Annotated in this window: 58 protein-coding genes and 1 tRNA gene (2 of these 59 running past the window's edge); 26 read left to right on the forward strand and 33 right to left on the reverse strand. The window is 63.3% G+C overall.

Translation table 11 applies throughout. The features are described 5' to 3' along the window. Positions 1-385 carry the 5' portion of a hypothetical protein gene (locus ABVK50_RS22510; RefSeq protein WP_353644469.1) on the reverse strand. 26 nt of this gene lie to the left of the window's left edge, so 385 of the gene's 411 nt are visible here — the first part of the coding sequence; its start codon is at positions 383-385; its stop codon lies off the left edge, out of view. A 403-nt stretch (positions 386-788) separates the two neighbouring features. Between ABVK50_RS22510 and ABVK50_RS22515 the strand changes: the two genes are divergently transcribed. Beyond that, positions 789-1,136, forward strand: a complete 348-nt coding sequence (locus tag ABVK50_RS22515) for a YciI family protein (RefSeq protein WP_353644468.1) — start codon at positions 789-791, stop codon at positions 1,134-1,136. Between the two features lie 39 nt (positions 1,137-1,175). Next, positions 1,176-2,459 carry a DUF6596 domain-containing protein gene (locus tag ABVK50_RS22520; protein ID WP_353644467.1) on the forward strand — a complete coding sequence of 428 codons (1,284 nt, stop codon included), beginning with the start codon at positions 1,176-1,178 and terminating at the stop codon, positions 2,457-2,459. A gap of 86 nt (positions 2,460-2,545) precedes the next feature. Here ABVK50_RS22520 and ABVK50_RS22525 read toward each other — a convergent pair whose 3' ends face one another. The 10 genes from ABVK50_RS22525 to ABVK50_RS22570 all read right to left on the reverse strand — a co-directional run bounded on the left by ABVK50_RS22525 (position 2,546) and on the right by ABVK50_RS22570 (position 11,742). Next, entirely contained in the window at positions 2,546-3,433 is an 888-nt protein-coding gene (locus ABVK50_RS22525) for an N-acetylmuramic acid 6-phosphate etherase (protein ID WP_353644466.1), read from the reverse strand. A 676-nt stretch (positions 3,434-4,109) separates the two neighbouring features. Continuing rightward, the gene (locus ABVK50_RS22530) at positions 4,110-5,279 is read right to left on the reverse strand and encodes an ABC transporter substrate-binding protein (protein WP_353644465.1); all 1,170 of its coding nucleotides are present in this window, start codon (positions 5,277-5,279) and stop codon (positions 4,110-4,112) included. Continuing rightward, complete coding sequence (locus tag ABVK50_RS22535; protein WP_353644464.1) at positions 5,276-6,586, reverse strand: flavin-dependent oxidoreductase; 1,311 nt, start codon at positions 6,584-6,586, stop codon at positions 5,276-5,278. Before ABVK50_RS22535 ends, ABVK50_RS22530 begins: the two co-directional genes overlap by 4 nt. A 114-nt stretch (positions 6,587-6,700) precedes the next feature. After that, entirely contained in the window at positions 6,701-7,645 is a 945-nt protein-coding gene (locus tag ABVK50_RS22540; protein ID WP_353644463.1) for an AraC family transcriptional regulator, read from the reverse strand. A gap of 165 nt (positions 7,646-7,810) precedes the next feature. Continuing rightward, on the reverse strand, positions 7,811-7,951 hold the full coding sequence (locus ABVK50_RS22545; RefSeq protein WP_353644462.1) for a hypothetical protein: 141 nt from the start codon (positions 7,949-7,951) through the stop codon (positions 7,811-7,813). Between the two features lie 64 nt (positions 7,952-8,015). Then, entirely contained in the window at positions 8,016-8,312 is a 297-nt protein-coding gene (locus ABVK50_RS22550) for a GNAT family N-acetyltransferase (protein WP_353644461.1), read from the reverse strand. Positions 8,313-8,407: 95 nt separating this feature from the next. After that, positions 8,408-8,707 carry a GNAT family N-acetyltransferase gene (locus tag ABVK50_RS22555; RefSeq protein ID WP_353644460.1) on the reverse strand — a complete coding sequence of 100 codons (300 nt, stop codon included), beginning with the start codon at positions 8,705-8,707 and terminating at the stop codon, positions 8,408-8,410. Next, the gene (locus ABVK50_RS22560) at positions 8,704-9,324 is read right to left on the reverse strand and encodes an alpha/beta hydrolase (protein ID WP_353644459.1); all 621 of its coding nucleotides are present in this window, start codon (positions 9,322-9,324) and stop codon (positions 8,704-8,706) included. Before ABVK50_RS22560 ends, ABVK50_RS22555 begins: the two co-directional genes overlap by 4 nt. Positions 9,325-9,330: 6 nt before the next feature. Continuing rightward, on the reverse strand, positions 9,331-10,263 hold the full coding sequence (locus tag ABVK50_RS22565) for a VOC family protein (protein ID WP_353644458.1): 933 nt from the start codon (positions 10,261-10,263) through the stop codon (positions 9,331-9,333). Positions 10,264-10,647: 384 nt separating this feature from the next. Then, positions 10,648-11,742, reverse strand: coding sequence for a PRC-barrel domain-containing protein (locus ABVK50_RS22570; protein ID WP_353644457.1), 1,095 nt, complete (start codon positions 11,740-11,742; stop codon positions 10,648-10,650). Positions 11,743-11,992: 250 nt separating this feature from the next. On the opposite strand from ABVK50_RS22570, the gene ABVK50_RS22575 reads away from it, so the two are divergent. After that, a complete protein-coding gene (locus ABVK50_RS22575; RefSeq protein WP_353644456.1) occupies positions 11,993-12,925 on the forward strand; it encodes a diacylglycerol kinase family protein in 933 nt (310 codons plus the stop codon). On the opposite strand, the gene ABVK50_RS22580 is transcribed toward ABVK50_RS22575, so the two are convergent. The 3 genes from ABVK50_RS22580 to ABVK50_RS22590 are packed head-to-tail and all read right to left on the reverse strand — an operon-like array spanning position 12,922 to position 14,050. After that, positions 12,922-13,170, reverse strand: coding sequence for a hypothetical protein (locus ABVK50_RS22580; protein WP_353644455.1), 249 nt, complete (start codon positions 13,168-13,170; stop codon positions 12,922-12,924). The genes ABVK50_RS22575 and ABVK50_RS22580 overlap by 4 nt on opposite strands. Positions 13,171-13,211: 41 nt before the next feature. Beyond that, entirely contained in the window at positions 13,212-13,658 is a 447-nt protein-coding gene (locus ABVK50_RS22585) for a hypothetical protein (RefSeq protein WP_353644454.1), read from the reverse strand. 50 nt (positions 13,659-13,708) lie between these two features. Further along, entirely contained in the window at positions 13,709-14,050 is a 342-nt protein-coding gene (locus tag ABVK50_RS22590; protein ID WP_353644453.1) for a hypothetical protein, read from the reverse strand. A gap of 117 nt (positions 14,051-14,167) precedes the next feature. Between ABVK50_RS22590 and ABVK50_RS22595 the strand changes: the two genes are divergently transcribed. Next, entirely contained in the window at positions 14,168-15,262 is a 1,095-nt protein-coding gene (locus ABVK50_RS22595) for an AI-2E family transporter (RefSeq protein WP_353644452.1), read from the forward strand. Between the two features lie 13 nt (positions 15,263-15,275). Here ABVK50_RS22595 and ABVK50_RS22600 read toward each other — a convergent pair whose 3' ends face one another. After that, entirely contained in the window at positions 15,276-16,040 is a 765-nt protein-coding gene (locus ABVK50_RS22600) for a Crp/Fnr family transcriptional regulator (RefSeq protein WP_353644451.1), read from the reverse strand. A gap of 146 nt (positions 16,041-16,186) precedes the next feature. Here ABVK50_RS22600 and ABVK50_RS22605 point away from each other — a divergent pair, with 146 nt between their 5' ends. Further along, the gene (locus ABVK50_RS22605) at positions 16,187-16,564 is read left to right on the forward strand and encodes a response regulator (RefSeq protein ID WP_353644450.1); all 378 of its coding nucleotides are present in this window, start codon (positions 16,187-16,189) and stop codon (positions 16,562-16,564) included. Between the two features lie 12 nt (positions 16,565-16,576). Here ABVK50_RS22605 and ABVK50_RS22610 read toward each other — a convergent pair whose 3' ends face one another. Then, the gene (locus tag ABVK50_RS22610; RefSeq protein ID WP_165027776.1) at positions 16,577-17,125 is read right to left on the reverse strand and encodes an RNA polymerase sigma factor; all 549 of its coding nucleotides are present in this window, start codon (positions 17,123-17,125) and stop codon (positions 16,577-16,579) included. A 5-nt stretch (positions 17,126-17,130) separates the two neighbouring features. Further along, positions 17,131-17,349 (reverse strand): NepR family anti-sigma factor, encoded by a 219-nt coding sequence (locus ABVK50_RS22615; protein ID WP_353645846.1) that lies wholly within the window; start codon positions 17,347-17,349, stop codon positions 17,131-17,133. A 209-nt stretch (positions 17,350-17,558) separates the two neighbouring features. Here ABVK50_RS22615 and ABVK50_RS22620 point away from each other — a divergent pair, with 209 nt between their 5' ends. From ABVK50_RS22620 to ABVK50_RS22645, 6 genes are all read left to right on the forward strand, one after another. Next, positions 17,559-18,353, forward strand: a complete 795-nt coding sequence (locus ABVK50_RS22620) for a response regulator (protein WP_353644449.1) — start codon at positions 17,559-17,561, stop codon at positions 18,351-18,353. Positions 18,354-18,459: 106 nt separating this feature from the next. Then, positions 18,460-18,624 carry a DUF1328 domain-containing protein gene (locus ABVK50_RS22625; protein WP_121583648.1) on the forward strand — a complete coding sequence of 55 codons (165 nt, stop codon included), beginning with the start codon at positions 18,460-18,462 and terminating at the stop codon, positions 18,622-18,624. Positions 18,625-18,813: 189 nt separating this feature from the next. After that, positions 18,814-19,797: an HWE histidine kinase domain-containing protein gene (locus ABVK50_RS22630; protein ID WP_353644448.1), complete on the forward strand. Its 984-nt coding sequence runs from the start codon at positions 18,814-18,816 to the stop codon at positions 19,795-19,797. Positions 19,798-19,918: 121 nt separating this feature from the next. Then, positions 19,919-20,092: a hypothetical protein gene (locus ABVK50_RS22635; protein WP_353644447.1), complete on the forward strand. Its 174-nt coding sequence runs from the start codon at positions 19,919-19,921 to the stop codon at positions 20,090-20,092. A gap of 150 nt (positions 20,093-20,242) precedes the next feature. Next, positions 20,243-20,569 (forward strand): hypothetical protein, encoded by a 327-nt coding sequence (locus ABVK50_RS22640; RefSeq protein ID WP_353644446.1) that lies wholly within the window; start codon positions 20,243-20,245, stop codon positions 20,567-20,569. Between the two features lie 72 nt (positions 20,570-20,641). Beyond that, on the forward strand, positions 20,642-20,893 hold the full coding sequence (locus tag ABVK50_RS22645; RefSeq protein WP_353644445.1) for a hypothetical protein: 252 nt from the start codon (positions 20,642-20,644) through the stop codon (positions 20,891-20,893). Positions 20,894-20,952: 59 nt separating this feature from the next. Here ABVK50_RS22645 and ABVK50_RS22650 read toward each other — a convergent pair whose 3' ends face one another. From ABVK50_RS22650 to xylF, 3 genes are all read right to left on the reverse strand, one after another. Further along, complete coding sequence (locus ABVK50_RS22650) at positions 20,953-21,741, reverse strand: ATP-binding cassette domain-containing protein (protein WP_353644444.1); 789 nt, start codon at positions 21,739-21,741, stop codon at positions 20,953-20,955. A 68-nt stretch (positions 21,742-21,809) separates the two neighbouring features. Beyond that, positions 21,810-23,129, reverse strand: a complete 1,320-nt coding sequence (locus ABVK50_RS22655; protein WP_353644443.1) for a sugar ABC transporter permease — start codon at positions 23,127-23,129, stop codon at positions 21,810-21,812. 109 nt (positions 23,130-23,238) lie between these two features. Beyond that, entirely contained in the window at positions 23,239-24,282 is a 1,044-nt protein-coding gene (gene xylF, locus ABVK50_RS22660; protein WP_353644442.1) for a D-xylose ABC transporter substrate-binding protein, read from the reverse strand. A 30-nt stretch (positions 24,283-24,312) separates the two neighbouring features. Between xylF and ABVK50_RS22665 the strand changes: the two genes are divergently transcribed. Then, positions 24,313-24,483 carry a hypothetical protein gene (locus ABVK50_RS22665; protein ID WP_353644441.1) on the forward strand — a complete coding sequence of 57 codons (171 nt, stop codon included), beginning with the start codon at positions 24,313-24,315 and terminating at the stop codon, positions 24,481-24,483. Further along, positions 24,461-25,702: an ROK family protein gene (locus tag ABVK50_RS22670; protein WP_353644440.1), complete on the forward strand. Its 1,242-nt coding sequence runs from the start codon at positions 24,461-24,463 to the stop codon at positions 25,700-25,702. Before ABVK50_RS22665 ends, ABVK50_RS22670 begins: the two co-directional genes overlap by 23 nt. Positions 25,703-25,708: 6 nt before the next feature. Here the strand turns inward: ABVK50_RS22670 and phoB are convergent, their stop codons facing one another. From phoB to ABVK50_RS22705, 7 genes are all read right to left on the reverse strand, one after another. After that, positions 25,709-26,398 carry a phosphate regulon transcriptional regulator PhoB gene (phoB, locus tag ABVK50_RS22675; protein WP_353644439.1) on the reverse strand — a complete coding sequence of 230 codons (690 nt, stop codon included), beginning with the start codon at positions 26,396-26,398 and terminating at the stop codon, positions 25,709-25,711. A 24-nt stretch (positions 26,399-26,422) separates the two neighbouring features. Further along, on the reverse strand, positions 26,423-27,130 hold the full coding sequence (gene phoU, locus ABVK50_RS22680) for a phosphate signaling complex protein PhoU (RefSeq protein WP_353644438.1): 708 nt from the start codon (positions 27,128-27,130) through the stop codon (positions 26,423-26,425). A gap of 22 nt (positions 27,131-27,152) precedes the next feature. Continuing rightward, positions 27,153-27,968 (reverse strand): phosphate ABC transporter ATP-binding protein PstB, encoded by an 816-nt coding sequence (pstB, locus tag ABVK50_RS22685; protein WP_353644437.1) that lies wholly within the window; start codon positions 27,966-27,968, stop codon positions 27,153-27,155. 37 nt (positions 27,969-28,005) lie between these two features. After that, on the reverse strand, positions 28,006-29,292 hold the full coding sequence (pstA, locus tag ABVK50_RS22690) for a phosphate ABC transporter permease PstA (protein ID WP_353645845.1): 1,287 nt from the start codon (positions 29,290-29,292) through the stop codon (positions 28,006-28,008). A 23-nt stretch (positions 29,293-29,315) separates the two neighbouring features. Beyond that, the gene (pstC, locus tag ABVK50_RS22695; protein ID WP_353644436.1) at positions 29,316-30,686 is read right to left on the reverse strand and encodes a phosphate ABC transporter permease subunit PstC; all 1,371 of its coding nucleotides are present in this window, start codon (positions 30,684-30,686) and stop codon (positions 29,316-29,318) included. 77 nt (positions 30,687-30,763) lie between these two features. After that, positions 30,764-31,801, reverse strand: a complete 1,038-nt coding sequence (locus ABVK50_RS22700; protein WP_353644435.1) for a substrate-binding domain-containing protein — start codon at positions 31,799-31,801, stop codon at positions 30,764-30,766. 267 nt (positions 31,802-32,068) lie between these two features. Next, a complete protein-coding gene (locus ABVK50_RS22705; RefSeq protein ID WP_353644434.1) occupies positions 32,069-35,821 on the reverse strand; it encodes a response regulator in 3,753 nt (1,250 codons plus the stop codon). Between the two features lie 238 nt (positions 35,822-36,059). Here ABVK50_RS22705 and ABVK50_RS22710 point away from each other — a divergent pair, with 238 nt between their 5' ends. Next, positions 36,060-36,296 carry a hypothetical protein gene (locus ABVK50_RS22710; protein WP_353644433.1) on the forward strand — a complete coding sequence of 79 codons (237 nt, stop codon included), beginning with the start codon at positions 36,060-36,062 and terminating at the stop codon, positions 36,294-36,296. A 16-nt stretch (positions 36,297-36,312) separates the two neighbouring features. Here ABVK50_RS22710 and ABVK50_RS22715 read toward each other — a convergent pair whose 3' ends face one another. Further along, a complete protein-coding gene (locus ABVK50_RS22715) occupies positions 36,313-36,552 on the reverse strand; it encodes a hypothetical protein (protein ID WP_353644432.1) in 240 nt (79 codons plus the stop codon). A gap of 243 nt (positions 36,553-36,795) precedes the next feature. On the opposite strand from ABVK50_RS22715, the gene ABVK50_RS22720 reads away from it, so the two are divergent. The 7 genes from ABVK50_RS22720 to ABVK50_RS22750 all read left to right on the forward strand — a co-directional run bounded on the left by ABVK50_RS22720 (position 36,796) and on the right by ABVK50_RS22750 (position 44,840). Beyond that, positions 36,796-37,857 carry a dipeptidase gene (locus ABVK50_RS22720; protein WP_353644431.1) on the forward strand — a complete coding sequence of 354 codons (1,062 nt, stop codon included), beginning with the start codon at positions 36,796-36,798 and terminating at the stop codon, positions 37,855-37,857. 44 nt (positions 37,858-37,901) lie between these two features. Continuing rightward, positions 37,902-39,542 (forward strand): ABC transporter substrate-binding protein, encoded by a 1,641-nt coding sequence (locus ABVK50_RS22725; RefSeq protein WP_353645844.1) that lies wholly within the window; start codon positions 37,902-37,904, stop codon positions 39,540-39,542. 28 nt (positions 39,543-39,570) lie between these two features. After that, the gene (locus tag ABVK50_RS22730) at positions 39,571-40,626 is read left to right on the forward strand and encodes an ABC transporter permease (protein WP_353645843.1); all 1,056 of its coding nucleotides are present in this window, start codon (positions 39,571-39,573) and stop codon (positions 40,624-40,626) included. Beyond that, on the forward strand, positions 40,623-41,540 hold the full coding sequence (nikC, locus tag ABVK50_RS22735) for a nickel transporter permease (protein WP_353644430.1): 918 nt from the start codon (positions 40,623-40,625) through the stop codon (positions 41,538-41,540). Before ABVK50_RS22730 ends, nikC begins: the two co-directional genes overlap by 4 nt. Further along, entirely contained in the window at positions 41,537-42,370 is an 834-nt protein-coding gene (locus ABVK50_RS22740) for an ABC transporter ATP-binding protein (RefSeq protein WP_353644429.1), read from the forward strand. Before nikC ends, ABVK50_RS22740 begins: the two co-directional genes overlap by 4 nt. After that, complete coding sequence (locus ABVK50_RS22745; protein WP_353644428.1) at positions 42,367-43,116, forward strand: ABC transporter ATP-binding protein; 750 nt, start codon at positions 42,367-42,369, stop codon at positions 43,114-43,116. The genes ABVK50_RS22740 and ABVK50_RS22745 overlap by 4 nt, the downstream gene beginning before the upstream one ends. 212 nt (positions 43,117-43,328) lie before the next feature. Continuing rightward, positions 43,329-44,840: an ATP-binding protein gene (locus tag ABVK50_RS22750; protein ID WP_353644427.1), complete on the forward strand. Its 1,512-nt coding sequence runs from the start codon at positions 43,329-43,331 to the stop codon at positions 44,838-44,840. Between the two features lie 662 nt (positions 44,841-45,502). On the opposite strand, the gene ABVK50_RS22755 is transcribed toward ABVK50_RS22750, so the two are convergent. From ABVK50_RS22755 to ABVK50_RS22765, 3 genes are all read right to left on the reverse strand, one after another. Further along, positions 45,503-45,577, reverse strand: a tRNA-Glu gene (locus ABVK50_RS22755). Positions 45,578-45,813: 236 nt separating this feature from the next. Continuing rightward, positions 45,814-46,215, reverse strand: a complete 402-nt coding sequence (locus ABVK50_RS22760; protein WP_353644426.1) for a VOC family protein — start codon at positions 46,213-46,215, stop codon at positions 45,814-45,816. A gap of 7 nt (positions 46,216-46,222) precedes the next feature. Then, positions 46,223-46,612, reverse strand: coding sequence for a fimbrial protein (locus ABVK50_RS22765; RefSeq protein ID WP_353644425.1), 390 nt, complete (start codon positions 46,610-46,612; stop codon positions 46,223-46,225). A gap of 27 nt (positions 46,613-46,639) precedes the next feature. On the opposite strand from ABVK50_RS22765, the gene ABVK50_RS22770 reads away from it, so the two are divergent. Continuing rightward, a complete protein-coding gene (locus tag ABVK50_RS22770) occupies positions 46,640-47,668 on the forward strand; it encodes an RluA family pseudouridine synthase (RefSeq protein ID WP_353644424.1) in 1,029 nt (342 codons plus the stop codon). A 185-nt stretch (positions 47,669-47,853) separates the two neighbouring features. Further along, complete coding sequence (rpoH, locus tag ABVK50_RS22775) at positions 47,854-48,765, forward strand: RNA polymerase sigma factor RpoH (protein WP_353644423.1); 912 nt, start codon at positions 47,854-47,856, stop codon at positions 48,763-48,765. 123 nt (positions 48,766-48,888) lie between these two features. On the opposite strand, the gene ABVK50_RS22780 is transcribed toward rpoH, so the two are convergent. Together ABVK50_RS22780 and ABVK50_RS22785 are read right to left on the reverse strand one after the other, a co-directional pair. Continuing rightward, positions 48,889-49,296 carry a cell division protein ZapA gene (locus ABVK50_RS22780; protein WP_353644422.1) on the reverse strand — a complete coding sequence of 136 codons (408 nt, stop codon included), beginning with the start codon at positions 49,294-49,296 and terminating at the stop codon, positions 48,889-48,891. 4 nt (positions 49,297-49,300) lie between these two features. Further along, positions 49,301-49,573 (reverse strand): DUF4164 domain-containing protein, encoded by a 273-nt coding sequence (locus tag ABVK50_RS22785; RefSeq protein WP_353644421.1) that lies wholly within the window; start codon positions 49,571-49,573, stop codon positions 49,301-49,303. Positions 49,574-49,843: 270 nt separating this feature from the next. Between ABVK50_RS22785 and tkt the strand changes: the two genes are divergently transcribed. From tkt to ABVK50_RS22800, 3 genes are all read left to right on the forward strand, one after another. After that, a complete protein-coding gene (gene tkt / locus ABVK50_RS22790) occupies positions 49,844-51,841 on the forward strand; it encodes a transketolase (protein ID WP_353644420.1) in 1,998 nt (665 codons plus the stop codon). Positions 51,842-51,908: 67 nt separating this feature from the next. Further along, positions 51,909-52,919: a type I glyceraldehyde-3-phosphate dehydrogenase gene (gene gap, locus ABVK50_RS22795; protein ID WP_353644419.1), complete on the forward strand. Its 1,011-nt coding sequence runs from the start codon at positions 51,909-51,911 to the stop codon at positions 52,917-52,919. A 170-nt stretch (positions 52,920-53,089) separates the two neighbouring features. Next, on the forward strand, positions 53,090-54,763 hold the 5' portion of the coding sequence (locus tag ABVK50_RS22800; protein ID WP_353644418.1) for a potassium/proton antiporter. Its footprint extends 198 nt past the window's final position; the window shows 1,674 of its 1,872 coding nt (coding positions 1-1,674); it begins with the start codon at positions 53,090-53,092; its stop codon lies beyond the right edge, outside the window.

Raw genomic sequence — 54,763 nt, forward strand, 5'->3', positions numbered from 1 at the left:
GCGGTTTTGCGCTGGCGACCATGCGAATCTTGCGCGGCTTGCCCATACCGGACTCCTTGACGATGACGCCGAGGCAATCGGCGCTCTCGGCGCCCCAGGCCTGCCCCCGGCAAGCGCGGTCGGTTTCCGACATGGGCAGCCTGTAGGTCTTAGCGGTCGTAGCGGCGTCTTCGGTCAGCTTGAGCGGCCCTCCGAACGAGGCCCAGGCCGGCCCGGAGGTCGGGATCAGCGCCATCGAAAGAAAGGCGGTGGCGACGATGACGGAAAACATCACCATCGGATGATCGTTGGACCGCTGGCGTAGCGCCAGCCGCGGAAAGCGCGCCGGCCGTTCGCGCGGCTGCCATTGCCGGTCTGACTGTGGGACTGTTGCGATCACGGGCATCTGAGTTGTCTTCGTCTACCTTCGATTCTTGATATTAGCGAAGGTAAACGCGGATTGTATCTGACTGATGCTGCGTCGATGCATTTTTGTAACGGGCAGGAAACAACACAATCGGGCAACTGCGCGGTCGGGTTCGGCGCGCCGTTCTGCTCCTTCCTTAGAACATTGCCCCCAACGGCCTGCGCCACCACGACCAACTGCGCGCAATGCTGCCGGTGCCCGAGCTTTCCGAGACGCCGGGCGACCGCGAAATGTGGAACGTGAACGAGGCGATGCAGTCGCGCAGGTAACGCGCCCCGCCGGGCCGGATAATTTTGCTTTCCTCTGTCCAAACCGGCAGGTTTGGCGCGTCATTGCGCCGGTGGGGCATGGACCCGACCGTCAATGAGAGAGGAAAACAGTCATGCAATATCTTCTGATGCTCTATGTGAACGAGGCTGGCTGGCCGAAGCTGACCCCGGCCCAGCAGGAACAGGGCACCGCCGCCTATGTCGCCTATACCGAGGCGCTGCGGAAAGCCGGCGCGCTAGTCGCCACCAACCGCCTCCGGCCGAGCGCTTCAGCCGCCACGATACGCATCGCCGGCGACAAGCCGCAAGTGCTGGACGGCCCCTATGCCGAATCCCGGGAGCAGATCGGCGGCTATTATCTCATCGAAGCGCCCGATCACGATGCAGCCATGGCATGGGCGGCGCGCTGCCCAACCGTCGACCATGGCGTGGTCGAGGTTCGCGAGATCTGGCCGGTGTAAGCCGGACCCCGAAACAAGCATCGCAATCGGAGCAGCGGCATGCCGAAACTGGTCGAGCCATGTGAAGCGACGCGCATGACCGCCGGCGACGGGTCGATGGCGCGCGCCCAGGCCGAGGGCGTCGCGCGACGCAGCTACGGCAAGCTCGTGGCTTACCTCGCCGCGCGCTCCGGCGATGTCGCGGCTGCCGAGGACGCGCTGTCGGAAGCCTTCGCGGCCGCCCTTGCCGACTGGACGGCGAAAGGCTGCCCAAACAATCCCGAGGCGTGGCTGCTGACGGTCGCGCGCCGCAAGCTGATCGACGCCGGCCGGCGGCGGCGCACCGGCGACCTGGCCAGCGGGCAATTGCGGATCGCTGCGGAGGAGATCGAGGCCGCAGCCGAGGACGGGGGCATTCCCGACAGACGCCTGGCGCTGATGTTTGCCTGCGCCGACCCGAGGATCGAACCCGGCATTCGCGCGCCGCTGATGTTGCAGGCAGTGCTTGGCCTCGACGCGGCGGCGATCGCCTCGGTGTTCCTGGTCTCGCCGGCGGCCATGGGCAAGCGCCTGGTCCGAGCCAAGGTCGCGATCAGGGAGGCCGGCATTCCCTTTGCCCCGCCCGGCCGCGACGAGTTGCACGACCGGCTGGAGGCCGTGCTCGACGCCGTCTACGCCGCCTTCGCGGAAGGCTGGACGCAGCCGCTCGGAACTGACGCACCGCGAGGCGATCTTGCCGGCGAGGCGATTTTTCTGGCCCGCCTGGTCGCAGCCCTGCTGCCTGACGAGCCTGAAGCGCTCGGCCTGCTCGCGCTGATGCTCCACATCGAGGCGCGGCGACCGGCGAGGCGCAATGCGGATGGCGACTACGTGCCCCTGGCCGAACAGGACGCCACGCAATGGGACGCCCACATGATCGATGAGGCCGAAACAGCGCTGCGGCGCGCCTCCGCGCGGGGCGCGATCGGCCGCTACCAGCTCGAGGGTGCGTTGCAATCGGCTCATGTCCATCGCTGCCGGACTGGGCAGGACAATTGGCGCGACGTGCTGCAGCTTTACGATGCCATTTTTGCGCTGACCAACTCCCCCGTGGCGGCAGTCAACCGCGCACTGGCGATCGCCGAACTGCAGGGCGCCGATGCCGGGCTCGAAGCCATGCCGGAGGCGTCGCCGGAAAACCGGCTGAATGAATACCAGCCTTACTGGGCGGCGCTGGCCGAGCTTCTTGCCCGCAACGGCGCAATGGAAGAGGCGAGCAAAGCCTACGATATCGCCACGGGCCTTTCGTCCGATCCGGCGATCCGCCGGTTTCTGCTCAAGCGCCGCGAGGCGTTGCGGGGTTGAGAGCCGGCGCACTGCGAACCGATGGTCTCCCGATCCGCAAGATCGGATCAGCAAAAGCGGCGGCGCAAGCCGGCGTGAAAGCACGGCTATCCGCGCCTGAGTTCGTCGACGGCGTGACGGAGGCTTCCTTTGTGCCGCTGCAGCACCTTTGCGGCTTCCTCCAGTTCAAGCCCGAAGCCCAGCAGGACCGCCGTCTTGACGTCGCCTTTCGCCTGCTCGACCAAGCGCGCCGCATCCTTAGCCTCGCAGCCGACGATTTGGCTGACCATGCCTTCGGCCCGCTGCCGCAGTTTCGCGTTGCTGGCGCGCATATGCACCATCAAGCCGAGATAGACGCGACCGAGCCGAACCATGACCGCCGACGAAAAGAGGTTCAGCACGATCTTCTGCGCTGTGCCCGCCTTCATGCGCGTAGAGCCAGCGATCACCTCCGTTCCGGTCTCCACCAGGATGCGGTGGCGGGCCACCTCGAACAAAGGCGCGCCGGCATTGTTGGCCAGCGCGATCGTTACCGCTCCGGCCGCGCTTGCGGCTCGCAATGCGCCGATCGTGAAGGGGGTGGCGCCGCTGGCCGCGATTGCGATCACGACATCGTCGGGGCCGACGCCGGCGTCCGCCATGGCCGCGGATCCTGCCTCTTTGTCGTCCTCGGCGCCTTCGACGCTCTCGACCAGGGCGCCGAGACCGCCAGCCATCGCGTATACGATCCGGTCGGCGGGCCAGCCAAAGGTCGGCGGCAGTTCCGTTCCGTCCTGCACGGCGATACGGCCCGAGGTGCCCGCGCCGGCATAGACGATCCGGCCGCCCCGCTCAAGCGCAGGCACGGCGTCATCCACCGCGGCCGCTATGTCGTTCAGCGCGCCGCGCACCGCCGCGGCAGCCGAAAGCTGGCCTTCGTACATGGCGGCCACGATTTCGTCCGTGGACCACGAGTCCAGATTTAGATAGCGCGGACTGATCTGCTCGGTGGCCATTCAGGTCCTCGGCATTGCTGCCTTGGAGAAATCCGGCGCCACCCCTTTCGGTTCCGTAACCTTCGGCGCGGTTCGCACAGAGCGCTCCGCCGGTTTGCCGCAGGGGACAGTTTACTTTTTCCGCCCGCACGAACCGATCGACTGCCCTCGCCTTTCGCGCAAAGAAAGTAAGCTGTCCCCGGCACGCACCTCTCCGTCGCCACGCCCGCTCTCGCGTCTGGCCATTGTGGGGAGCGGCGCATGGCAACGACGCCTATCAATTTAGTTAGTTGACGCGCTGCCATGCGCCGCCGGCGTTTTCTCCCCTGATCGCTGTCCGGCCCATCGCTCCTGTCCCGTATGCTGGGACGGAGCGCGGGCGCACAGGCGCGACCCGGGGCCGGAGCGATCCGCGCGACCCAGCGGGTATCGTCTCCGGCGCCACACTTGCCTGGATGCCGGTCGTGTACACCCGTCCCCACCAGCAAGCTGCCGGGACTGAGTATGAGGGAGCGGCCGGATGTGTGGACAAATCGGAGGGGAAAGATTCCTGAAGAATCTTGCAAGCCATTGTTCCTCCTGCAACATTTCTTCATCTCGGCGGACTGCGGTCGGGATGGCGGTCGGTTTTATCCACAAAACGTTCGATGGCAGAAATTCCCGGGCCCGATCATGCCTGCGAAAATCGGCGCCGCATTCATTGCGAAGCCATCGGACATTCCGCCGCCTTCCTGTCGGCATGGTCCTCGAAGATCTTTTCCCGGATCGTGGTCGCATAGGAACCGTCAGGACGCGGAGCCGCCTGGACCAGATAGAAATCCTGGATGGGGAAGTGGTTCGAGTTGTAGCGGAAATTCCCTCGTGTTGAGGTGAAATCGGCAGCGCGCAGTGCCTGCCGGAGTGCATCCTTGTCGTCGAGGTCGCCTTCGACCGCGGCCACGGCGGAATCGATCAGCAGTGCCGCGTCATAGGCCTGCGAAGCGAAGGCCGACGGCGTGTAGCCATATGCGGCCTCGAAAGCGCTCACGAATTTCCGGTTGGCGTCCACGTCGAGATCGGGAGCCCACTGAGACGCGCTGTAGAGGCCTTTTGCCGCTTCCTGTGTAGCCGGCAGCGTGGTTTCATCGACCGTCCAGACCGACAGGAACGGGAGGCTTTCGGCCATGCCAGACTGGTTGAACTGCCGCACTAGCGTGATGCCCATGCCGCCCGGCATGAAGACGAGCAGGGCGTCAGGCTGGAGAGCCCGAACCTGGGACAGTTCGGCCGCAAAATCGAGCTGGTTGAGCGGCACGTAGATCTCCTCCAGCACCTCGCCTCGATAGTGTAGCCGGAAGCCTTCGATGGCGTCGCGGCCGGCCTGGTAGTTGGGAACCATCATGACGATGCGCCGGTAACCCGCGTCCTGCACGTGCTTGCCCATGGCCTCGGGCACCTGATTGTTCTCCGAAGACGTGGAGAAGAAGAATGGATTGCACTGGCTTCCGGCATAGATGGAGGTTCCCGCGTTGACGCCTATCATGAAGGTCTCGCTCTCGGCGATCGGCTGGAAGACGGCCTGCAGAATGTTGGAAGCGATCATCCCGACCACGAAATCGACCTGGTCGCCCTCGATGAATTTTTGCGCATGGCCGACCGCCAACTCTGGCTTCAGCGAATCGTCCTGAACGATCACCTGCGCCTCGATTCCGCCCAGCCTGTCGCCGCGCTGTTCGACGGCAAGGAGAAAGCCGTCGCGAGCGTGCTTCCCGATCGGCGCCATCGGCCCGGAAAGCGTGGTGAGAAAACCGATCTTCAATGTTTCGGCAGAGGCGGTCTCGGCAAGCGCCAGCGTGATCGCCACGCCGGCAAGCAGCGCTTTCATCATGGTGTCGTCCTTTTCTCGTGCGTGCCGCCCTCCCGCCCCGGAAGCGTGCGGTCGTCGAGGCCGGTTGCCCTGTTGACCTGCGATCTGGAATATCCTGCGAGCGTTGCGTAGCCGCGCACGATGGCCTGTCTCTCCTCGTATCCGGCGATCGCCTCGATATCGTCGAAGCCGTGCGGCGCGCGCGCCTCGACCGTGTCGATGACGCGCTCGGGGCCTCCCTTGCGGTTGGCGATCACGATCTCGGCCGTCGCAGGCCGCCGCTCGGCGTCATAGGCGGAAAGTGCGGCCTCGACCCCGGCATGAGTGTCGAGATGGCCGGCCAGGCTTTTGGCGTCGAGAATCGCCTGGCTGGCGCCGTTCGAGCCCACCGGATACATGGGATGCGCGGCGTCGCCGAGTAGCGTCACGCGGCCGAAGGACCAGCGCGCCACGGGGTCGCGGTCGCAGTTCGGGTACTCGTAGAAGGTCGCGGTCGATTCGACCAACGCAACTGGATCGAGGAAATCCAGCCGGAATCGGTCGCGCACGAAGGGCAAAACGTCATCCAGAACTCCTGGCCGGTTCCAGTCCTCGCGGCGCGGGGGAGCCGCCGCATGTTCGGCTATGCGGGCCATGATTGCCCAGTTGGTCAGTCGGCGCTCCGGTGCGCTGGGGGTCGAGGCGATCGGATAAAAGACGAACTTGGCTGCGTTGCCGCCAGCGATCAGCATGGTGCGGCCGTCGCGCCAGACCGGCCATTCGGTCATGCCGCGCCACAGCATGATCCCGCTCCACACCGGAGGGCCTTCGTGCGGGTAGAGGATCGCCCGGACCCTGGAATGAATCCCGTCTGCGCCGACGAGGAGATCGCCCTCTGCTTCGTGAAGCGCGCCCGAGCGGTCCTTGAAGCGCGCGACCACCCGGTCGCCGCGCTGCTCGAACCCGGTCAGCCTGCGGTCGGTGCGGAGAGCGTCCCGGCCGAGACGCACCTTGGCCGTGCGATGGAGAAGACCGAGCAGCCGGCCGCGATGGATGCTGAACTGCGGGAAGGTATAGCCCGCCGCCACGCCACGCGGTTCCTGCCAGATAGTCTGTCCGAAGCGATTGGCGTAGATCAGTTCTCCGGTACGGATTCCGGTCTGGTCGAGCTCTTCGAGAAGGCCCAGCGCGGCCAACTCCCGAGCGGCGTGAGGCAGCATGTTGATGCCCACGCCGAGTTCGCGGACGGCCTCGGTCTGCTCGAATATCTCGACTTCGATACCTACACGATGAAGAAAAAGCGCGCTCGTCAGCCCCCCGATGCCGGCGCCCACGATCAATGCTTTCATGAATCAAGTCCGCATGGCGGTCCCGTTGCCCTGTCAGTGTTCGATAGCCGCTGGCGGCGGCCAGGTCCGAGTGTGACAGAGGAGGAGAATGGCGCAGGCTCGATTCTTGCTCTTTCAGGGTCGGCGCGCGCTGATCCGGGCCGATCGCCATGCTACCTCCCGCAACGCCCCGGGCTGTGTGCCGAACTGCGCCTGGAACTGCCGGCGGAAGTGGTGCAGATTCTCAAAGCCGAGCGAGGTGGCAATCTGTTCCACGCTACGGCCGGTCGTCATCAACTGCTGCTTGGCGCGCTCGATCCTGCGCGCAAGGACATATCTGTGCGGCGCCAGGCCGGTGGACCGCTTGAACGAGCGGGCGAAATGGAAGGCGCTTAGGCAAGCCTCGCCAGCAAGATCGTCCAGGGTCAGTGGATGGTCGATCTCATCTTCGATCCGTTCCAGAACGCGCTTCATGGATGCCGAGGCCAGCCTGCCGCTGCCGCGCTTCGGATTGGCGCCGACGACATGGATAGCCAGAAGGTGCTCCAGCGTGCTCACCTCGATTGGCGACAGTGTCCGCAGCCCCAAGCAGGCCTGCCGCAGCACATGCGCGAGCGACAGCATCGCGCCGTCGGCCGCGATGCGGGGAGCCGGGCTCCGGCCGAGTGTCGGACGCAGGGCGAAGCCGGATTGCCCGGCCTCCTCGGCAGCGGCCTCCAGAAGGGCCGCATCAGGATAGATTTCGAGCGTGTCGCTGAATGCCGGCACCTTGAGGAGCGTCGTGGGCTCTTCCCCGACCACATAGAAGCCGCCGGCTTCCACGTCGACGTCCAGGGTTTTGCCCGCCAGTTCAATGGCTACTTTCGGGTGGCGCGAGAACACGACCTCCAGCCTGTTGGGGATCGTTTTCGACGCTCCTTCGAAGGGCGGCAGCCACGCATAGGTGACACTGAGGCGGCGCAGCGCGATGCGATGACGCCGTTCGCCTCCGTACAGGGCTTCGGCCAACTTAACCGAGCCCTGTTTCCACCCGATCCGCCGCCGTGCCGCAAATGTTGGCTCCGCGCGCATGCGCTCCATGACAGTCTCCCGCCACCTCCGTTCCTTTTCCCGCAGGCGCCCGCGGCGCTGCAGCACTGTCGGAGGGATCGAAGACGACCAGGTCAGTCTGATCCGACACCAGGTCCGCAACGGCTGTGGTAACGGGCAGGTTCCCTGTTTACAAGCAGACGTTGTGCTGCGGCGTCAGTTTTGCCTGCGAGCTGGTTGCGTCCATTCTGACGAGGTGAAGCCGGACCGCCGCAGACCGTCCATCGTGCGCGAGATGCCCTCGCGTAGGATCGCCGCCATCTCGTCGATCTGCTCTTTCGTGATGAGCGGGCTCATCAACCATAGCCCTCATCCTGACGTGCGAGCAAAGCGAGCCTCGAAGGGCGCACCCCGTATACCGCTACTTCAGCAAATCGGCCCAATCCTTGTGGCGGCGGAATTCGACAGCCACAAACCGGCAGAGCGGCGTGATCTTCGTGCCTGAAGCGCGCGCGTCCTCGACCGCTCGCACCACCAGGCGTTCCGCCACACCCCGCCCCCTGTATGCAGGCGGCACCCAGGTGTGATCGATGATGATGTGGTCTGGCCCGCTCTCGACATAAGTGAGTTCGGCCGGATCGCCCTCAGGCATTTCGAGCACGTAGCGGCCCCGGTGGCCGCGCTTTTCCAGCCTTATGCCCAAATTCCTCGTCTGCATCGCCGCCTCGATCTCACTCGGACTCTCCAGACAAAATGGCTGCAAGAGCCGATTGGTTCCTGCCCGGGATCGGACAAATTCGGACGACTGCGCGGTCAGCCTTTCAGCACGTCCGCCCATTCGGCATGCTTGCGGAACTGGGCGTTGGCGAAGGGGCAGAGCGGGATGATCTTCTTGCCGGCCGCGCGCATGTCTTCGACAGCGCGGGCGACGAGCCTCAGCCCCGCGCCCTGCCCGCGAAATGCTTCCGGAACCTCGGTGTGGTCGATGATGATCAAATGCTCGCCGGCCTTGCTGAAGGTCATCTCGGCTTCGTCGCCGGCAGCCGAGCGGATAAAATATCGTCCTTTCGAGCCGGTGTCTTCCAGCCGGATTTCGGGCAGCGTGTCGGTCATGATTGCTCCTGTATGTGCGCAAGAAAATGCCTGGCGGATGCGATTTCATCCGGCCGGATCTCGTGTCCGCCCTCGTGCCAGTGGAGTGTGACATCGGCCCCGGCCGACCGCAAATGCGCATCGAGCCGGGATGTGAGGTTGGGCGGGCAGATCGGGTCGCGGCGGCCGGCGGTGATCAGGATGCGCTTTCCCGCCAGACTGCCCTTCACCTGCGGCTCGAACGGGATCAGCGGATGCATGAGCACGACGGCATCGAACAGATGCGGCTGGAGAAAGACCGTCGAGGCAAGAATGTTCGCGCCGTTGGAATAGCCGAGGCCGAGCACGGCTGATGGCGCTTGAGCCTCGATATGCGCCCGGACGAATTCCGCCATCCTGCTGGTGCGCAGCGCGAGGTCTTCCATGTCGTAGACGCCCTCGCCGGTGCGCCGGAAGAATCGCGCCGCGCCATATTCCGAGACGTCGCCGCGCGGCGAGATAATCGACGCGCCGCGCAGCGTCTCCTGTCCGAGAGAGACGAGTTGGTTCTCGTCTCCACCGGTGCCATGAAAGAGGAACAGCAGTGGCGCGCCAGGCGCGCCGGCTATGGCCCTATAGATGTAGGTGTCTGCGGACATGGCTGATCAGCCCTCCAGCGGCTGCAGGTGTTTTTCGAGATAGTCGCGCAGATGCGCATGCTGCTTCGGCAGTTTGAGCGCCTCGCCGAGATGGGCCGTGTCCTCGTCGCGGTCAAAGCCCGGCTCGTTGGTCGCGACCTCGAACAGGACGCCGCCCGGCGTGCGGAAATAGATCGACCAGAAATAGTCGCGGTCGATCACCGGCGTCACCTGATAACCGGTGTCCATCAGCGCCTTGCGGACCTCGAGCTGCTTTGCCCGGTTTTCGACCGCGAAGGCGATGTGGTGAACGGAACCGGCGCCGAGATCGGCGAAGGGCGCACCCGGCAGAGTTTCGATGTCGATCACATCGGCCCCGTTGCCGTCGTTGATAGCGAGCCGCTTGATGTTGCCGGAGGCGTCGACTTTCTCGTAGCCCATGAATTTCAGCAGCTCTTCGGTCGCGCCGCCGTCCCGCAGCCTGAGCGATGCGGAGTGGAAGCCGCGTATGGCGTCGTCGGCCGGAATGCCGGCTTCGGTCCAGGGCTTGCGCGGATCGTCCTTCGTCTCGACGAGCGCGAAGGAATCGCCGTCCGGCCCGGAAAAAGCCAGCCGGTTCTCGCCGAAGCGCGTCTCGCGCTTCACGTCTTTGACGCCCTCGTCGGCGAACCGCTTTTCCCAATAACCGAGCGTGCCCTGCGGAACCGCAAAAACGGTGGTTCCGACCTCGCCCACGCCGTGCCTGCCCTTGCCGATATTCGGGAAGGGGAAGTAGGTCATGACCGAGCCTGGCGTGCCGACCTCGTCGGCATAGTAGAGATGATAGACGTCCGGCGCGTCGAAATTGACGGTCTTCTTGACCCGGCGCAGGCCGAGCTTGCCGGTGAAGAATTCGTTGTTGCGGCGTGCATCCTTGGCCATCGACGTGACGTGATGCAGGCCCTTGATCTGGTCGAGCATGTCCGTGCTCCTTTCTCGCTATGCGGCCTCGCCGCCTCTTCACGCCCATATGTCGGTCGAACGAGCCGTCGGGGTAGAGGCCGAAGTCAGAATGCACTGTTGCCGATTTGTGAACGAACCGCGGTTGTTTGTTCACTGCATGCGCCTGTCGCAGGGCGGGCAATGAAGGAAATCAGCTTGGCACGAAAATCGAAACGCCCCAATGTCCTGCTAACTACTTGTGACCGATGCCTGCTTCGCAGGCGGGCATGAGCATCTCGACCAGATGCTGGCGTTCGTCAAACTGACCGGGAATGGTGTTGTGAGACATAACCGGGAGTGCCGAGGACAAAGAAAACCCGCGCCGGCGACGGCGCGGGTTTCGTCACGATATTGCAGGGATGACTACTCGGTCATCCTCAGGCGCTGTTCATCGCGGTTCTGGGCATATGTGGATTCGTCATATGCCGGTTGCGCTTCGAGCTGCTCCTGGGTGAAGTTTGTGTAGAGATACCTGTTGCCATCCGCATCGGTCATGAATGCGAGGTTGTCCATAGCAACGGCGACTTCCTTTTCGCCAACGCCAAGGAACCCGCCGACATCGACGATGATCGTATCGACCTTCTCACCTTCGAGAATGACGTCGCCGATCTCGCCGACCATCTGGTCATTTTCGCCGTAGACCGTCGTGCCGATCAGATTTTCCGCGCTCAGGTCATTGGCCGGCATTTCCGTCAGCGTCGACCTGTCGACCGCTGCGGTCGTGGTCTGGTCGGTGGGAGCGGCCGGATCAGCCGGAGCTGCCGCGGTTTGGTCGTCCGCAGGAGCAGGTTCAGCCGGGGCTGCTGCAGTCTGGTCGTCGGCCGGAGCAGGCTCAGTCGGAGCCGCCGCGGTCTGGTCGTCCGCCGGAGCAGGCTCAGCCGGGGCTGCCGCGGTCTGGTCATCCGCCGGGGCAGGCTCAGTCGGAGCCGCTGCAGTCTGGTCATCCGCCGGGGCAGGTTCAGCCGGAGCCGTCGCTGTCTGGTCCGTTGCCGGAGCCGGTTCTGTGCCGGCGGTCATTGCCGGAGCAGGATCATAGGCGCGGCGGTCGAAATCGGCCTGCGCTTCGAGCTGCTCCTTGGTGGCGGCTACGACGAGCCAGCGGTCGCCGTCGCGTTCGGCCCAGTCTACCTCGGCGTAGTTCACGGCGACGTTCTTCTGGCCGATGCCGAGGAAGCCGCCGACGCCGATGACGACGGATTCGACCTCGCCGTTCGGGCCGATGACGATGTCGTTGACTTCGCCGATGTTCTCGGCGTCGTCGCCGGTGCCGTTGTAGACGGTTTCACCGATCAAATTGGTGGCCAGATGGCCGTCGGCACGCGCGATGGGCGCTTCAGCCGGAGCGGCGTCCTGGGTCGCAGGAGCCGCGGGAGCCGGCGCCGTCGTGTCCTGCGCGTAGGCGGCGGTCGACAACAACAGTGTCGCGATCGCCGTGGTAGCCAGCAGATTGCGGATCATGATATGTTCTCCTTGTGCGTGAACTTTCAATGCACTGCCGCGCCTCGGCTGTACCGTCGCAGGGAAGCCAGGCGCGGTTTCACATCGTCACAACGTCGTTACTCCATTCTAGTTCCGAATTTCGCCGGACCCGCCGTCCCGTGAGCCCTGCCGTCCAAGACTGGAACTTCGGCGCGGCGCTCACGTTGAGAAAACCGGCTTCCTCTCCACGAGACGGCGGCTTCGGCGACAGGCGATCGGAGGCCTAGGCATGCGCTTCCTTGCGGTGCTCAACCGGGACGGCGGCGCACTGCGCGGCATGGATCTCAAAGCCTTCTCCGCAAAGATTAAGGAAACCTTGGAGGCCGCCGGTCACTTGGCCGAAACGCGCATCGTCGCGGGCGACGAGATAGTCGACGCGCTCGCCGAGGCGGCACAGCAACGCCCGGTGGACGTGGTGCTGGCCGGCGGCGGCGACGGAACGATATCGGCGGCGGCCGCGGCGCTTAAGGACAGGAATAAGGCGCTGGCCATTCTTCCCGCAGGAACCATGAACCTCTTCGCGCGCAGCTTGGGCGTACCGCAGTCGCTGGACGAGGCGCTCGCGTCATTCGCGAACGGCGAGATCAAGCCGGTGGATGTGGCCAGTGCCAATGGCCGCGTTTTCGTCCACCAGTTCTCGATCGGCATGCACGCGAAGATGGTGCGGTTGCGCGACAAGATGGAATTCCGCTCGCGCCTCGGCAAGATAGGCGCATCCGTCAAGGCTGCCTATACGACCGTAATGAACCCGCCGACCATGACCGTCAGCCTGGAGATCGGCGATGCGGAGATCGTCACCCGAACGACCGGCATCGGAGTGACCAACAATCTGTTCGGCGAAGGTCATTTGCCCTATGCCGACCATCCCGATGGCGGCGTGCTCGGCGTCTACGTCACCGTTGCCCGGCAACGCGGGGAGTTGTTGCGGTTCATGCTCAGTGTGGCGCGCGGAAAATGGCGCGACAACCAGCAGGTCGAAATCCATGAGGCCGAGCGCGTGGTGCTCAAGATCCGCGCGGCCAAAGCCGGCTTAAGATGCGTGATAGACGGCGAGTTGTCGGAACTGGAACGGGAGACGGTGCTGGAAATACACCCCAAGTCGCTTCGGGTGCTCGTGCCGAAGAGTTCCGGCCAAACCGCCTGGGCGAACTCAACCGGCTAGTTTATCGGAGCTTGTTCGTTCCCCTCCACTGTAACGCCGCCGGGCCGTTCGTTGCTCGGCGCGTCGATCGCCTCGCCCCATATCTCCAGAGCGCCCCATACAGCCATCGCCAGCGCCAGCCCGGCCACGAGGACGATGAGGACGGGAAGGCCGCGGCTTCCTTGTCGCGATTTGCCGGGCGGTACTGTCTTGGGCACGATCGTCTCCACTGCATTTTGGCCTATGCCGATCAATGCCCGCGCCATGGCTTGGTTCCAGTCGCATCGCCGGCTGCGGCGGCGAAAAGTCAGAGATCGGGCTTCTTCGGAGTCTTGGCGCGGTTCTCGCGGTAAATGGCATAGGCGGCGAGCGCGACAACCGGCGCTATTACCGTTCCAAGCCCGGCTTTGCCGCGCAAAAGCGTAGGCAAAATCGCAAGCGTGGAAGCGACCGCGACCGCAGTCATGTCGCTTGCGCGCCGCTCCTTGGCCCGCCGCGCCTGAACCCGCGCAGTGGTGGTGTGGACGATGAGGATGACGCCGCTCAAGAGCAGGAAGATTACGCCGATGCCGAGCGCCGCTTCGATAGCGCCATAGCGCCCCGACGCCCAGATATAGATGGCTCCTATAAGGAAGCCGATGCCGCAAAGTGCGGCCACGCCCGCAAGCAGATAGGCGATCGCCGCTCGCTTGGCGCGGCGAAGGGCGAGCGCAGTTTCGCCCGATGCGAAACTTGCGATCAGCGATGCCAGCATGTGGACGCCCCTAGACGATGATCAGGCTAAGTTGGATGATTATGCCGGCGCTAGCGGCGTGACAGGAGCGCAAACAGGAAGCCGACGCCGGCGGCGATTGCAAGCGATGTGACCGGCTTTTCACGGACGGTCGCGATCACCTGCTCTTCAATGTCCTTGGCGTTGGCGCGAAGACCTTCAATGGCGGCCTCGCCCTGGGTGCGCAACTGCTCGACCCCTTCGGCCGCCGCACGGCGCGCTGTGCTGTAGGAATGGTCTTTGGTGGTTGCCAACTGCTCGGCGAGCTTCGCTATGTCGGCCCGCAACTGGCGGATGTCTGCTTCGAGGTCGGGACTGGGACCGGGGCCCGTATCGCCCGCGGATTTCGAAGATCTGCCTGCTGCTGCCGCCATTGCCACACTCCTTAGCATTGTCTGCCGACAGAACGCCCCATGCGAAGCGAGGTTCCGTCAAGGAACGAAAGGCCATGAAAGTGCGTTTCCCGCTGCAAGTCCAGCCGGAAATCTTGAATGGCCAACCGCACTGCCAAGAAGGCGCCGATCGTACGATTGCCGCCCAAGTCGAATGTCGAAATATTTCTGGCGCAGGCGGCGCAGGTTTCGGTCATCGTTGTGGGCATTATATCGCTGATATTCGCGTTGGCGGCGGGCGAATACATTCTGGCGCCGATTTCGCTTGGCGTCGTCATCGGACTGATGCTCGGGCCGATCGCGGCGCGACTTGAGCGGCACGGATTTCCGCCCGGCCTGTCGGCGACGGCGGTCGTGCTGATCTTCATATTCGCTGCCTGCCTGTTCGCTCTCGCACTGGCGGCGCCGCTGAGCTTCTGGATCGGCCGCCTGCCGCAGATCTGGAGCGACCTTCAGGGGCAGCTCGCGCAGTTGAGGCAGCCGCTCCAGGCGCTGAACGGCATCCGCGAGCAATTGCGCAACCTGACCGGCGACGATGGCGTGTCGGTCTCAGTCGATGAAGGCATGGGATTCGAGAGTCTGGCGACGCTGGCGCCTGCCGTTCTCGCCCAGATACTCATTTTCTTCGCCAGCCTCTATTTCTTCGTCGCGACGAGGCATCAGACACGCGTTGCGATCCTGAGCCTGTGCTTCAAGCGGCGCCTGCGCTGGCGGGTCGCCCATATCTTCCGCGATGTCGAAAGCCTGGTGTCGCGCTATCTGATATCGATCAGCATCATCAACATCGCCGAAGGCCTTGCCGTTAGCATTGGACTGTTTCTGATCGGCATTCCCTCCGCACCGCTCTGGGGTGCGCTGGCGGCGCTGGCCAATTTCGTGCCGTTCATCGGGCCGGCCGTGATGGTTGTCATCCTGTTCGCAATCGGGCTAACCGAATTCGACACATTTGGCGGCAGCTTGCTGCCGGTGTTTGTCTTTCTCGCAATCAACACGGTCGAGGGGCAGTTCGTGACGCCCATGGTGATCGGCAGGACGATGACGCTGAATCCGCTGGTCGTGCTGCTCGCCCTTGTGTTCTGGATCTGGTTGTGGGGGCCGCTCGGCGGCTTCATAGCCATCCCGGCTCTGCTGGTCGCCTATGCAGTCGTCAGGAATGTCGTTCCCGGCCTGAATTGGGGCGACGATGCCGGCTAAGCACGTCGACGACCTAAACCAGCGGGCGCAGCTCCTCGCCGAGGCCTTCCCAGCGCGCGAGCGATCTCAGCCCTTCCAGGTCGAGGATCTCGCAGCCGCCGTCGCGCCACAAAATGAGCTTGCGATCCATCAGCTTGCGGATCGTCTTGTTGGTGTGGACCAGCGACAGGCCGAGCGTATCGGCGATGTGCTGCTGTGTAACCGGTACCTCGATGATCGCGCCGCCGTTGAGCCCCACCGTCTTGGCGCGGCTGCCTATGAACGCGATCAGATAAGCGGCACGTTCCTGGGCCGTGCGCCGCCCGACACTGAGCAGGTTCTCGTCCAGCATTTGCTCCTCGCGCGATGCGATCCAGGTGATGTCGTAGGCGAGCCCTGGGTGGTTCCTATAGAGTTCGTGCAGGTCCTCTCGCTCAAACACGCACAGGAGCATCGGCGACAGCGCCTCGACGGAATGCTGCATTTCGCCCATCAGGCTGCCCTGCAGGCCGACGAGATCGCCCGGCATGGCGTAGTTGAGGATCTGCCGGCGCCCGTCGGGCATCAGCTTGTAGCGGAATCCCCACCCGGAAAGCACCGTGTAGAGGTGTGGGCTGTGGTTGCCTTCGACGAGCAGGGTAGCTCCCTTGTCGACCGCCAGTTCGCCCTTCTTGAACCGGCTAACGAAAGCCAGTTCCTGCTTTTCGAATTCACGAAATACCCTCAGCGGCCGCAGCGGACACTTCCGGCAGGGATATTGCTGTGTCTGGAAAAGCCGTATGGTCTGCCCTGACCCCATGTTTGCCCCCTATAAGGTGCCTCTTTTGTTGCTATACGGGAGGCAATACGCAAGGCTGCCTTCCGTCCGGATTCGGACATGTCTTTTTTAAATGACAAGGCGCCAATTTGCGTTCATGAGTCACCTTTCTCAAGGAGATATTGCGATTGTCCGATTTGCTGTCCGGCATGAGAATTCTGGTTCTGGAAGACGAGGTTCTCATTGCTATGGATGTAGAGCAGCTTTGCCGCGATAACGGCGCCGCTGATGTAGTGGTGGCGAGGAACCTTGCCGAGATAGACGCCGACAGGGCGGCAGTGGAGTTTCACGCCGCCATCGTGGACGTCATGCTCGACGGGACGTCGACGCTCGATTTCGCCCGGCATATCCATGAACGCAACGTGCCGTTTGTCTTCGCTTCAGGCTATACCGATCTCGACGAAATCTTCGCGGCCTTTCCCGACGTGGCCGTCATCGGCAAGCCCTATTCAGGCTCCGATCTGGTCGAGGCGGTGGCGGCCGCCGCCGGCCGCCGCCTCACTTGAAGCCTTCCCGCCTCAGGCCGCGTTTGAACCCATCACCTGCGCCGAAATAGAATCGGGACCGTAGTCGGCCTCGCCGGAGATTTTCAGGATCTCCTGCAGGCGGTTGCGCGCGCGGCTGACTCTGCTCTTGATTGTACCGACGGCGCAATTGCAGATCTCTGCCGCTTCCTCATAGGAGAAGCCGGAAGCGCCGATCAAAATGATCGCCTCGCGCTGATCCTCCGGAAGCTGCTCGAGCGCGGCGCGGAAGTCCTCCAGGTCGAGCATTCCGTGCTGGCTAGGATGAACGGCGAGACGTTCGGTCATGATGCCGTCGCTGTCCTGGATCTCGCGCCCGCGCTTGCGCATCTGCGAATAGAACTCGTTTCGCAAGATCGTGAACAGCCACGCTTTCAGATTGGTGCCCATCTGGAAGCTTTCGTGCTTGTCCCACGCCTTGACCAGCGTCTCCTGGACTAGGTCGTCGGCCTTGTCCGAATTCTGCGTCAGCGACACGGCAAACGCGCGCAGGCTCGGTATGGTGCCGAGCAGGTCGTTCTTGAACTGCGGGGTGACCACCATTCCGGTCAGGCCTTTTTCCTTGCGGGCTCAGCTCTTTCTTTCCTTGCGGGCTCAGCTTTTTCAAGCTGGCTGAGCAGTTCGGCGAAACGGTCGGGCACCTCGTCCGAAACGAGCTCGTCGTAATATTGCTTGAGTTTGCGGCCGATTTCGGAATTCGCGCCGAGCGGATCGTTTCCGTTCCGGCGGGGTTTCGCACCGACTGCACCGGTGGCTTGTTTTGTCATATGTGATATTTCGCCCTGTCTTGCCATGGACCCCGTTCCACCCATTTTTTGAACCGGAGGCGGACGGCGAGGCCATCTGGCTGCCCAAATTCCGGCTATAACGGGTCCAGCTTAAATAAGTTCCGCCACGTCGGAACTTTTTCGGGATTTCGGCGTTAATGGGGTTCGGTAACAATCCGCTAGCGGATGATGTGAGGGAACCGCGCATTATGAGTTTATCTGCAACTATTGCTCCCCATTTGCCTTTTCTACGTCGTTTTTCCAGGGCCGTTTCAGGTTCACAGCAAAGTGGTGATGCATTGGTAGCGGCGATGCTGGAGGCGTTGATCGCAGATGTAGGAATTTTTCCGGAAGCGTCCAACGAGCGCATCGCACTTTACAAGACCTTCGCCAAGCTCTTCACCTCGGTCGCGATCCGCGTGCCGCAGGAAACCCCGCACTCGGCGTGGGAACAGCGCGCCGCCGCCAATCTGACGGCGATCTCACCCCGTCCGCGCCAAGCCTTCCTGCTGGTGGCCGTCGAAGGCTTCACGGATGAGGAGGCAGCCGAGATCCTGGACGTGTCGGAAAGCGAGTTCAGCGCTCTTCTGTCGCAAGCCAGCAACGAGATCTCACGGCAGGTCGCCACCGACATCCTCATTATCGAGGACGAGCCGCTGATCGCCATGGATATCGAGGAGATGGTCGAGAGCCTGGGCCACAGGGTAGTGGGAATCGCCCGCACACATGCCGAAGCGACGGCCATGTTCAACAAGACCAGGCCCAAAATGGTGCTGGCCGACATTCAGCTGGCCGACGGCAGTTCGGGCATCGAGGCCGTCAACGAGATCCTGGCGTCCGCCGCGGTGCCGGTCATCTTCATCACCGCTTTCCCCGAGCGGCTGCTGACCGGAGAACGCCCGGAACCGGCTTTCCTTGTAACCAAGCCTTTCAACCCCGACATGGTGAAGGCCCTGATCAGCCAGGCGCTGTTTTTCGACCGGCAGGCCAAGGCGGCCGCTTGACCTCACTGCACGAGATGGAGCAAGGCCGCCATTGGCGGCCTTTCTTTTTCAGGAACCAACAACCGCCGCAGGCGTTTTTTTACGAACAATCCGAAGGAGATGACCCATGCTTTATTGGGCGCTTGTTTTTCTCGTCGTCGCCATCATTGCCGGGGCGCTGGGCTTTGGCGGCATAGCCGGAACATCCGCCGGCATTGCGCAGATCCTGTTCTTCGTCTTCCTGGCGTTTCTGGTGATCTCCTTGCTGGCTGGGCTGTTCAGGCGCGCCTAGCCAAAGCCGTATGCTGGATGCCGTCCCCCTCAAACGGTTTCCAGATACCCGCCGGGCAACGTCTCCGAAAGGGACGCGGCCCGGCGGAACCTCTTGAAAATGGAACCCGTTCCGGCCTGAGCCGTTCATCCGCGACGGGGTGAGTGGCGCATGAGTTTATCGCGAAAGAAAGCTACCGAGGAAACCGCGATGAACTGGCCGTTGGCTGAGAGCAATCCGGAAATCGGACGAAGCCTTCTCCACGCTTTGCGCAATACCGGGATTTCTGTACTCTACCAGGATCGCGGGCTTCGCGTCCTGTGGGCGCAGAACGTGCCTCCCGCATGGTCGCGGAGCGATATTTCCGGCCGCACCGACCACGATTTTCTCCCTTCGTCCCAGGCGGAACGGCTGGCTGCGGCAAAGCGGAGGGTCATTGCAACGGCGCAACCCGAGAACCTGGAAATCAGCTTCCCGGATCGGGATGGCACGCGCTGGTTTGCAGTCTGGCTCGACGCCGACAAATCTCCGGACGGCGCGGTGCAGGCCGTCGTCACCACGGGGGTCGACATCACCGAGCAGAAGCGGCGCGAGCAGACGCTGAAGAGCCTGTTGCGAGAGGTCGCGCACCGCTCCAAGAACCTGCTGGCCATCATCCAGAGCATCGCCTCGCAGACGGGGCGTTATTCCGATACGATCGAGGTTTTCCTGGCCCGCTTCAGAGGGCGCCTGCAATCGCTGGCTTCCTCCCAGGATCTGGTAACCTCGTCCAACTGGCGTGGCGCCGATCTTCGCGACCTTGTGCTTGGGCAGGTCGGCCGCTATAGCCCCAAGCCGAGCGAGACGGTTCGCTTCGAAGGTGAAAATCCTTATCTCAACCCCAATGCGGCATTGCACATCGGATTGGCGATGCATGAGCTTGCGGTGAATTCCGTGAGCTACGGCGCGCTTGCCCGTCCCGACGGATTCGTGACCGTCGCTGCGCATCTGACAGCCCCGCCCGAAAACAGGGATCTCGATTTGTCCTGGTCGGAGAGGATCGATGAAATGGGCAATGGGAAAAAGCGGTTCGGCAGCGTCGCGCTGGAGCGGGTGGTGCCCGCGTCGCTGAACGGCACCGCAACGCTGGACATATCCGACAGTCAGCTGAACTACCATCTGCTGGTGCCGCAGGGCAGTTTCGAGATCGAATAAAACTGCCCGCAGACATGATTAACCCGGCGTTTACCATAAAATCTCGCGCTAGTGCAGTATCCGATGGAACCCGGCACGCATTTCGACGTTTCGGTGCATCGATATACGCTGGAGCGTCCGAATGGTTGCGGAGATTCACAGGCTGGAAAACGCCGCCCGGATAGCCATGGGCGACATCCAGGACCCGGACCAGACGACACCTGAGACACACCCGCTTTCCCCCACTTCAACCTCGGTGATCGTCGCCGTACTGGCCGTTATCGGGGTAGGCTTCTTTGCATTCGCGCTGATCTGACCCTATCCGCCACGCCGTATTTGCCTGCCGCCGTGGGTTGAGCTGTGGGCGAAGCCTTGCCATCGAGCAAACCCTCGCCGCTGAAAGGCAATCGATATTTTGGAACCATGACGTCCGGCATTTCGTTTCTGGCGCGAGAGGTATCCCCCCATGGAACACATTGCCGCCCTTCTGCTGGTTATCGGATGCTCGCAAGACCTGCAGCAATGCCAGGAACTTCCCGCGCCGGTTCCGCTCTATGAAACGGTCGAGGAATGCGAGACTGAAGTTGCTCCCACCTTGAGCGTCCTCACCGGCCAACGCCCGAAGATCTTCGCCAAGTGCGTGACCGTCGACCCGGCGCTCGCGGAGGAAGACGTCGTGCTGGAATGGGACGTGCTTCCAGACGGTACGCTGTACGCCTCCCTTGACGCGCCCAACCTTATGGTTGCATCTACTAGGGACCGCCGCGAAAAAGACGCTCTTACCCAAGAATGATTTCGGACGGTAAACCGGTTTTTGATCGTGCAAGTCACCGATTGCGTGACGAAAAGTGAGGAGTGACCATAGATGAAGAATGTCATTTTTGCTGTCGCCGCGATGATTGCGGTGACCGGTTGCACCACTGCGGAGCAGGACGCGACGGTGGGCGGTCTCGGCGGCGCGGCGATCGGCGCGCTGGCGACAGGCGATGCAGGCGGCGCGATTGTCGGCGGCGTGGTGGGCGCTGCTTCGGGCGTGCTGATCGGCAAGGCAACCCGCACGGGCTGGTGCCGCTACCGCGACCGCTACGGGCGCATCTACGAGGCCCGCTGCCGCTGATTTTTGGTTTTTCGAATATCGAGCCGCTGGCCATCCGATGGTCGGCGGCTTTTTTCTTTTCAGGCGGCGATCGCCATCGCGCCCGGGCCGGGGATCGCTCCCGGCGGGCACTTGCCGAGGATGATCATGCCCAGCACTTCGTCCTTGGTCACATCCCCGGTGCGGGCCGTGCCGACCACCTGACCGTTCTTCATCACGCAGACGCGGTCGGCGAGGTCGAACACGTCGTGAATGTCGTGGCTGATCAGGAAGATGCCGATGCCATCGGCCTTTAGCTGCTTCACCAGTTCGCCGACCTGGGCGGTCTCCTGCGGTCCGAGCGCGGCGGTCGGCTCATCCATAATCAAGATGCGGGCGTTGAACAGGATCGCACGGGCGATCGCCACCGACTGGCGCTGGCCGCCCGACAGTTTGCTGACCGGATCCTTGAAACGCTGGAAGCGCGGATTGAGCCTGCCCATCACCTTGCGCGCCTCGGATTCCATCGCCGCATCGTCGAGCGTTCCCCATGGCGTGCGCAACTCGCGGCCGAGGAACAGGTTGGCGGCGGCGTCGACATTGTCGGCCAGCGCCAGCGTCTGGTAAATCGTCTCGATGCCGTACTTCTTGGCGTCGCGCGGGTTGGTGATCGTGGCCTCCTCGCCATTGACATAGATTACGCCTGCGTCGCGCTTGTAGGCGCCGGACAGGATCTTGATCAGCGTCGACTTGCCGGCGCCATTGTGGCCGAGAAGCGCCATCACCTCACCCGGGTAGAGATCGACCGAGGCGTCGTCGACGGCGCGGATGCCGCCGAAGGCGATCGACATGTTCTTCATCTCGACGAGCGGCTTGCCTGCGGGTTCCATAACCGATCCCTCCTTTAAGCTTGATCCCGAAAAGTTGCAGACTTTTCAGACAAGATCATGCGCTGAACTCAAATGATGCGCTTGCGGTAGAGCGTGTCGAGCCAGACGGCCACGACCAGCACAACGCCGACGACGATGTTCTGCAGCGGCGTGTCGACGCCGAGCAGCACCATGCCCGATTGCAGCGACTGCATCAAAAGCGCGCCGAGCATGGCGCCGGCGATCGTGCCGACGCCGCCGGCCAGCGAGGTGCCGCCGATGACGGCCGCGGCGATCACCAGAAGCTCGTCGAGCGTGCCCAGCGAATTGGTCGCGGCGTTGAGGCGCGCGGTCGAGATGCTGGCGCCGATGGCGGCGAGCAGGCCCATCAGCATGAATATTTTCATGACCACCCAGCGCGTGTTGATGCCAGCCAGTTCGGCTGCTTCCGGATTGCCGCCGATGGCGAATACGTAGCGGCCGAAGCGCGTGCGGGTCGCGATGAAGCTCATAACGATCCCGACGGTGACGGCGATCAGCACAGGTATTGCGATGCCGTGGGCGATGAACAGGCCGCCTTCGGGAAGCTCGAGGTTGTTCGCCTCGGCATAGCGCCTGACGATGCCGATCGGCCAGGGATAGGAGTTGGCGATCCAGACCGCGCCGAGTATCGCCGCGCAGGCGATTGTGCCGATGAAGCCTTCGGCCCAGACCGGACGCAGCGGAAAGCGGAAGCGCTTGCGCCGCGAACGGGCGACGAGGAGCAGGAGCACGAAAGCGATGCAGGCAACAATGCCGACCGCCCAACTCGCGGTAGCGCCGATCGATCCCTGCGGCCCGCCGCCGATCAGCCTGAACGTCGCGTCCATCGGCGCTACCGTGCGGCCGCTGGTGACCCACCAGGCCGCGCCGCGCCACACGAGAAGCCCGCCCAGCGTGACGATGAAGGCGGGAATGCCAAGATAGGCGATCAGGAAGCCCTGGAACCCGCCAATGGCGAGGCCGACCAGCAGGCCCGAGATGAGCGCCAGGATCCAGATGGACGGGCTGCCAAGCGGAATTCCCATGACCTGCGGCAGGAGTTCGGCCTGGACCACGCCCATGATCATGCCGATCAGCCCCAGCGCCGAGCCGATCGACAGGTCGATGTTGCGGGTGACGATCACCAGCACCATGCCGGTGGCCATGACCGCGATGGACGAGGACTGGACCGACAGGTTCCACAGATTGCGCGGCGTCAGGAACAGACCGCCCGAGAGGAAATGGAAGCCGACCCAGATGATCAGCAACGCGCCGATCATGCCGAGCATGCGCGTGTCGAGTTCGGTCGCCCTGAGGAAGCGGGCAACAGGCCCAATCTCGGACGCGCGGGCGCGGTCCGCCTGCGCAGTCGAGGTCACCTCGGTCATGACATTCCTCCCGCCGGCATGCCGTCTCGCGCGGATCACCGGACAATTTTCAGCTTAACGAAACGCCGCGGTTTTCGTCAAACCGCGGCGTCGACTTGTTTCTCGAAGCTCAGTCGCAGGCCGGCACTGTACCGGCGCCGACACCCTGGCAGACCACTTCCTTGGTGACCCACCCCGCGTCGATGACGACGTTCAGGTTGTCCTTGGTGATGGCGACGGGCGCCAGGAACACCGAGTTCATCTCGACGCCGGCGGGGCCGCCGCTGAACTTGACGACATTCGGGATCGCATCCATGGCCGTGCCATCGGCGAGCTGCGAAGCGATTTCAGCCGCGGCCTTGCCGAGTTCGCGCGAGTCCTTCCAGACCGAGACGGTCTGCGTGCCGAGCGCGATGCGGTTCAGCGCGGCATGGTCGCCGTCCTGCCCCGAAACCGGAACCGTGCCTGCCAGGCCCTGCGCCGAAAGCGCGGCGATTGCGCCGCCGGCCGTGCCGTCATTGGAGGCGACGACCGCGTCGACCTCGTTGTTGTTGGCGGTCAGGAACTGCTCCATATTCTTCTGCGCGTTGGCGGGCAGCCAGCCATCGGTATAGGCCTCGCCAACATTCTTGATCTTGCCGGCATCGATTGCTTCCTTGAGCACTTCCATCTGGCCGTCGAACAGGAAATCGGCGTTCGGGTCGGAGGCCGAACCCTTGATGAAGACGTAGTTGCCTTCCGGCTGCACCTTGAACACTTCCCTGGCCTGCAGGCGGCCGACTTCCTTGTTGTCGAAGGTCAGATAGAAAGCGTCCTTGTTTTCGATCAGGCGGTCGTAGCCGACCACCGGAATGCCCTCGGCGACAGCCTTCTCGACGGCAGGGGCAATCGCGCTCGAATCCTGCGCCAGGATGATCAGCGCGTTGGCGCCCTGGCTGATCAGGCTTTCCACGTCGGTTAGCTGCTTGCTCGGATTGGATTGCGCATCGGCCGAAATGTACTTGTCGCCGGCCGCCTCGAGGGCAGCCTTGATCGCAGCCTCGTCCGTCTTCCAGCGCTCTTCCTGGAAATTGGACCAGGATACGCCGATGATCTTGTCCTTCGCCTCGGCCACTGCCGCCAGCGATACGGTCATCGCCACACCCGCCAGAATGGCGGTTGCAAATCTTTTCATGATTTCCTCCCTGCGCGCCCGGAGGCGCAAATGAACTTCGTCCGAAGCCCTTTTTTTCGAGCCTCGAAAAAAAGAATGACGCATGCGGCGACTTCTGTCAATATTCTTGCGGCGCTGTTGACGGCCCCCATGCTGAAAGGGAAGGTCCATCGGGTTGCCGCGGGAGGAATGCTGAAAGATGTCGGTTGGAATTCGCCATGACGATTTGCGCAAGCGCAACCGCGCAATGGTCATCACGGCCGTGCGCCGTGCCTTCCAGCCATCGCGCACCGAGATAGCCCGCGCCACCGGCCTCAGCCACTCCACAATCTCGGCGATCTCATCCGACCTGATCGAGGAAGGGATTCTGGCCGAGACCAAAAGCGGCGAGACGGTTTCGCTGAAGCGCGGACGGCCGCAGGTCGCGCTCGCGCTGAAGCCGGAAGCGGCGGCCGTCGTTACAATCGTCGTGGCGCTGAACTTTCTCTCTGTGGCGGTCGTCGATTATGCCGGGGAGACGGTCACCAGCGAGCAGCGCAAGCTGTCGACACTGACCCTGCCCGAGGAAGAGCTGATAGGCGAATGCCTGGCCATGGTGCAGCGGCGGCTGAATGAGGCGGCCGGTAGGCGCATCATGCGTACGGTCCTCGCCGTGCAAGGCACGACCGACGCCGGACGGCGCACAATGCTGTGGTCGCCGATCACGCCGCATGCCGGCATCGCTTTCGCAGACCGTCTCGAAGGCGCGTTCGATATTCCAGTGACCGTAGAGAACGACTGCAATATGATCGCCGAGGCGCTGAAATGGCGCGATCCCGAGCGCTACCGCGACAATTTCATCGCCATACTGCTTTCGCACGGCATTGGCATGGGGCTGGTGCTGAAGGGCGAGCTGTTCACCGGCACGCAATCCTCCGGCGGCGAGTTCGGCCACATGATCCACCGTCCCGACGGCGCGCTTTGCCGGTGCGGGCGTCGCGGCTGCGTCGAGGCCTATGCCGGCAATTACGCGATCTGGCGCGCCGCCCGCCAGTCGAGCGAAGACGAGGAGCCGGTGGCCGACATCAGCGATGCCGATATGAAGGCGCTGGCAGCCGCCGCCCGCGCGAAGGAGGGGTCGGAGCGCGAGGCGTTCCGCAAGGCTGGCGAGGCGATCGGCTTTGGCCTCGGCAGCCTGTTCGCGCTCATCGACCCAGCGCCGGTGGCGGTCGTCGGCATCGGCGCCGCCGCCTTCGACCTGATCGAGCCGCATCTGCGCGAGGCGATCGCCAGGACAGCCGGTGGCCAGCACTCGGGCGCGATCTCCTTCGCGGTGGAACCGGACGAGGTGCCGCTGATCCGCGAAGGCTGCGCCATGCGCGCGCTGACCTTCATCGACCAGGAAATCTTCGCTACCGGTGCGCCGGCCGAGACGTCTGCGAAGGCGCGCGAACTGGCCTAAAGCGCGCTATTCCTCGCGAATGGCGTAGCCGGCGCCGCGAATGGTGCGGATGACATCCGGCATGCGGCCGGTGTTGACCGCCTTGCGCAGCCGCCCGACATGCACGTCGACGGTGCGTTCGTCGATATAGATCGTCTCGCCCCAGACATTGTCGAGCAATTGCCCGCGCGAGAAAACACGGCCCGGATGCCGCATCATGAATTCCAGCAGCCGGAATTCGGTCGGCCCGAGCTTGACCTCGCTCTTCTTGCGGTAGACCCGGTGCGCCTCGCGGTCGAGCACGATATCGCCGACCTTGAGCACGCTGGACAGCACTTCCGGCTTTGCCCGCCGCAGCAGCGCCTTGACGCGCGCCATGAATTCGGGCGTCGAGAACGGCTTGACCAGATAATCGTCGGCGCCGGTGGCGAGGCCCCTGACGCGGTCGCTTTCCTCGCCGCGCGCGGTCAGCATGATTATCGGCAGGCGCTCGGTTTCCGGCCGCATCCTTAGCCGGCGACACAATTCGATGCCCGAAAGCGCCGGCAGCATCCAATCCAGCACCAGCAGGTCGGGCACGTTCTCCTGCAGCCTTATCTCGGCCTCGTCGCCGCGCGCCACGATCTCGACCTGGTAACCTTCGGATTCCAGATTGTAGCGCAGGAGCACGCCCAGCGGCTCCTCGTCTTCCACAACCATGATTTTCGGAGCGATCATCGATGAAATCCCAATGACAATTGCCTATTCGGCCGACACCGTCTGCGTGGTCTCGTCGAACTTCGGCCGGTTGGAAGGCAATTGCGAGCCGGTCATGACGAAATAAGCGTTCTCCGCGATGTTGGTGACGTGGTCGCCGATCCGCTCGAGGTTCTTGGCGCAGAACAGAAGATGCGTGCAGGCGGTAATGTTGCGCGGGTCTTCCATCATATAGGTCAGCAGTTCGCGGAATACCGCCGTGTATTTCACGTCGATCTTCTCGTCGTCTGCGCGTAGCGCCTGCAAAGCCTGCGGTTCGCGAGCGACGTATTTGTCGACCACCGCCTGGACCTGCACGAGCACCAACTGAGCCATGGCGTCGATGCTGTGCGACAAGTCGCGCGGCGTCGCACTCTGGCCGACCGCGCTGACGCGCTTGGCGATGTTCTTGGCGAGATCGCCGATGCGCTCGAGGTCTCCCGCCATACGAATGGCGCCGAGCACCGCGCGCAGATCCTGCGCCATCGGCTGGCGCTTTGCGATCAGCGTGATGGCGCGGTCGTCGAGTTCGCGCTGTCTGGCATCCATGATCGCGTCGTCGGATATGACCCGCTGCGCCAGCGCGTTGTCGGACGCCAGAAGCGCCCGGATAGATGCGCCGACCATCGCGCCGGCAAGATCGCCCATGTCACGGATCAGACGGTCGACATGCCCAAGTTCCTCGTCGAAAGAGGCAACGGTGTGCTCACCCATTCTATGGTCCTCGCCTTGGCACTCAGCCGAACCGGCCGGTGATATAGTCTTGCGTCCGTTTGTCGTCGGGATTCGTGAACATCTTTTCGGTCGCGTCCTCTTCGACGAGATAGCCGAGGTGAAACATCGCGGTGCGCTGCGAGACGCGGGCCGCCTGCTGCATCGAATGGGTGACGATGACGATCGTGTAATTCTCGCGCAATTCGTCGATCAATTCCTCGACCCTGGCCGTGGCGATCGGATCGAGCGCCGAGCACGGCTCGTCCATGAGGATCACCTCGGGCGAAACGGCGATGGCGCGCGCGATGCACAGGCGCTGCTGCTGGCCGCCGGAAAGGCCGGTGCCGGATTCGGAGAGGCGGTCCTTCACTTCGTTGAACAGGCCGGCTTTCTTCAGGCTCGATTCAACGATCCCGTCCAGTTCCGACTTGTTCTTCGCCAGGCCGTGGATGCGCGGTCCGTAGGCGATGTTCTCATAGATCGACTTCGGAAACGGATTGGGCTTCTGGAACACCATGCCGACGCGGGCGCGCAGTTCGACCACGTCGATCTTCGGATCATAGACATCCTCACCGTCGAGCGTGATCTTGCCCGACACCCGTGCGATATCGATGGTGTCGTTCATCCGGTTGAGACAGCGCAGGAAGGTCGACTTGCCGCAGCCGGACGGGCCGATCAGCGCCGTCACCTGGTTCTGGGGAATGTCGAGGCTTACGCCGAAAAGCGCTTGCTTCTCGCCATAATGCACATCGACACCGTCGCCTCTCATTTTCACCGCTGGCGGGGTCGAGCCGGCACGGACCTTCTGCTCGATGGCTGTTTCGGTCATGATGTTCATTCCTTTAGCTCCATTGCCATCGAATTTCTTACCTCTTTTACCAGCGGCGCTGAAAGCGCTGCCTAAGGAATATGGCCATTGCGTTCATCACGAAAAGAAAGCCGAGGAGGACCAGAATTGCCGCGGAAGTGCGCGCTACGAAACCGCGCTCCGGGCTGTCCGCCCAGATGTAGATCTGCGTCGGTAGTGCGGTCGACGCCTCCAGCACGCCGGCCGGCGGGCTGGTGATGAAGGCGTTCATCCCGATCAGCAGCAGCGGCGCGGTTTCGCCGAGCGCCTGCGCCAGGCCAATGATCGTGCCGGTCATGATCGACGGCATCGACAGCGGCAGGATGTGATGGAAGATCATCTCGTGCTTCGACGCGCCGATGCCGAGCGCCGCCTCGCGGATCGACGACGGAACCGAAGTGAGCGCCGCACGCGTCACGATGATGATGGTGGGAAGCGTCATCAGGGCAAGCACCATGCCGCCGACCAGCGGGGCGGAACGCGGCAGCCCGAACCAGCCGAGGAAGACCGCGAGGCCGAGCAGGCCGAACACGACGGAGGGGACCGCCGCAAGGTTGTTGATGTTGATCTCGATGAGGTCGGTGAAGCGGTTTTTCGGGGCAAACTCTTCCAGATAGATCGCCGCCGCTATACCGACCGGGAAGCTGATCACGAAGCACACGAGCAGCAACCAAAACGAGCCTGAGATCGCGCCCGCCAGACCCGCCAGCTCCGGAAAGCGGCTGTCGGCGTTGAGGAAAAGCGCCCAGTTGAAAGGCTGGGTGACCGCGCCCTTCGCCTCGAGCTGGTTGAACAACTCGATCTGTTTGTCGTTCACCCGGCGCTGGTTTTCCGGCAGGTCGGTGTTCACCAGCCCCTTCGCGAGCTGGTCGATCGGATCCGACATCGGCACCATGAAGGTCGCCCGGCCATCGAGGAGCGCCGGATTGGCGATGACCTGATCGCGAATCAGGAAGGGCGCCGACGACGTGAACATCGAGAAATAGTCGCGTTCCTCGGAGCGCGACAGCTCGCCGACATCCGCTAGCACCGCCCGGCGGAAGACACTGCGCCAGTTCGCGTCCATCAGGTTCGAACGGTCGAGATCGGCCGCGCTGAGGTCGATGTCGACGGTCACCATCGACTGTGTGAACGCCCGGTAGCCGGTGAAACTCAGTGTTCCGATCAGGATGGCAAGGAAGCCAAGCGCGAAGGCGATCGCCACCATTCCGTAAATCTGCAGGCGGCGATCAGCCGCGTAGCGTGCGGCGCGTCGGCGATTCATTTCGGCGGACTTCCACGCGACGGGCGGGCGCATGGCGCCGCCAGCCGGCATCGCGGCGCTTTCAACTGGCAACATCAGTACTTCTCCCGATATTTGCGGACGGTCTGCAGCGCGATCAAATTGAGGCCAAGCGTGATGATGAACAGCACCAGGCCCAGCGCGAAAGCCGCAAGCGTCTTAGGATTGTCGAATTCGCTATCGCCGATGAGCAGGGTAACGATCTGCACAGTGACGGTCGTGACCGAATCGAAGGGGTTGAGCGTCATCTTGGCGATCAGGCCAGCGGCCATCACGACGATCATCGTTTCGCCGACCGCGCGGCTGAGCGCGAGCAGCACACCGCCGACGATGCCCGGCAGCGCGGCGGGCAGCAGCACCTTGCGGATCGTTTCGCCCTTGGTAGCTCCCAGCGCGAAGGATCCTTCGCGCATCGCACGCGGGACGGCTGCGAAGGCGTCATCTGAGAGTGATGAGATGAAAGGGATCAGCATGATGCCCATGACGCCGCCCGCAGCGAGAGCACTGTTCGGCGCCGAGTCGATTCCGATCGACAGGCCGAGGCTGCGCACCAGCGGTGCGACGGTGAGCACTGCGAAAAAGCCGTAAACGATGGTCGGGATGCCGGCGAGGATTTCGAGCATCGGCTTCACCACGGCCCGAAACCGTTCGTTTGCATACTCAGTGAGATAGATGGCCGACAGAATTCCGGTCGGGATCGCGACCGCCATCGCCAGGGCCGAAATCACGAAGGTGCCGAAGAGCACGGGAATCATGCCGAAGGCGCCCTGCCCGGCCACCTGGTCGGCGCGCAAAGCGATCTGCGGCTCCCAGCGCAGGCCGAACAGGAACTCCGTGATCGGCACACGGGCGAAGAACTGCAGCGCCTCATAGACGAGCGAGAAGACGATGCCCGCGGTCGTCAGGATGGCGACCAGCGACGAGAACATCATGAACCAGGTAACGGACCGCTCGACGCTGTGGCGTGCGCGGTACCGTGTCTGAATGGCGCGCAAGCCGAAGAACGCTCCGATGGCGATCAGCGCGGCCGTCACCGCGACCATGGCCCAACTGGAGAGCGCCTGCAAAGATTTCAGATGAGCGACGGCGGCCGTGATCTCCGACGTTGGCTCGCGGAATATGTTCCCAGCCGCGACCTGGCGTATCTCGCTGATCAGGAGGTTCTTTTCCGGGCCGGACATCGCGTCGGCGCCCGGATAGCTTCCCAGCACCAGCATGTTAATCACGCTGTTCTGGAAGAGCAGCCACAGCAGCAGGAAGACAAAGGCGGGTACGCCGGTCCAGATCGCCGCGTTGAGGCCGTGATAAATCGGGCGGGAGTGCGCCTTTTCCGCCGCGGCGAGCCGCTTGCTGCGTCCGCGTGCGGCGCCGAGGAAAGCGGCGACAAGGGCGGCAAGCGCCATGAAGCCCAAAAGATACCCAGCCATAGGACCCCCGACCTGAAATACGTGTTCTCAAAGAGAGAGCGCAGCCGCCCTGCTTGGGACGGCTGCGCCAGATCGGCTTAAGAGCCGAGTTTCTTCGCTTCGGTCACAGCCTTCTGGACCTCGGCGCGCTTCTCGTCGGAAAGCGGCGTGAGGCCGCGCTCCGGCAGGTAGCCGTCGGCGCCGAGAGCGCCGTCCGAGACGTACTCGGCGAGGAACTCGTTCATGTTCGGAATGACGTCGCGGTGAGCATTCTTCACGTAGAAGAAGATCGGGCGCGACACAGGGTACGAACCGTCCGCGATGGTGTCGAAGTCCGGCGCGACACCATTGACCTTCACCGCCTTCAGCTTGTCGGAGTTCTCGTAGAGGAACGAGTAACCGAAAATGCCGACGGCGTTCGGGTCGGATTCGAGACGCTGGACGATGAGGTTATCATTCTCGCCGGCTTCCACGAAGGGGCCGTCCTGGCGCATGCGCGAGCAGACCTCGTTCCACTTGTCCTCATCGGCCTTCTTGAGATCGGCCATACCCGGAAGATCCGCACAGCCGTCATGCATGACGAGTTCGACGAAGGCGTCGCGCGTGCCGGACGTAGGGGGCGGGCCAAAAGCGACGATGTCGATCGCCGGCAGCGAAGCATCGACGTCCGACCACTTCTTGTTCGGATTTGCGACGAAGCCGCCATTACCGTCCGGCAGCTCGGCGGCGAGCGCCTTGAATATCTGCTCCTCGGTCAGGTCCATCTCCGGGGCGCTTGAGGCATGGGCTATCGAGAGGCCGTCATAGCCGATCAGCGCTTCGGTGATGTCGGTGACACCGTTGTCGGCGCACAGCTTGACCTCTGACTCCTTGATGGCGCGCGAGGCGCCGGTGACATCGGCGAAATCGGGACCGATGCCGCCGCAGAACGCCTTGAAGCCGCCGCCAGTGCCGGTCGACTCGACCACGGGGGCCGGGTTGCCGGTCTTGTTCGCGTACTCTTCAGCCGCAGCCTGGCTGTAGGGAAACACGGTCGACGAACCGACGACTTTGACTTGGTCGCGAGCGGCGGCATAGCCGGCGGAGGCGGCGAGCGCCAACGCCGCAGCCGACGCTGTAAGGAGGAATTTCTTCATGTGGCCTACTCCTGTCGGAATTGTTCTTGACGCCCTCTTTCAGCGTCGCGTGAGGCCATAGCGCTCGTTTGTAACAGTTGGATGACACTTTCGTGTCGGTTGGATAACGTCTTCCGTGGAGTATCCGAGCCTGAAAGCTGACCGGGACAGGAGCCACCGCCCAGACGTTTCCGGAATCAAGCGCTTAGGTCAGCAACTGCTAAACCAGGCCGGCCATGCGCGGGTTCCGGAACTGCCGGAAATTTATTCGCGGATGAACGTTCCCGCTTAGCCGGCGTCGCGCCGCTCGGCCGCCTTGTCTCTCGCCCAGCGCTCGATCTTGTCGAGCAGCGCCTTGGGGCTGATCGGCTTGGGCAGGTAATCGTCCATACCGGCTTCGATGCAGCGCTCCCGGTCGCCTTTCAGCGCATGCGCGGTGACTCCGACGATGGGAACCCGGCTCTGCGTCGCTCCCTCCAGTTCGCGGATGGCGGCGGTCGCTTCGAGCCCGTTCATGTCCGGCATGGAAACGTCCATCAGGATCATACCGGGATTCAATTCCTGGAAGGCAGCGACGGCCAGCCGGCCATTGCCGACGATCTGGAAGGTGCAGTCGGTTTCGCCGAGTATCTGCGTGAAGACCAGCTGATTGACCTCGTTGTCCTCGGCCACGAGGATGTCCAGCCGCTGGCCGTTCGGCCTTGCGGGCCGGCTGCGCGGCCGCACGCTCTCGATCGGAGACGTCGGTTCGATCCTTATCTCCGGCGTAGCCGGAGCAGCCGGGTGGTGGCCCTGTGTTGAGCGCCGCTTCTGGATGCTGGCGACGAGCGCTTCGAGAAGCGTCGAGGAGCGCGCCGGCTTGATCAGCTGCGCATCGATGGAGAGATCGCGGTAGCTGGCATTGACCAGCGACTGGTCGACCGATGTCAGCATGACGATCGGTGTGTCCGCCAGATTTGGCGTCGTGCGGATGATGCGCGCCATCTCCGCCCCCGTCATTCCCGGCATCTGGTAATCGAGCACGACGCAATCGACAGGCACTCCGTAGGCCGCCGCCGCCTCCAGAACCTTCAAGCCCTCCGCACCGCTTTCGGCGGCGCAGGAATCGAATGTCCACGACGCCATCTGCTCGGTCAGGATCGCCCGGTTGACCCCATTGTCGTCCACGACAAGGATTCGCGCGCCGGTAACGTCCACAGGCGCGGCCTTGCGACCATTCGGCCGGCCGGCGCTCGGCAGAGCAAGCGTGAACCAGAAGGTCGAGCCCTTGCCCTCGGTGCTATCCACTCCGATTTCGCCGCCCATCAGATCGACCAGGCGCGAAGTGATGGCGAGGCCGAGGCCGGTGCCTTCGTGACGCCGCGTCGAGGAGGCATCGACCTGGCTGAATTTCTCGAAAACCTGTCTCAGCTTCTCCCGCGGAATGCCTATCCCGGTATCGGTGACAGAGATGCGCAGCTTCGCAATGCTATCGGCCATTTCGCCGGTCACATCGACGAGGACGTGACCGGAATCCGTGAACTTCACCGCATTGCCGACAAGGTTGGTGACAATCTGACGGATGCGGCCGACGTCGCCGATCACCAGATCGTGGAGGTTCGGCGCGACCCGAACAATGAGCTCGAGATCCTTTTCCTTGGCGCGGGTGGAAACCAGCGTCGCCACGTCCTCGATCGCCTCGGCGAGGTTGAACGGGGCCGGGTCGAGTATGAGCTGGCCGGCGTCGATCTTGGAGAAGTCGAGGATATCATTGATGATGGTCAAAAGCGCATTGCCCGATTTCACGATGATGTCGGTGAATGTCTTCTGCTTCGAATCGAGCTCGGACTTGGCGAGAAGTTCGGCCATCCCGAGCACGCCGTTCATCGGCGTACGGATTTCGTGGCTCATATTGGCCAGGAATTCGGACTTGGCGCGGTCGGCGAGCACGGCCCGGCGCTGCGCTTCCTGAAGCTCGCTTTCGCGCTGTTTGAGTTCGGTGATGTCGGTGCTGGAGCCGATGAGATGGACCGTACCGTCGATCGAGATCAGCCGGCTTTTTTTGGCGATCAGCTGCCGCACCGTCCCGTCGGGATGGGTGAGACTCTCCTCGAATTCGCTCAGCGCGCCGGTGCGCAGCACTTCGAGGTCGCGTTCCGCAAAACCTTCACCCTCCTCGCCGAAGAAATCGCGGTCGGTAAGGCCGATCGCGGCTTCCTGCGAGACCCCTGTCATATTGGCCCAGGCCTTGTTGACGAACTCGAACGCCAGGGCGTCATTCTTCACGTAGGTCGAGACCGGAAGTTCATCGAGGACATGACGGAACAGGTCGATCTGCCGCATGCTGTCGCGCAGGGCTTTTTCGCGCCGCTTCAGTTCGGTGATGTCGACCCGAACGCCGACGAATGTGCCGTCCGGGGTCCGCGTGTCGAACACCTGATGCCATCCGCCATCCGGGGCCTGCCGTTCGGAAACCGCATGATCGACGTGGTAGCGCTCCAGATAGCGCTCGATCCAGCGATCGCGATTAGTGTCATACAATTTGTCGAGCGAGGGGTCGCCGCTGTTGCGGAAATATCCGATCGAATGAGCGATTTCGAGCGCACTGCGCAACGACCGGCCAGGTTCCCATGCCGCCTTCAGGTCGGGCAGCGATTCCTGCAGCTTGCGATTGGCGAAGACAAACCTGTCGTCACGGTCGTATATGATCACGCCCGCCGGCATCGACTCCAGAACATCCGCCAAACGCTTTCGCGCTTCTTCCGCTTCGGTCTGGCGCGCCTTGATCTCGCTGACGTCGAACAGGAAGCAGCAGACGTAGTCGTTGCCGCTTTCCGTTCTGACACGGTTTTTGCGCACAATGCGTGATTTGCCGATGCCGGGGAATTCGGAGTTTTCCTCGATCTCATACAGTTCTCCGGTGGCGAGCACATGTCGCTCGGATTCCTCGAACGCGGCAACTTCCGCCTGGTCGAGAAAATCGCCGCCCTTTCGCCCGAGCATCGCCTGCGGCTCCTTGCCGAACAGCGAGGCGAAGGCTTTGTTGACGAACACGAAATTGAGATCGCTGTCCTTGACGAAGATCGGGTCCTTGATGGCGTCGATGACCGCTTCGGCCAGCCGCGAGCGTTCATGGGTTTCGGCGAGTTCGGCCTCGCGCTGCTTCATCTCGGTGACGTCGTAGTAGGAGACCAGCCGCTTGCCGCCCGACAACGCAGTCACGGAGTAGATCATCGTGCAGCCGTCGGCGCGCCGGAATTCGCGCGGCGCGACATCGCCCGCCTTGATCTCGGCCAGCCGCGAGGCGACGTAGCGCTCCCACTCCACCTCGTCGACATCGTAGATGCCGTTGTGTCGGTTGATGTCCATCAGCGCGCGGAACGGGCTGCCTACGGTCACATCGCCCGGGGCCAGCTTCCATATGTCGTAGAAGGCCTTGTTGATGATTTCGGCATTCAGCTGCGCATCGAGCAGCACGACGCCCATCTTCATGGAATCGATCGTTCGCTCGAGATCGAACAGCAGTTCTTCGTTTCGTTCGCCGGCATGATGTGGCTGCGCCAGATTGGCGCCGGAAGCCGGTTCACCACGGATCGCCTCGAATTCCTCAAAGGCGGCAAGGATCCGGGTGACGTTGCGCGCCACGCCGCGATAACCGAGAAACACGCCCGCCGAGTCGAATTTCGGAAAGCCTGTGATCGATATCCAGCGGCAGTCGGGCTGCCCGTCGGCCAGTTGATAGACAAAATCCCGAAACGGGCGGCGCGCCTGGAGATCTTCCAGATGGGCGATGGCGCTCTTGCTGCCCTTGGCGACCTGGTTCAGAAAATCGAAACGGAAGCGGCCAAGCACTTCATCGGCGGAGGCGCCGGTCACCCGTTCGTAATCGCTGGAGAGCCAGGAAAAGCGGAGTTCGCTGTCGGTCTCCCAGATCCAGTCCGAGCCGGCGTCGCCGATCTGGCGCATCTCCTCGGCCGAGAAGTGAAGCGGCGCACAGGACCCGGCGCCGCCGTAATGTGCTCCGCCTTGACGCGACAGTTCTGCGCCTTGAGTTTCGATCATGCTTCCCCGTCCCGCTCCGAGCATGATCCCGAAAAGTTGCAGCCTTTTCGGACAAAGATCATGCGGCTAACAATCAGTTAGAGCCCCCGACAACCCCGCCGCAGGTTGGCTCCGGAATATGAGCAACAAGCATTAATGATCCGCTAACCTTAACGCATCATCCACCGCTCAGGGTTGCACATTGCCACGCCGACCAGGAAACCTAGTTCATTGCGGGGGCATGCGAAGGAGTGCAGGCATGGCGAAAAAGCCGATCGAAACCGCGCCGAAAGACGGCAGCAATGTCGAGGTCTGCTGGACCGATCGCGACGGCCAGGAAAACCAGTCCATCGCGCGGTACCGTTCCCTCGAAAGGTTGAAGGCCGCCGGCGGCGACTGGGATGAAGCCGATGCCGGCTGGTGGACGTTTATCGACAGTGAAACGCAGAAGAAAATCGTGCCGCATGCCTGGATTTCAGGCGAGGACAAAGACTGACGCTACAACCTTCCGCTCAGACTTCCTGCTCCGCGGCAACGTGCCCGGGCTCCCCTTGCTTCTGCCCCTGAAGCAAGCCGCGGATCTCCTCCAGCACAGCATCGGCAGCCGCCAGATGCGCCCTGTCGCGCGGGCTCAACCGATCGGGCCGCTGCAGTTCCAAGCGCCTGGTCGCGTAGGCCGCCAGGTGAGCGGCGTGGACGCGGGAAAGCTTGCGGAACGCTTTCTCGCCGGTCCTAGTTTGGGGCGAAGACATTGCGATCCTCCTTGGCCAAGCGAACGTCCGGTTTCAGACAAAGTTGCGGCAGGGATTACAGCGTGGTTAATGGACAGTTACCGGCTCGTGCCCAGCGTCACTCGCTTCCCGCCAGCAAAAGCCCATGGCCAGCAGACTGGTCCGCAGGAACGCGGCTTGTTGGTCCAGCGGCATGTCGGGTGGTTTGCTACTTGATCTTGGCCGAGCCATTTGCATCATCGCGGGCCGGAGAACGGGGTTCCGATGCAAGTAATTTTCGACGGCCACAACGACGTTCTGCTCCGCCTCTGGAACCGCCGCAAGGAAGGCGCCGATCCTGTAGCGGATATGAGCGACGGCGTGGCGGCCGGTCATATCGACCTGCCGCGCGCCCGCGCCGGCGGCCTGATCGGCGGACTCTGCGCCATCTATATCCCGTCCGGCGGCCTCGTTCTCGACCAACCCAAGGCGGACGGACGCTACTCGACGCCGCTTTCGGGGCCCCTCGAACGCGCGCCGTCGCTGGACATAGCCATGGAAATGGCGGCGATCGCCTTTCAATTGGAGCGCGCCGGCTGCTGGAAGCTTTGCCGCTCGATCGCCGACATCGACGCGGCAATGGCCGGGGAAAGGTTCGCCGCCGTGCTCCACATGGAAGGCTGCGAGGCGATCGGCGAGGACCTCGCCGCGCTCGAAGTGTTTTATGCCGCCGGGCTGCGCTCGCTCGGCCCTGTCTGGAGCCGCAACAACATCTTCGCGCATGGCGTGCCCTTCGCCTTTCCCATGAGCCCCGACACCGGGCCAGGCCTGACGGATGCGGGGCGCGCGCTCGTCGAGGAATGCAACCGCATCGGCATCCTGATCGACCTGTCGCACATCACCGAGAAGGGCTTCTGGGACGTTGCGGAACTGAGCGATCAGCCGCTGGTGGCGAGCCATTCCAACGCCCACGCCCTGGTTCCCGTCGCGCGCAACCTGACCGACCGGCAACTCGACGCGATCCGCGAAAGCAAGGGCCTGGTCGGCCTGAACTTCGCCGTCACGATGCTGCGCGCCGACGGCCGCGAAAACGCCGACACGCCGATCAGCGAGATGGTCCGCCACATCGACTACCTCGTCGACCGGGTCGGCATCGACGGAGTGGCGATCGGATCAGATTTCGACGGCGCGCTGATACCAAAGGAAATCGGCGACGCCAGCGGACTTCAGAACCTCGTTGCCGGACTGAAAAGCGCCGGATATGGTGACGCCGATCTCGCGAAAATATGCCGCGAAAACTGGTTCAGGGTGCTGCGTTCCGCCTGGAAGGAGCATCCGGCCAACTGATCCAAAGACAAACTCGTCAACAAAAACAGGGAACAGCCAAAATGATGATGGGAAAGATCAACGGACGCTTTCGCGTTCTCCTCGCAGGTGCTGCGCTTTCGGCGCTGGTTTTCGCAGGCGCTCCTGCACATGCCGCAACACCGGCCGACACGCTGGTCCTCGCCTGGGCGATTGACGACATCATCACGATGGATCCCGGCGAGGCTTTCGAAATCAGCGCCGGCGAGATCACCGGCAACACTTATGACATGCTGGTGCGCCTCGACATCAACGACACCACCAAAGTGGTCGGCGGCGTGGCGGAAAGCTGGGAGGTTTCCGACGACGGCCTGACCTACACCTTCAAGCTCAAGCCGGACCTGAAATTCGCGTCCGGCAACCCGATCACCGCCGAGGATGTTGCCTGGTCTTTCGAGCGCGCCGTCAAGCTCAACAAGAGCCCAGCCTTCATCCTGCAGCAATTCGGTCTGACCGGCGACAACGTCACTGAAAAGGCCAAGGCAGTCGACGCATCGACCTTCGTCTTCACAGTCGATCAGGCCTATGCACCGAGCTTTGTGCTGAACTGCCTGACCGCCACCGTCGCCTCGGTCGTCGACAAAAAACTGGTTATGGAGCATATCGAGTCCGTGACGCCTTCGGACGATTACAAGTTCGACAACGATTTCGGAAACGGCTGGCTGAAGACCAATTATGCCGGCTCCGGCCCGTACAAGCTCCGTGAATGGCGCGCCAACGAAGTTGTCGTTCTGGAAGCAAACGAGAACTACTACGGCGAAAAGGCCAACCTGGCGCGGGTGATCTACCGGCACGTCAAGGAAAGCGCCACCCAACGCCTGCTGCTCGAAAAAGGCGACATAGACGTCGCCCGCAACCTTGAGCCCAACGATCTCGCCGGGTTGTCGGCAAACGCGGACATCACGACGACGGCCGCGCCAAAAGGAACGGTCTATTACATCAGCCTCAATCAGAAGAACGAGAACCTGGCCAAGCCGGAAGTGCGCCAGGCGTTCAAATATCTGGTCGACTACCAGGCGATCGGCGAGCAGCTGATCAAGGGCATCGGCGAGATCCACCAGAATTTCCTGCCCAAGGGCGTGCTCGGCGCGGTCGACGAAAACCCGTTCACCTTCGACGTTGCCAAGGGCAAGGAGCTGCTTGAGAAGGCGGGCCTGAAGGACGGTTTCTCGGTCACCATGGACGTGCGTAGCGCGCAGCCGGTGACCGGCATCGCCGAGTCCATCCAGCAGACCGTCGGCGAGGCCGGCATCAAGCTGGAGATCATCCCCGGCGACGGCAAGCAGACCCTGACCAAATACCGCGCCCGCAACCACGACATCTATATCGGCCAGTGGGGCGTCGATTATTGGGATCCGCATTCCAATGCCGAGACTTTCACCAGCAATCCCAACAATGCCGACGATTCGCCCAACAAGACGCTGGCCTGGCGCAATGCGTGGGATGTTCCGGAACTGACCGCCAAGACCAAGGAGGCCCTGCTCGAACGTGACAACGCCAAACGCGCCGAAATGTACAAGGAGCTGCAGCAGACGTTCCTGGACACCAGCCCGTTCGTGATTATCTTCCAGCAGACCGAAGTCGCCGGGCTGCGCTCCAACGTGCAGGGCTACAAGCTCGGGCCGACATTCGACACCAACTTCGTCGCACCGGTGAGCAAGAACTGATCCCGAAAGGATCGGTTTCTTGAGCAGCATCGAAAGAGTGGAGGCGCGGCGGCCGGGCCGCGGCGCCTCCACCACGATCCGGTTGATCGCGCGCTTCGCGCTGATCGTCGTTATCACCTATCTCGGATTGCTCGCGGTCACGTTCTTCATCGGCCGCGTGATTCCGATCGACCCGGTGCTGGCGATCGTCGGCGACCGCGCGCCGGCCAGCGTTATCGAGCAGGCGCGCAAGCAATACGGTCTCGACCTGCCTCTCTACGAGCAGTTCTTCCTCTATGTGAAGAACGCTCTGACCGGGAATTTCGGCACGTCGGTGCTGACCACCAACCCAGTCATGGAGGATATTCGCCGCGTCTTTCCGGCAACCGTGGAACTCGCCACGCTCGGCACCCTGATTGGCGCTTTCATCGGCGTCCCGCTGGGCGTGCTCGCCGCGGTCAAGCGAGGCAGCCTCGTCGACCAGATCGTTCGCGTCATCGGGCTGATCGGCTATTCCGTGCCGATCTTCTGGCTCGGCCTGCTGGCCCTGCTCGTCTTTTATGCGCGTCTCGGCTGGACGGCGGGTCCTGGCCGCATAGACGTGGTCTACGAGTTCACCTTCACGCCGGTGACCGGCTTCTATCTTCTCGACGCCATACTAATGCGCGACTGGCCGGCTTTCCGCGACATCTTCGCCCACATCATCCTGCCGGCCTCGCTGCTCGGCTATTTTTCGCTGGCCTATATCAGCCGCATGACGCGCTCCTTCATGCTGAACGAACTCAGCCAGGAGTATATCGTTGCCGCGCGCGCAAAAGGCCTGTCGGAGACGCGGATCATCTGGGCGCACGCGCTGCGCAACGCCGCTGTGCCGCTGGTCACCGTGATCGCGCTCTCCTATGCCGGGCTGCTAGAAGGCTCGGTGCTGACGGAGACGGTGTTCGCTTGGCCCGGCCTCGGCCTTTACATCACCAATTCGCTGCAGAACGCCGATATGAACGCAGTTCTTGGCGGCACGATCATCATCGGCTCGGTGTTCATCGGCATCAATCTGTTGTCCGACCTGCTCTACCGCACGCTCGACCCAAGGACGCGAAACGCATGAGCCTTGCCACCATGACACGCCGCGAATGGCTGCTCAGCGAGCGGCCGCAGTCGCGCATGCAGGCGAGGCTCGGCCGCGCCTACGTGACCTGGCGGCGCTTTTCGGCCAACCGGCTGGCGCTGGCCGGGCTCGGCATCATCCTGGCGCTACTGGTCATCGCCGCCCTCGCCGACGTGATCTCCCCCTATTCGCCGGTCATCGGCGATCTGCGCGGCTCGCGCCTGCAGCCGCCCAGCGCCGAACACTGGTTCGGCACCGACGATCTAGGCCGCGACATCCTTTCTCGCATCATCTACGGCTCACGGATCACTCTGTTCGTCGTCGTGCTGGTGGCGATCATCGCCGCGCCCATCGGGCTCCTGGTCGGCACCGTCGCCGGCTATGCAGGCGGCTGGACCGATGCAATCCTGATGCGCATCACCGACATCTTCCTCGCCTTTCCCAAGTTGATACTGGCGCTGGCCTTCGTCGCAGCACTCGGGCCTGGCATCGAGAACGCGGTGCTGGCCATCGCCATCACCTCGTGGCCACCCTATGCCCGCATTGCGCGCGCCGAAACGATGACGGTGCGCAATTCCGACTACATCGCCGCGGTCCGGCTGATGGGCGCCTCGCCGATGCGCATCGTCATCCTCCACATCATGCCGCTTTGCATCTCCTCGCTGATCGTGCGCGTGACGCTCGATATGGCGGGCATCATCCTGACGGCCGCCGGCCTCGGCTTTCTCGGCCTCGGCGCACAGCCGCCGCTGCCGGAGTGGGGCGCGATGATCGCGTCGGGCCGCCGCTTCATCCTCGACCAGTGGTGGGTGGCGGCTGCGCCTGGCGCGGCGATCCTGATCGTCAGCCTCGGCTTCAATCTGCTTGGCGACGGCCTGCGCGACGCGCTTGACCCGCGAGGCGGCGGCCAATGAGCACACTGCTGGACGTTGAGAAGCTGAGCGTCAGCTTCCCGACGCGCACCGGAATGATCGAGGCGGTGCGCGGCATCTCCTTCTCGCTTGGCCGCGAGCGGCTGGGTATCGTCGGCGAATCCGGCTCGGGAAAGTCGCAGACCGGCCGCGCTATCATGGGACTGACGCCGCCCAACGCGTTGATTTCCGCGGACAGGCTCGAGTTCGACGGCATCGACCTCCTGAACGCGCCGCCGCAACTGCGTCGCGACCTGCGCGGCAACCGCATCGCCATGATACTGCAGGATCCGAAATACTCGCTGAACCCGGTGATGAGCATCGGCCGGCAGATCGTCGAGACCTTGCGGACACATGAGGATGTGGGCAAGGCCGAGGCGCGCGACCGTGCGCTCGCCATGCTGGAAGCCGTGCAGATCAGGGATGCTAAGCGCGTCTACGATCTCTACCCGCACGAGGTTTCCGGCGGCATGGGCCAGCGCGCCATGATCGCCATGATGCTGATCGCCGGCCCCGAATTGCTGATTGCCGATGAGCCGACATCGGCGCTCGACGTGACGGTCCAGCTCGACATTCTCGGCATCCTCGACCGGCTGGTGCGCGAGCGCGGCATGGGGCTGATCTTCATCTCGCACGATCTGCGCCTGGTGTCGTCCTTCTGCGACCGCGTCATCGTCATGTATGCCGGCAGGATCGTCGAGGAACTGCCCGCGACCGAACTCGCCAATGCCGAGCATCCCTATACGCGTGGGCTCCTGAACTGCATGCCCGAGATCGGCGCCGGCCGCCATCCATTGCCGGTCCTCGACCGCCAGCCGGAGTGGGCGCTATGAATTCGGCGCTGACCATCGAACGGCTCGAGGTCGCCTACGATCATTTCCGGGCGCTGAAAGGCGTTAGCCTCGATGTCGCTGCGGGCGAATCCTTCGGCCTTGTCGGCGAATCCGGCTCGGGAAAATCGACGCTTTTGCGCGCCGTCGCCGGCCTCGCGCCGGTAACCGGCGGCACGATCACCATCAATGGCGCAAAGCTCGGCGACCGGCGCGACAAGGCGTTTTACCGCCAGGTCCAGATGGTGTTTCAGGATCCCTACGGCTCGCTGCATCCGCGCCAGACCGTCGACCGGCTGCTGCTCGAACCGCTTGTCATCCACGGCTTCAAGGACATCGAGCCGCGCATCATCCGCGCCCTGGACGAAGTCGGCCTGGGTTCGGGCTTCCGCTTCCGCTATTCGCACCAGCTTTCCGGCGGGCAGCGCCAGCGCGTCGCGATCGCCCGCGCGCTGATCCTCGAACCGTCGATCCTGCTTCTCGACGAGCCGACTTCGGCGCTCGACGCCTCGGTGCAGGCGGAGGTGCTGAACCTCCTGGAACAGGTTCGCCGCGACCGCCGCCTGACCTTCGTGATGGTCAGCCACGACCTCGCCGTGATTACCCATATGTGCGACCGGCTGATGGTCATGCAGGACGGCGAGGAGGTCGAGCGTTTGTCTGCGCCCGATCTTTCGGCGCGCCGGGTTACCAAGGATTATACGCGCAACCTCCTGGTCGCCAGCGAGGGCTTTCGGCGCACCGCATAAAGGAATAGCCGTCACCTGCCTGCAGGGCACGGGCAGCTTCTCCAGCCCGGAGCTGCTCCGACTACCCTAGCGCAAAAAGTCGTTTCATCTGTGGGTTTTGCCCTTCTGGTAACACACATCGGAGCTGCCGGATGCTAAGCAGGGCGGCAATTTCAGGCCGCCGAGTCTCGGCCAGGGCGCATGACAGTGATAATGACGACCGGAAAAACCGCATGAAAGTCGGCATCGACATGGGAGCCACCTCCTCGGGGACGGCGGCGACGCTCGATCTCGAGGAATTGCTGGCGACGCGTCTCCTCGTTCAGGGCAATTCCGGCTCCGGCAAGTCGCATCTTCTGCGCCGCCTGCTCGAACAGAGCGCGCCTTGGGTGCAGCAATGCGTTATCGATCCGGAAGGCGACTTCGTCACGCTGGCGGAAAAATTCGGCCATGTCGTGGTCGACGCCGCGCGCACAGAGGCCGAGCTCACCCGCATCGCCGCACGCATACGCCAGCATCGCGTTTCGGTGGTGCTCAACCTAGAAGGCCTCGATGTCGAGCAGCAGATGCGCGCCGCCGCCGCCTTTCTCGGCGGTCTGTTCGACGCCGACCGCGACTACTGGTATCCGGTCCTGGTGGTGGTCGATGAGGCGCAGCTCTTTGCGCCGGCGGTGGCCGGAGAAGTCAGCGACGACGCGCGAAAACTCTCGCTTGGCGCCATGACCAACCTGATGTGCCGCGGCCGCAAGCGTGGATTGGCCGGCGTGATCGCCACGCAGCGGCTGGCCAAGCTGGCAAAGAACGTCGCCGCCGAAGCTTCGAATTTCCTGATGGGGCGCACCTTCCTCGACATCGACATGGCGCGCGCCGCCGATTTGCTTGGCATGGAACGACGTCAGGCCGAGATGTTCCGCGACCTCGGCCGCGGGCATTTCGTGGCGCTCGGCCCGGCAATGTCACGCCGGCCTCTGCCCATCACCATCGGCGCGGTTGAGACCGCGCCACGTTCGTCGAGCCCGAAGCTGACGCCATTGCCCGACGCGCCGGAAGATGCGAGCGAATTGATCTTCACGCCCGGCCCCGAGGAGCGTCGGCCGATCGTCCGCCGCCCTCCGCCGCCACCAACGCCGACGCCCACGGCCGACATCCTTGCCCAGTTGTCGCGTCCGAAACCCCAGACAGAATCGCCGGCAGAACCGCAATTCCCGGCGATCGACGAGGCCGAGCACGAGGCGCTGGTGGAGAGCGTGCTGCGCGAAATCCTGGAGGACGCCGACGCCTCGTTCCGCTCCGACGCCGTGCTCTACCAGGATTTTCTGGTGCGCTGTCGCATACGTCGGGTACCGGGCGAGCCTCTGGCGCTGCCGGCCTTCCGGCGACGGTTGGCGGTGGCCCGCGCCGGCGTCGACCAGAAGACCGCGTCCGGCGAGGCCTGGCAGCAGGCGCTGGCGATGTCGGAGAGCGTTCCCGACGACGTACAGGGCGTGTTCCTGCTCGTCGCGCAGGCCGCGGTCACGTCCGCCCCCTGCCCCTCCGATGCCGAGCTGGCGCGCGCCTATGGTAGCCATTCGGCAAGGCGCGCGCGGCGGCTCCTGACCTATTTCGAGGAACGCGGGCTCCTGGTGCTGCGCACGGACTTTCGCGGCAACCGCGTTGCAGCTTTTCCCGATCTCGGCTGCGAGACCGCGCCCGGCGATCCGAACCGGCCTGACGCGGCCATGGACGAGCAACTTGCGGCAGAATAGTCAGCCGAAAAATATGCTGACGAAATTTTTAAAGTCGGCCGGAACCTTTTTCGTGCGCACCGGTTGTAGCGATGCAGCAGGCATCAGGATCCCCTCCACCAGCCTGTTGTAGCATAAAAAAGCCGCCTTCCCCCCGAGGCGGCTTTTTTCGCGTTCTCTGAACTTACTCGCACACGATGCGTATACGGCCAGCCGCTTGAGTGTCGTTCCGGCAGACCAGCGGCTTTTTCGGCTCGGCGCTGGTCGCGGGCTTGCTGCTCACCGCCGGCTGTGGCGCAGCCGTTGCGCGCCGCGGGCGCGGGCGCGCCTTTGCCGGCGCAGGCTCGGTGCGGGAAATTTGCTGCGGCGCCGGCGGCCTGCTCGGAAATTGTGCCGCGGCGGTTTGCACCGGCGCCGGTTGCGGCGCTCGCGAACCGGGGAGCCGGAGCTTGAACAGGTTCGGCATCCTGGGCTGAGCGAGCTCCAGCCTGTTTAATTCGATGGAGCCGTCCGAGGTTCGCGTGCAGGCGGACGCCGCCGCAAGAGCACAGCAGGCCAGCACGACTGCCGCCAGCCGCGCTATTTCGAACCGTATTGTCTGAAGGGAGCCTGGCACCGATTTCACCGCTTGCGTAGCCGCTGGATGACGGCATCGCCCGAATAGCCCATAGGTCGCGAAAATCTGGTACGCCCAAGGGGAATCGAACCCCTGTTTGCGCCGTGAGAGGGCGCCGTCCTGACCGCTAGACGATGGGCGCTGACAGTTCCGGGCGTATAGTCCGGCCGCCGAAAAAATGCAACCGCGATTCGCGATACCTTGGTGGTTCGGTTTTCGGGTGTGTTGAGATTCAGGTCAGGCCGAGCCGAAAACGGTGGATTTCGAGAACCGGAGCGGAGCGTACGTTCAGGTACGTGAGCACCGGAAGCGCAGAAAGCCGGCGTTTGCAGGCCGGCCTCACCTGAATATCAGCACGCCTCAGAGCGGCCTCATGCCTCATCTGCGCGGCTCGATCAGATCCCAGAGATTGCCGTAGAGATCGGCGAATACCGCGACCGTTCCATAGGCCTCGCGGCGCGGTTCTTCCCGAAATTCGACGCCTCGCGCCAACATGGCTTCGTGGTCGCGGGAGAAATCGTCGGTTTCGAGGAACAAGAAAACCCGGCCGCCGGTCTGGTCGCCCACATGCGAGCGCTGCTTGTCACCGTCGGCTCGGGCAAGCAGCAGCTGCGCGCCGGCGCTCCCGGCCGGACCGACGGTTACCCAGCGCTTGCCGCCGCCGAGGTCCACGTCCTGGATGAGGCGGAAGCCAAGCTTCTGCGTGTACCAGGCAATGGCCTCGTCGTAATCGGCCACGACCAGCGCAACCGTGGTTATCCTGCGCGCGTTTTCAGGCACGTTCCGCTCACTCGGATTTGAGGTCGAAGCGGCCGATGATACGCTTCTCGGCGATGTCGTAGAGGAAAATCGCCCGCCCGCCGCCCGTAAGCTCGGCATCCAGCGTGATGCGGCTTCCCGACAGCGAATGCGAAACGAGCCTCGCGCCCGCAGGAAGCGCAATGTCGCCTGCCATCATGGCGCCTTCAGCGGGAGCCGGCACCGCCTCGTTGTTGCCCACGGTCGCCACCTCGCTCGGCGCGCCGGTTTTGTAGACAATCGCCGCCAGCACCGCCATAAGGGCCAGGAACAGCAGGCCGAGATTGATCGCGACAAAGCGGACAAGCTTGCGGCGCACCTTCTCGACGGCCGGGTCGAGCGGCTTTTCCTCGTTATCGTCAATCGTCGGCCGCGCCATAGTGGGAAAAACCTGGAATTGTCTGCGATGAGCGACCCTGATAGCGAAGCCGGCGCTGCATTGAAAGGGCTGACGGCCGGCCCCGACGCCGCAGGGCTGCGGCTTGACCAGTGGCTCGCGGCAGCGCTTGGGCCGGATTTTTCGCGCAACCGCGTCCAGGCCTTGATAAAGCAGGGCGCGGTTCGCGTCGGCGGAGCGGTGGTGAACGAGCCCAAGCGCAAGATGTTTTCGGGCGATGCCGTGGCGCTGGAACTGCCCGAGCCGGAGCTCGCGGAACCGGCCGGCGAAGACATCCCGCTCGACATACTTTTCGAGGACGACCAACTGATCGTGCTCAACAAGCCGCCCGGCCTCGTCGTCCATCCCGGCGCCGGCAACTGGACCGGCACGCTGGTCAACGCGCTGGTCCATCATTGCGGCGACAGCCTGTCGGGCATAGGGGGCGTGAAAAGGCCGGGCATCGTGCATCGCCTCGACAAGGACACGTCAGGCGTCATGGTGGTCGCCAAGACCGACCGCGCGCACCAGGCGCTGTCCGAGGCCTTTGCCGATCATGGGCGCGCCGGCGACTTGGAACGCGCTTATATGGCGCTGGTCTGGAATATTCCCCAGCGCAGGAAGGGCACGATCGACGCGCCGCTCGGCCGCGCCTCCGACAGGACCAGGCGGGCCGTGGTTCCGGAAGGCCGCGACGACGCCCGCCACGCCGTAACCCACTACGCCGTGCTGGAGCGCTTCGGCGAAAAGCAGGAGGAATTCGCCAGGGCAGCCCTGGCCGAGTGCCGCCTGGAAACCGGCCGCACGCACCAGATCCGCGTGCATATGGCCCATATCGGTCATCCGGTAATCGGCGATCCCGACTATGGCGCTGCCTTTCGCAGCAAGGCGAACCGCCTGCCCGAACCGCTCAAATCGCAGGTCAACGCCTTCCCCCGCCAGGCGCTGCATGCGTATCTGCTGGCCTTCCGCCATCCGGTTTCGGGCAAGCTTATGCGCTTCGAGGCGCCGCTGCCGGCCGACATGGAGGAACTCGTCGCCGGCTTTCGGAATCTCTGAACCTTGGTTGAGAAAACCTGACTCGCATTGTTCACTTTGGCGTGACACTCTGTTTAAGGTTGAACAAATGCTGGATTTTCCGGTTTTGTTCCTATATAAGAGTGTTTGTCGCGGACGGGCGACAATGCCACCGCGCCATATGCCCGCCTTGTTCAGGGGGCAGATTTTAAAGAGGAGGGTGCTTTATGGCCCAGACACTACCAAGCATTGTTTCCGGGGAAGGCGGCCTCAGCCGCTATCTGGAAGAAATCCGCCGTTTTCCGATGCTTCAGCCGCAGGAAGAGTACATGCTCGCCAAGCGGTATCAGGAGCATGAGGATACAGGTGCGGCGCACAAGCTCGTGACCAGCCATCTGCGTCTCGTGGCCAAGATCGCCATGGGCTATCGCGGCTATGGGCTGCCGATCGGCGAGGTCATTTCCGAGGGTAATGTCGGCCTGATGCAGGCTGTCAAGAAATTCGAACCGGAGCGCGGCTTCCGGCTGGCGACCTACGCCATGTGGTGGATCAAGGCCTCGATCCAGGAATACATCCTGCGTTCGTGGAGCCTCGTCAAGATGGGCACCACCGCCAACCAGAAGCGTCTGTTTTTCAACCTGCGCAAGGTGAAGGGCAAGATCCAGGCGCTGGACGAGGGCGACCTGAAGCCCGAGCAGATCACCGAGATCGCGACCCGGCTGAACGTCAGCGAGGCCGAGGTCATCTCGATGAACCGCAGGCTGTCGGGCGACGCTTCGCTCAATGCGCCAATCCGCGCCACCGAAGGCGAATCCGGCGAATGGCAGGACTGGCTGGTCGACGACCATGACAGCGCCGAGACCATTCTGATCGAGCAGGACGAGCTGGAAAACCGCCGCTCCATGCTGGCCGGCGCCATGTCGGTCCTCAATGATCGCGAAAAGCGCATCTTTGAGGCCCGCCGCCTGTCGGAAGAGCCGCTGACGCTCGAGGAGTTGTCGGGCGAGTTCGACATCAGCCGCGAGCGCGTCCGCCAGATCGAGGTGCGGGCGTTCGAGAAGGTGCAGGACGCGGTGAAAGCCGCGGCTAAGCGCCAGGCGCAGGCCCTGCGCACCATCGAGGCGCAGCCGGCGGCGTAAAGCCTTCGGTTCCAGGGACTAAATCAAACCGCGTCGGCGCTGCCGGCGCGGTTTTTTGTTTGGGCATACAACGTTGCGCTCTCCCTTCTCCCACCAGGCGAGGAGTTGAGAACGCGTTTGGCGCTACCCGCCCGCTTCGCCACCGCCCCAATTTGAAGCCTCGCCCTGCTCCTTCCGCACAGCCAGCTTCAGCGCCAGGTCCTCCATGCGCTGCGCAAGGCCGCTTAGCGCGCCGGTCAGCGCCGCGTCGTTCTTGTCGGCTTTGATCAGCGCGTCGTCGCGCGTCTTGCGGAGCGTCATGATCTCGCTCTCCATGCCCTTGACGCGCTTCTGCAGTTCCGCAAGCTCGTCCATGACCATGATGCCAGCCATCACGGTCAGCCGCTGGTCGCCGATCTCGCCGAAGGAATCCTTCAGATGCGAGACGTAGCGGTCGAAGCGCTGGGCGAGGTCGATCAGATGCTCTTCCTGGCCTTCGTCACAGGCCATGCGGTAGGCTTTTCCGTCGATGGTGACTGTCACTTGCGCCATCTGATCACCTGTCCAGAACCGCGCGGATGGTTTCCATGGCGGTTACGAGCCGCCTGGAAACTTCCTTATTGGCCTCCTCCAGCCTTTCGGCGCGGGCCTCGGAATTATCGAGTTCCTGCGCGAGCCGGCTGCGGTCGGCGTTCATGCGCTGCACTTCGGCTTCGGCTTCGGAATAATCCTGCTCGTGTTCGAGGCGGGCCGCGACGCCGTGTTCCAGCGCGTCGATCGCCTTGCCGAGCCGGCTTATGACTTCCTTGAGCGTCGTTTCCCCGGTCATGGCTCCTGTCCAACCCCGCCCATCACCGAATCGTCCGCGTTCAGAACGATTTATACCCGAAACATTAGGCGTCGTGTGAAGCAGCCGTCAACAAACTGATTCGGGCTGTCCCCTGCTATCGCGCAACGACCCGTCGCACGGCGGCCGAACCGGCGTGGAAAGAGCGCCGCTTTTATTGACTCACGCGGCGTGCCTGCTATGTGTCGCCTGCCTTTTTCGGGGGACACGACGCCGCTGTCGCCCCGCCGTCCACTCTGCAGCGAGCCCATGATGAATCAGCGCGAAAAACATGACCGGATGGCCAATGCGATCCGCTTCCTTTCGATGGATGCGGTCGAAAAGGCGAATTCCGGCCATCCCGGCCTGCCGATGGGCGCGGCCGACATGGCGACGGTGCTGTACACGCGCTTCATGAAGCACGACCCGAAGAACCCGTCCTGGCCGGACCGCGACCGCTTCATCCTGTCTGCCGGCCACGGCTCAATGCTGCTCTACTCGCTGCTCTATCTGACCGGCTACGAAGATATCACCATCGACGAGATCAAGAACTTCCGCCAGCTCGGCTCACGTACGGCCGGCCACCCGGAATACGGCCATGCCGCCGGCATCGAGACCACCACCGGTCCGCTCGGCCAAGGCCTGGCCAATTCGGTCGGCATGGCGCTCGCCGAACGCATCCTCAACGCGCGCTTCGGCGACGCGTTGGTGGACCATTACACCTATGTGATCGCCGGCGACGGCTGCCTCATGGAAGGCATCAGCCAGGAGGCGATCTCGCTTGCCGGGCACTTGAAGCTGTCGAAGCTGATCGTGCTTTGGGACGACAACAACATCTCCATCGATGGGCCGGTGTCGCTCGCCGATTCCACCGACCAGCTCGAGCGTTTTGCCGCTTCCGGCTGGAACACGGCGTTTTGCGACGGCCATGACCCGGACGCCATCGCCGACGCGATCGAGCTCGCCCACCATTCGGACCGCCCGACGCTAATCGCCTGCAAGACGACCATCGGCTTCGGGGCGCCGACCAAAGCCGGCACCAACAAGGTCCACGGCTCGCCGCTCGGCGCCGACGAAATCGCCGCGACGCGCAAGGCGCTCGGCTGGACCGCCCCGGCATTCGAAGTGCCCTCCGACATTCTCGACGCATGGCGCCTGTCGGGTCTCAATGCCGGCAAGAAGCGCAAGGAATGGGAACAGCGCCTCGCCGCAGCCGAAAGCGAGATCCGCGCCGAATTCGAGCGCCGCATGCGCGGCGAACTGCCGGGCGGCCTGGACGCGGCTATCGCCGAATACAAGCAGAAGCTTGCCAAGGATAAACCGAAGGTCGCGACCCGCAAGTCGAGCGAAATGGCGCTGGAAGTCATCAACGCCGTGATCCCCGAAACCATCGGCGGTTCGGCCGACCTGACCGGCTCCAACAACACCAAGACCAGCCAGACCAAGCCTATTTCGGCTGGAGATTACGGCGAGCGCTACGTCCATTACGGCATCCGCGAGCACGGCATGGCCGCGGCCATGAACGGCATGGCGCTGCATGGCGGCGTCATCCCCTATTCCGGTACCTTCCTGGTCTTCTCCGACTATGCCCGCCCGGCGATGCGGCTCGCCTCGCTCATGGGCATACGGTCGATCTTCGTGATGACGCACGATTCGATCGGCCTCGGCGAAGACGGTCCGACCCACCAGCCGGTGGAGCAACTGGCCGCGCTTCGGGCCATTCCCAACCATACCGTGTTCCGCCCCGCCGATGCGACCGAGGTCGCCGAATGCTGGCAGCTGGCGCTGGAATCGGCGAAGACGCCGTCGACGATCGCACTTACCCGCCAAAACCTATCGGCGGTGCGCACCGAATTCGTCGAGGAGAACCTCTGCGCCTATGGCGCCTATGAACTCGCGACGGCCAATGGCGAGGCCGAGGTCACCATCTTCGCCAGCGGCTCCGAGGTCGAGATCGCGCTCGCCGCGCGTACCGCGCTGCAGGCGCATGGCCATCCGACGCGTGTGGTGTCGGTGCCCGCCTTCGAACTGTTCGAAAAGCAGACCGACGACTACAAGGCCGCGATAATCGGCAATGCGCCCGTCAAGATCGCCGTCGAGGCGGCCATCCGCCTGGGCTGGGACCGCTTCATCGGTCTCGACGGAATCTTCGTCGGCATGACCGGCTTTGGCGCCAGTGGGCCGATCGAGCAGCTCTATCCGCATTTCGGCATCACAGCCGAAGCGACGGTCAAGGCGGCGGAAGCGCAGCTGCACAAGAAGTCACATTGATCTTTGCCCCGGGCACATTGATCTTGGTCCCGCGGCACCGACCTTCGCCCCCCAAGGAGAACCGAGCATGACTGTCAGAGTTGCCATCAACGGATTTGGCCGCATCGGCCGCAACATCGTCCGCGCCATCTACGAGTCCGGCCGCAAGGACATCGACGTGGTCGCCGTCAACGATCTCGGGCCGGTCGAGACGAATGCCCATCTGCTGCGCTACGACAGCGTCCACGGCCGCTTCCCGCGCGAAGTGAATGTCGACGGCGACACGATCAATATCGGCAGCGACAGCTTCAAGGTCACCGCCATCAAGGACCCGTCGCAGCTGCCGTGGAAGGACCTCGGCGTCGATATCGTGCTGGAATGCACCGGCATCTTCACCTCCAAGGACAAGGCCTCCGCGCATCTTGCGGCCGGCGCCAAGCGCGTCCTGGTTTCGGCTCCCGCCGATGGCGCCGACCTGACGGTGGTCTACGGCATCAATCACGACAAGATCACCAAGGATCACGTCGTCATCTCCAACGCGTCGTGCACGACCAACTGCCTGGCGCCGCTGGCCGCCGTCATGCATGAGACGGTCGGCATCGAGAAGGGAATGATGACCACCATCCATTCCTACACCGGCGACCAGCCGACGCTCGATACGATGCATAAGGACCTCTACCGGGCGCGCGCCGCGGCCCTGTCGCAGATTCCGACCTCGACGGGCGCGGCCAAGGCCATCGGCCTCGTCCTGCCGGAGCTCAAGGGCAAGCTCGACGGCATCTCCGTCCGAGTGCCGACGCCCAATGTCTCGTTGGTTGACCTGAAGTTCGTCGCCAAGCGGAATACCACCGTGGAGGAGCTCAACGAGGCGGTGATCGCCGCGTCGAAGGACAAGCTTAAGGGCGTGATGAACTTCACCACGCACCCCAACGTCTCGATCGACTTCAACCACGATCCGCATTCGTCGACGGTCGCGCTCGACCAGACCAAGGTCATGGAAGGCAATTTCGTTTCCGTCCTGTCCTGGTACGACAATGAATGGGGCTTCTCGAACCGCATGGCCGACACCGCCGCCGCTTTCGGCAAGACCATCGCCTGACGGCTGCGCAAATCGCATTTCAAAACGCCCGGCTTCGTCCGGGCGTTTTCGTTCAGGGCTGCGGCAAATGCAGCGCGGAGCCCGGACGATCCCGCAAATCTGCTTGCGCGCCACCTTACCTTCGCCTCACTCTGCGTTAAGCAGAAGATACGCAGAGGGGAAGGGGCTAAATGGAGCAGTCGATCTATCTCGTTACGCTGGTGGGCGCTGCCCTTGTGCTGGCCGCTGCGTTTTCGAGCCTGATCGCCTTCCGTTTCGGCGCCCCGCTGCTTCTCCTCTTCCTGGGCATCGGGTTGGCATCGGGCGTGGACGGATTGGGTATCCAGTTCGACAACGCGCAGCTCGCCTATTTCGTCGGCTCGCTGGCGCTGGCCGTCATCCTGTTCGATTCGGGCTTCGGCACTCCGCTGAACGTGCTCCGGCAGGCGGCGTTGCCGGCCCTGTCGCTGGCGACAATCGGCGTGGTGCTGACGGCCGGCATATTCGGCGTCGTCGCTTTCTACATGACCGATCTCACCTGGCTGGAAAGCTTCCTGCTGGGAGCGGCCGTCGCCTCGACCGACGCGGCGGCGGTGTTCTTCCTGCTGCGGGCCGGAAACGTCAATCTGCGCGAGCGCGTCCGCTCCACGCTCGAAATCGAGTCCGGCACCAACGACCCGATCGCTATCTTCTTGACCATCACGTTCGTCGAGATCATCGCCTTAGGCGCCGATCCGAAAGCCGAACTCCTGTTCGTCGACCTCGTCGTCGGCTTTGTCCTGAATATGGGGCTTGGCGCGGCCGCCGGACTGATCGGTGGCTTCCTGATCGTGCGTCTGGTCGAACGCCTCAACCTCGACAGCGGTCTGCTGCCGATCTTCGTCTTGACTCTGTCGCTGATAGTGTTCGCCGCCGCCGGCGCAATCCACGGGTCGGGCTTTCTGGCGGTCTATCTGGCCGGCCTGGTGGCCGGCAATTCCGATATCCGCGCGGTGTCGGTGCTGAGGCGCTTCCAGGCCGGCATGTCATGGCTGGCCCAGATCATCATGTTCCTGGTGCTCGGCCTGTTTGCGACACCGTCGCAATTTCCGGAGATATTGGTGATCGCCATCGTGCTCGGCCTGTTCCTGATCTTCGTCGCACGGCCGCTGGCGGTCTGGCTGTGTCTGCTGCCATTCAACATGCCGCGCCAAGAGACGGCGTTCATTTCCTGGGTTGGCCTGCGCGGCGCGGTGTCGATCCTGCTCGCCATAACGCCGATACTCGGCGGGCTGGAAAATGGCCGCGATATCTTCAACATCGCGTTCATCGTGGTGCTTGTTTCGCTGGTGATCCAAGGGTGGACTGTGGGGCCGCTGGCCCGCCGCTTGGGGCTGATCGTGCCGGCGCGGCTCGGTCCGCTGGAAAAGGTCGAGCTGGAGCTGCCGGGCTCCGCGCATCACGAACTCCTCGCCTATACGATCGTGCCCGGCAGTCCGGTGGCGCGCGGGCAGCGCATTCCGCGCTGGGCGCGGCCATCGCTGGTAGTGCGCGAAGGCCGATCGATAAAATTCCAGGACGCCGGCCGGCTCATCGAAGGCGACCACGTCTACATCTTCGTGCCCGACCGCTATCCGCGCCTGCTCGACAGGCTGTTCGCCAGCCGTACCGATGTGGACCCCGAGGACGCCGAGTTCTTCGGCGCCTTCGCCGTCGATCCGACCCGCCCAGCCGCCGAACTCGAAGCCGCTTATGGGGCGGGTCTCTCTGAGGAAGAAGCCGCAATGACGATCGGCGGACTGATCCTCGCCCGGCTCGGCGGACGCGCTGAATATGCGGACCGCGTCACCATCGGCCCGATCGAACTGATCGTGCGGGAGGTCGAC

It is taken from the genome of Mesorhizobium sp. WSM2240 (assembly GCF_040438645.1).
Lineage (GTDB): Bacteria > Pseudomonadota > Alphaproteobacteria > Rhizobiales > Rhizobiaceae > Allomesorhizobium.

Excerpts from the sequence above, each read along its gene's own strand:
- ABVK50_RS22515 (WP_353644468.1), top strand. The coding sequence starts at position 789 with ATGCAATATCTTCTGATGCTCTATGTGAACGAGGCTGGCTGGCCGAAG.
- ABVK50_RS22520 (WP_353644467.1), top strand. The coding sequence starts at position 1,176 with ATGCCGAAACTGGTCGAGCCATGTGAAGCGACGCGCATGACCGCCGGC.
- ABVK50_RS22525 (WP_353644466.1), bottom strand. The coding sequence starts at position 3,433 with ATGGCCACCGAGCAGATCAGTCCGCGCTATCTAAATCTGGACTCGTGG.
- ABVK50_RS22530 (WP_353644465.1), bottom strand. The coding sequence starts at position 5,279 with ATGATGAAAGCGCTGCTTGCCGGCGTGGCGATCACGCTGGCGCTTGCC.
- ABVK50_RS22535 (WP_353644464.1), bottom strand. The coding sequence starts at position 6,586 with ATGAAAGCATTGATCGTGGGCGCCGGCATCGGGGGGCTGACGAGCGCG.
- ABVK50_RS22540 (WP_353644463.1), bottom strand. The coding sequence starts at position 7,645 with ATGGAGCGCATGCGCGCGGAGCCAACATTTGCGGCACGGCGGCGGATC.
- ABVK50_RS22545 (WP_353644462.1), bottom strand. The coding sequence starts at position 7,951 with ATGAGCCCGCTCATCACGAAAGAGCAGATCGACGAGATGGCGGCGATC.
- ABVK50_RS22550 (WP_353644461.1), bottom strand. The coding sequence starts at position 8,312 with ATGCAGACGAGGAATTTGGGCATAAGGCTGGAAAAGCGCGGCCACCGG.
- ABVK50_RS22555 (WP_353644460.1), bottom strand. The coding sequence starts at position 8,707 with ATGACCGACACGCTGCCCGAAATCCGGCTGGAAGACACCGGCTCGAAA.
- ABVK50_RS22560 (WP_353644459.1), bottom strand. The coding sequence starts at position 9,324 with ATGTCCGCAGACACCTACATCTATAGGGCCATAGCCGGCGCGCCTGGC.
- ABVK50_RS22565 (WP_353644458.1), bottom strand. The coding sequence starts at position 10,263 with ATGCTCGACCAGATCAAGGGCCTGCATCACGTCACGTCGATGGCCAAG.
- ABVK50_RS22570 (WP_353644457.1), bottom strand. The coding sequence starts at position 11,742 with ATGATCCGCAATCTGCTGGCTACCACGGCGATCGCGACACTGTTGTTG.
- ABVK50_RS22575 (WP_353644456.1), top strand. The coding sequence starts at position 11,993 with ATGCGCTTCCTTGCGGTGCTCAACCGGGACGGCGGCGCACTGCGCGGC.
- ABVK50_RS22580 (WP_353644455.1), bottom strand. The coding sequence starts at position 13,170 with ATGGCGCGGGCATTGATCGGCATAGGCCAAAATGCAGTGGAGACGATC.
- ABVK50_RS22585 (WP_353644454.1), bottom strand. The coding sequence starts at position 13,658 with ATGCTGGCATCGCTGATCGCAAGTTTCGCATCGGGCGAAACTGCGCTC.
- ABVK50_RS22590 (WP_353644453.1), bottom strand. The coding sequence starts at position 14,050 with ATGGCGGCAGCAGCAGGCAGATCTTCGAAATCCGCGGGCGATACGGGC.
- ABVK50_RS22595 (WP_353644452.1), top strand. The coding sequence starts at position 14,168 with ATGGCCAACCGCACTGCCAAGAAGGCGCCGATCGTACGATTGCCGCCC.
- ABVK50_RS22600 (WP_353644451.1), bottom strand. The coding sequence starts at position 16,040 with ATGGGGTCAGGGCAGACCATACGGCTTTTCCAGACACAGCAATATCCC.
- ABVK50_RS22610 (WP_165027776.1), bottom strand. The coding sequence starts at position 17,125 with ATGGTGGTCACCCCGCAGTTCAAGAACGACCTGCTCGGCACCATACCG.
- ABVK50_RS22615 (WP_353645846.1), bottom strand. The coding sequence starts at position 17,349 with ATGACAAAACAAGCCACCGGTGCAGTCGGTGCGAAACCCCGCCGGAAC.
- ABVK50_RS22620 (WP_353644449.1), top strand. The coding sequence starts at position 17,559 with ATGAGTTTATCTGCAACTATTGCTCCCCATTTGCCTTTTCTACGTCGT.
- ABVK50_RS22625 (WP_121583648.1), top strand. The coding sequence starts at position 18,460 with ATGCTTTATTGGGCGCTTGTTTTTCTCGTCGTCGCCATCATTGCCGGG.
- ABVK50_RS22630 (WP_353644448.1), top strand. The coding sequence starts at position 18,814 with ATGAACTGGCCGTTGGCTGAGAGCAATCCGGAAATCGGACGAAGCCTT.
- ABVK50_RS22635 (WP_353644447.1), top strand. The coding sequence starts at position 19,919 with ATGGTTGCGGAGATTCACAGGCTGGAAAACGCCGCCCGGATAGCCATG.
- ABVK50_RS22640 (WP_353644446.1), top strand. The coding sequence starts at position 20,243 with ATGGAACACATTGCCGCCCTTCTGCTGGTTATCGGATGCTCGCAAGAC.
- ABVK50_RS22645 (WP_353644445.1), top strand. The coding sequence starts at position 20,642 with ATGAAGAATGTCATTTTTGCTGTCGCCGCGATGATTGCGGTGACCGGT.
- ABVK50_RS22650 (WP_353644444.1), bottom strand. The coding sequence starts at position 21,741 with ATGGAACCCGCAGGCAAGCCGCTCGTCGAGATGAAGAACATGTCGATC.
- ABVK50_RS22655 (WP_353644443.1), bottom strand. The coding sequence starts at position 23,129 with ATGACCGAGGTGACCTCGACTGCGCAGGCGGACCGCGCCCGCGCGTCC.
- xylF (WP_353644442.1), bottom strand. The coding sequence starts at position 24,282 with ATGAAAAGATTTGCAACCGCCATTCTGGCGGGTGTGGCGATGACCGTA.
- ABVK50_RS22665 (WP_353644441.1), top strand. The coding sequence starts at position 24,313 with ATGAACTTCGTCCGAAGCCCTTTTTTTCGAGCCTCGAAAAAAAGAATG.
- ABVK50_RS22670 (WP_353644440.1), top strand. The coding sequence starts at position 24,461 with ATGTCGGTTGGAATTCGCCATGACGATTTGCGCAAGCGCAACCGCGCA.
- phoB (WP_353644439.1), bottom strand. The coding sequence starts at position 26,398 with ATGATCGCTCCGAAAATCATGGTTGTGGAAGACGAGGAGCCGCTGGGC.
- phoU (WP_353644438.1), bottom strand. The coding sequence starts at position 27,130 with ATGGGTGAGCACACCGTTGCCTCTTTCGACGAGGAACTTGGGCATGTC.
- pstB (WP_353644437.1), bottom strand. The coding sequence starts at position 27,968 with ATGAACATCATGACCGAAACAGCCATCGAGCAGAAGGTCCGTGCCGGC.
- pstA (WP_353645845.1), bottom strand. The coding sequence starts at position 29,292 with ATGCCGGCTGGCGGCGCCATGCGCCCGCCCGTCGCGTGGAAGTCCGCC.
- pstC (WP_353644436.1), bottom strand. The coding sequence starts at position 30,686 with ATGGCTGGGTATCTTTTGGGCTTCATGGCGCTTGCCGCCCTTGTCGCC.
- ABVK50_RS22700 (WP_353644435.1), bottom strand. The coding sequence starts at position 31,801 with ATGAAGAAATTCCTCCTTACAGCGTCGGCTGCGGCGTTGGCGCTCGCC.
- ABVK50_RS22705 (WP_353644434.1), bottom strand. The coding sequence starts at position 35,821 with ATGATCGAAACTCAAGGCGCAGAACTGTCGCGTCAAGGCGGAGCACAT.
- ABVK50_RS22710 (WP_353644433.1), top strand. The coding sequence starts at position 36,060 with ATGGCGAAAAAGCCGATCGAAACCGCGCCGAAAGACGGCAGCAATGTC.
- ABVK50_RS22715 (WP_353644432.1), bottom strand. The coding sequence starts at position 36,552 with ATGTCTTCGCCCCAAACTAGGACCGGCGAGAAAGCGTTCCGCAAGCTT.
- ABVK50_RS22720 (WP_353644431.1), top strand. The coding sequence starts at position 36,796 with ATGCAAGTAATTTTCGACGGCCACAACGACGTTCTGCTCCGCCTCTGG.
- ABVK50_RS22725 (WP_353645844.1), top strand. The coding sequence starts at position 37,902 with ATGATGGGAAAGATCAACGGACGCTTTCGCGTTCTCCTCGCAGGTGCT.
- nikC (WP_353644430.1), top strand. The coding sequence starts at position 40,623 with ATGAGCCTTGCCACCATGACACGCCGCGAATGGCTGCTCAGCGAGCGG.
- ABVK50_RS22740 (WP_353644429.1), top strand. The coding sequence starts at position 41,537 with ATGAGCACACTGCTGGACGTTGAGAAGCTGAGCGTCAGCTTCCCGACG.
- ABVK50_RS22745 (WP_353644428.1), top strand. The coding sequence starts at position 42,367 with ATGAATTCGGCGCTGACCATCGAACGGCTCGAGGTCGCCTACGATCAT.
- ABVK50_RS22750 (WP_353644427.1), top strand. The coding sequence starts at position 43,329 with ATGAAAGTCGGCATCGACATGGGAGCCACCTCCTCGGGGACGGCGGCG.
- ABVK50_RS22765 (WP_353644425.1), bottom strand. The coding sequence starts at position 46,612 with ATGGCGCGGCCGACGATTGACGATAACGAGGAAAAGCCGCTCGACCCG.
- ABVK50_RS22770 (WP_353644424.1), top strand. The coding sequence starts at position 46,640 with ATGAGCGACCCTGATAGCGAAGCCGGCGCTGCATTGAAAGGGCTGACG.
- rpoH (WP_353644423.1), top strand. The coding sequence starts at position 47,854 with ATGGCCCAGACACTACCAAGCATTGTTTCCGGGGAAGGCGGCCTCAGC.
- ABVK50_RS22780 (WP_353644422.1), bottom strand. The coding sequence starts at position 49,296 with ATGGCGCAAGTGACAGTCACCATCGACGGAAAAGCCTACCGCATGGCC.
- ABVK50_RS22785 (WP_353644421.1), bottom strand. The coding sequence starts at position 49,573 with ATGACCGGGGAAACGACGCTCAAGGAAGTCATAAGCCGGCTCGGCAAG.
- tkt (WP_353644420.1), top strand. The coding sequence starts at position 49,844 with ATGAATCAGCGCGAAAAACATGACCGGATGGCCAATGCGATCCGCTTC.
- gap (WP_353644419.1), top strand. The coding sequence starts at position 51,909 with ATGACTGTCAGAGTTGCCATCAACGGATTTGGCCGCATCGGCCGCAAC.